Genomic DNA, 57671 nt, shown 5'->3' with positions numbered 1-57671 from the left:
GATGTGCAAGGCGCTGGCGGACAACGGGGTGGGCATGCTCCGCTTCGACAACCTCGGCCTGGGCGAGTCCGCGGGGCTCTGGTCCGAGGGGTCCTTCAGCCACAAGGTGGCGGACACCGTCCGGGCGGCCGAGTTCATGCGCGACTCCGGCCGGGCCGTGTCGCTGCTCGTGGGTCACTCGTTCGGCGGGGCCGCGGTGCTGGCGGCCGCCGGGAGCATCCCGGAGCTCGACGCCGTCGCCACGGTAGGCGCCCCGTTCTCGCCCAAGCACGTCGCACATGTCTTTGACGCCGCGCTGGACCGCATCCTGAGCGAGGGCAGCGCCGAGGTGGACCTCGGCGGCAAGCGGGTGGAGATCCGCCGGCATTTCGTCGAGGACCTGGAAAACGCGGACCTGACCGACTGCATCCGGCGGCTGCACAAGCCCCTGATGGTGCTGCACTCCCCCACCGACAACACGGTGGGCATCGACAATGCCAGCAGCATCTTCCAGACCGCGCGGCACCCGCGCAGCTTCGTCTCGCTCGAGGGCTCCGACCACCTGCTCACCGGCAAGGGCCAGGCCGCCCGCGCGGCCAAGATTATTTCGGCGTGGGCCGATCAGTACCTCGACGCCGGAAGCTAGCCGCCGGGCGGCGTCGCTCCCGCGGCTCGGCCGGCGTCTTCCCGGGCTGAACCTGGCGCGCTCCCCAGCCGGCAGTCTTGGCGGACGGCGTGGCCGTGAGGTCCTCTTCGCGGATCGCTGACCACGCGGCCGAGACGAGGTAGACCTGGCTGACCAGGTTGAACCAGATGAGCAGGCCGATGATGATGGCGAAGGGCGCGAGGATGGGGTTCCGACCGGCGCTGGCGAGGAGTTCGGCGCTGAAGATCTGCAGGACGCTGGTGCCCACCGCGGACAGGATGGTACCTTCCAGCAGGGCACGGCGCTGCAGTCTAAGGCCGCCGGCCAGCCGGAACATGATCAGCGCGGTCACCCAGCCCAGGACCAGCGGCACCGCGATCTTGATGGACGTGGTCAGCGGGCCGGCCACCAGCGGGTCCAGGTTGAGCTGCTCGGCCACCCAGCCGGCGGCGGTGCCGAACACGAGGGAGGCACCGGCGCTGATCACCAGGGCCACGCCGAGCAGCAGGAGGGTGCCGACGTCGCGCAGTTTCAGCAGGACCGGGTTGACCTTGAGCGGGCCGAGCCGCAGCACGCCGCGCAGGCCGTCACGCAGGCCGGCGATCCAGCCCAGCGAGGTCACCACGGTGACGACGGCGGCGATCACCGCCGTCCAGCCGAGGCCGTTGGGGTTCAGCAGCTCCTGCGGGTCCACCAGCCCCGCCCGGCCGTCTACCTTCAGCAGCCCGGGGGCACTGGTGGCGACGCTGCTGATGACCTTGTCCAGCAGTGCCGGCTGGCCGCGCAGCAACAGCCCGGCGATGGAAAACCCGGTGGCCAGCAGGCCGGTGATGGAGAAGAACATGTTGAAGCCGATGCCGGCGCTCATCAGCGGGCCGTGCTGCAGGTTGTAATGCCGGAAGGCCCGCATCGGCCGGAACGCGTTGAGCCGGGCGAGCAGCCACTGGACCATGGCCAGCGGCGCGGCCAGGCCCCCGCCGGAGGAGCGCCGTGCCTTGCCCCAGTCCACCCGCTTCCGGATGACTTCCAGCCTCAGCTGGGCGAGGTCGGTGGGAAGCGGAGGTTCAGCGGGCGCCTGTTGCGCCGGCCGCGCCTCGGTGGTCGTCAGGTTCGGTGCCAAAGTCAAGCTCTTCCCGTAGCTGCCAGATGCCGTTGTCGTCGTGCTCGTAAAGTCCCATGCTAGCCACCGGGAAGCTGGCCCTGTAATTCTTCAGCGCCGTTTCGGCCTCGTCGAGGCTTTCCGGGGCCACGTCGTGGGCCACGGTGACGTGCGGGTGGTAGGCAAACGGCAATTCGCGCTCCAGCGGCCCGGTCTGGAGCTGCTGGTGCAGCTTGACGCACTCGCCGAAACCGGCCTCGACGTTCAGGTAGACCACCGGCGAGACCGGGCGGAAGGACCCGGTGCCGGCGATCGTCACGCTGAACGGCTCCTGCCCCCGCGCCACCTCGCGGACGTGGTTGCGGGTGGCTTCCCAGTCCTGCGTCATGGTGGTGGTGACCAGGGTGATGTGCGCCGGTATGGACGCGGCCATCGGGTCACCGAAGGAGGCCCGCCAGCGCTGCAGCTCCTCGGCGATCTCCGGCGGGAAGCCCAGGATGACGCCGATGCTGATGCCCTCATCCGGGGTCTGTCCGTTGCCGGCCGCCACACTTTGGTGGGGTGCGGCGCCTGAACCCTTGCGTGCGCTGTGGTGGACGGCGCGCCCGGTGTCGTTGGCGGTGACTTTGCTGGCGGAGGACATTGCGCTAGTGGACTTCCCGTGCCCCGGCGTAGGGCAGGAAGCCGACCTTGGCGTAGACGTTCCGGAGCGTCACCGAGGCGATCTCCCGGGCCTTGTCCGCGCCCAGGGCGAGCAGCCGGTCCAGTTCCGCGGGATCGTCCAGCAGCTGGTTCGCCCGGTCCCGGATCGGACTCAGGTGCTCCGTGACCACCTCGGCGAGGTCCACCTTGAGGTGGCCGTACATCTTGCCCTCGTACGCGGCGACGAGTTGCTCCACGCTCTGCCCGCTGATGGCCGAGTAGATCGTGAGCAGGTTGGAGACGCCGGGCTTGTTCTCGCGGTCGAAGCGGATTTCGGTTTCCGCATCCGTGACGGCGGATTTGATCCGCTTGGCGATCACCTTGGGGTCATCCAGCAGGTTGATCAGGCCGGCCGGCGACTCCGCGGACTTCGACATCTTCGCCGTCGGGTGCTGCAGGTCATAGATCTTGGCCGACTCCTTCTGGATGAAGGGCTGGGGCACCGTGAACGTCTCGCCGAAGCGGGAGTTGAAGCGCTGCGCCAGGTCTCGGCTCAGCTCCACGTGCTGGCGCTGGTCCTCCCCTACCGGCACGCCCTGCGGCTGGTAGAGCAGGATGTCCGCGGCCTGCAGGATCGGGTAGGTGAAGAGTCCGACGCTGGCCTGGTCCGAGCCCTGCTTCTGGGCCTTGTCCTTGAACTGGGTCATCCGGGAGGCCTCGCCGAAGCCGGTGATGCAGTTGAGCACCCAGGCCAGCTGGGCGTGTTCCGGGACCTGGGACTGGACGAAGAGCGTGCACTTGTCCACGTCGACGCCGCCGGCAATGTACTGTGCGGCCGTGACGCGGGTGCGGTGAGCCAGCTCGGCAGGATCCTGCGGCACCGTGATGGCGTGCAGGTCCGGGATGAAGAAGACGGCGTCGTATTCGTCCTGCATCCTGACCCAGTTGACCAGGGCGCCGAGGTAGTTGCCGAGGTGCAACGAGTCGGCGGAGGGCTGCATGCCGGACAGGATGCGGTGCCTGGCACCGGGAACCGCCGGAGCCTGTCCGGCGGGTGAGGCGACAGCGGCGGGTGAGACGACAGCGTCGAGTGCGACGCCGGCGTCGGCGCCGGCCAGAGTCGACGCGTTTGAAGGAGAGGTCATGGGAGAAACCTTAAGACTAGAGCCGGTAGTCCACTACCAGCGGGGCATGGTCGGAGAAGCGTGTGTCCCAGGACGGAGCCCGGTCAACAACTGCTGACACCGCTGCGGCGGCGAGAGCGGGCGTGGCCATGTGGTAATCAATGCGCCAGCCGGTGTCGTTGTCGAAGGCCTGTCCCCTCTGCGACCACCAAGTGTAGGGGCCGTCGACGTTACCCGCCAGGCCCCTGTGAACATCCTTCCAGCCGATTTCCTCGCCGAAGAAGCGGTCGAAGTAGGCACGCTCCTCGGGCAGGAAGCCGGCACGTTTGACGTTGCCCTTCCAGTTCTTGATGTCCAGCTCGGTGTGGCCGACGTTGAGGTCGCCCACCACCAGGGCATGGTCGCTGTGCTTGGCCAGCTCCGGCAGCCGGTTGACCATCACGTCCAGGAAACGGAACTTGTCATCCTGCTTCGGGGTGCCGGCCTCGCCGGAGTGAACGTAGGCGCTGGCCACGGTCAGCTGCGAGGCCTGGCCCGCGGCGTCGCGGACGATGTAGTCGGCCTCCACCCAGCGGCCGGCCGTCCCGAAGTAGTCATCGCCGATGCCGGAACGGGTGGCGACGGGCTCGGCGCGGGAGGCGATGGCGACGCCGGCCCGGCCCTTGGCCTCGGATTCGGCGTGCAGGATGTGCCAGCCTTCGCCGAGGAGCTCGTGGACGATCGCATCAGGTGCGCGTACTTCCTGGAGGCAGAGGATATCGACCTCACGCGGCGCCAGCCATTCCGCCATGCCTTTTTTGTAGGCGGCGCGGAGGCCGTTGACGTTTACGGATGCGATGCGAAGGTGGTCCTTCTTCAATGCCGAGCTCACCCGTTCCACTCTAGTCGATGATGGTTCCGTGGACCGGCTCGTCGGTGCCGTCCGCGGACTTGATCATGTCCCGTGCATTGGTGGCCGTGATCTCGATGGTTTCCAGCGCCCGGCGGATGGTCTCCTGGTCCGCGGCGCCGCCCTTGGCCCGTTCCTGCTCCACCACGCGGACCTGCACCTGGACAATCTTGAAGGAGTGGTCCAGCTTCATGTCGCGGATCTCGTCCGCTCCGCGGCGGTCGCCGACGAGGCGCGTGCCGCCGTGATCGGCGCTGCCGGACGACGGCGCCCGGCCCACCGCGGAGTTGAACGCGTTCTGCGCCTCGTTCAGCTTGGCGCCGGCTTTCTTGGCGGCCCGCTGGATGCTGAACACCACGAACGATGCCAGAGCGAGCCAAAAGGCGGCGATGACCGCGACAACCCAGCCCACGACGTCGTTCTGGTTTGCCGCGAAGATGACGGCCACCAGGAACGCGATGATGAAGACCGTCATCCCGAGTCCGCCGATGCGGAACATTGAGAATTTTCCGGTGGCCGCGTTGAACGCGGACGGCTTGGCAGAAGGGTTGTCCAGAGATCGCATGAGCCCATTATCGCAAACCGGCCGGATTCGGGGCTGCGCTTCCACCCCGGGCGAACGGCGCGGGACGCGGCGCGGGAAATACGGCCGAGGACTGCGGGAGAACTACGCCGGAACTACGCCGTCAGGACAGCACCAGGCAAAACGGGTGCCCGCTGGGGTCCGCGTAGACCCGGAAGGACTCTCCGCCGGCGAACAGGTTCGTGGCGCCGAGCTTCAGAACCTCGTCCTCCGCGGCGTCGAGGTCCCCCACCATCACATCCACGTGCATCTGCTGCGGGTGGTCAGCGTCCGGCCACTGCGGCCGGACCAGCCGCTCGACCCGCTGGAAAGCGAGCGCGGGGCGGTCGGCGGCGTCGCCGATCGTAATCCAGTCCGCATCCTCGTCCACCCGGATCATGCCGAGCAGCTGCTGGTAGAAGGTCGCGGCCGTGTCCGGCTGCTCGCAGTCGATGACGAGGGCGTGCCATTTGCCGATCATGGGGTTCTCCTTTGCGCCGGGTCTGTGACGACCGGTTTTGTCACTTCAGGAACAGCTTGCGGAGCCGGCCGGTGGTGAGCGCCACGCCGAGCACGATCATGACGAGGTAGTAGCCGATGTGCACGGCGGTGGCGGGGGTGAACACGCCGACGCTGATCTGGCGCAGCAGCTCCACCCCGTGCCACAGCGGCATCGCCTGGATCAGCCACTGGATCCACTGCGGGTACACGCTCAACGGGTAGAAGGTGGCGCTGAAGAGGAACATCGGCAGCATCACGAAGTTGATCCAGTCCATCTGCTGGAAGGTCTTCATGAAGCTGGTGATGCCCATGCCGAAGCTCGCGAAACCGAACGCGATCAGCACCGACGCCGGGATCATCAGGATGGCCCATGGGGTAGTGATCAGGCCCATCACGCCCATCACGGCGGTGAAGCCGGTGGCGTACATGAGTCCGCGGAGCAGGGCGAGGAAAATTTCGCCCATCGCGACGTCGATCGGTCCGAGGGAGGTGTAGAGCATGCCCTGGTAGAGCTTGGCGAAGTTCATCTTGAAGAAGACGTTCCAGGTGGAGTCGTAGACTGCGCCGTTCATCGCCGAGACCGCCAGCAGGGCCGGGGCGATGTAGGCCGCGTACGATATCTGCTGCCCGCCGGGACCCTGCACCGCGCCGACGATCGCGCCCAGGCCCACGCCCATCGAGATCAGGTACAGCACCGGTTCGAAGAATCCGGAGACCATGACCATCCAGTTGCTGCTCTTGGTGGCCATCAGTCCGCGGGCGACGACGGCGCGCACGTTGCGCGAGTAGAGCGGCCCGAAGCGGCGGTTGCGGGCGGCGTCGGTGACGCTCTGGCCGGCCGCGTCATAGTGTCCGGCGAGCACGCTCATGATGCCATCCTTTTGGCGAACTGGCGCCGGGTCAGGACCCAGCCGAGAACGGCGAGGCCGAGCAGGAAGACGACGTGGACCACGGTGAGAAGCGGCGCTTCCTGGTAGCCGTAGCTGAAGACGCGGCCCAGTTCGGTGCCGTGCCAGATCGGCGAGATCCAGCCGATCCAGCGGACTGCCAGGGGCAGGGTGTCCAGCGGGAAGAAGGTCCCGGAGAAGAGGAACAGCGGCATCACGATGAAGCGCATGACCATGGCGAACTGGCCCCTGTCGTTCTTGATGGTGGCCGCGTAGGCCATCAGCGGCAGGCCGAAGGACAGCCCTGCCAGGGTGGCCACCAGGATCGAGACCCAGCCCCAGCCGCCCGGGGACGCACCGAAGAGTGCGACGACGCCGAAGTAGATGGCGGACTGCAGCACGAACCGCACCGTGACGGCAATGATCTGCCCGGCCGCGATCTGTTCCGGCGTCAGCGGCGAGGCGTGCGGGCCGTAGTAGACCCGGCGCCATTTGAAGCCGTCCATCACCGGGAAGGTGAATTCGTTGGCGGCGGTCATCACGGCGGCGGAGATCAGCAGCGCGGGGGCGATGAAGGCCAGGTAGCTGACGCCGCCGAAGGCCGCGGTGGAGTTCGTATCCACCAGCGTGGCTAGGCCCACGCCCATGGCGAAGAGGTAGGCGACCGGCTGGCCGACGCCGTACATGACGATGGTCCAGCCGTAGCCCTTCATCACCCGCAGGACCTGCTCGGCGTAGTAGAAGGCGCCCCAGCGGCGGGCGCGGGCCGCCGAGACGGCCGGCGAATGCGCGCGCAGGGCGGGCGCCGCCGTCGCCCCCGCCGCCGCGTTAATTGAATTAGTCAACGAGGCTCCGGCCGGTCAGGCGCAGGAAGACGTCTTCCAGCGAGGAGCGGCGGACCAGCGAGGTGACCGGGTGCAGTCCCCGGGCGGACACCTGCTCCAGGGCGGCCTCGCCGTCGTGGGCGTAGATGAGCACCCGGTCCGGCAGGGTTTCGAGCCGTTCGCCGATGCCTTCGAGCTCAGCGCCCACGGTGGCGTTGCGCTCGGAGCCGAACCGCAGCTCGAGGACTTCGCGGGTGGAGTATTCGCGGATCAGGCTCGCCGGGGAGCCCTCGGCCATGATCTTGCCCTTGTCCACCACGATCAGCCGGTCACAGAGCTGCTCGGCCTCGTCCATGTAGTGGGTAGTGAGGATTAGGGTGACGCCTTGTTCCTTGAGCCGGAACAGGCGGTCCCAGAGGATGTGCCGGGCCTGCGGGTCGAGCCCGGTGGTGGGCTCGTCCAGGAGCAGGATCCGCGGCTCGTTGATCAGGGAGCGGGCGATCGTGAGGCGTCGCTTCATGCCGCCGGAGAGCGCGTCCACCTTGGACTTGGCCTTGTCCGTCAGCTGCGCGAACTCCAGCAGTTCGTCCGCCTTGGGTTTGAGGTAGCTCATCGGCAGGCCGAAGTACCGGCCGTAGACCAGCAGGTTGTCGCGGACCTTCAGTTCCTCGTCGAGGTTGTCCTGCTGCGGCACCACGCCGAGGTGGGCACGGACCTCGGGGCCGTGCTGCTCCGGGTCCAGCCCCATGATGCTCAGGCTGCCGGAGGTCCGCTGTGAGACCCCGCCGATCATCTTCATGGTGGTGGACTTGCCGGCACCGTTCGGGCCGAGCAGTCCGAAGGCTTCGCCGGCGGGAACGCGGAAGGAGATGCCGTCGACGGCGGTGACGTCGCCGTAGCTCTTGGTGAGGTTTTCGGCGGTAATGACGTACTGGGGAGAGCCGGTCTCGTCGGGGCTGCGCACAAGGGTTTCTTTCGACACAAGTTCAGACACCCGGAACACGGTAGTCGATCCGGGCAAACTATGAAAGAGTCTTTTCGTAAAAAAGTCCAGACGTTTGCCAATTCGTGATGTCCGGCTTAAACGGCCAAGGCGCCCGCTCCCGAAGGAGGGGCGCCCTGCCGGCGCAATCGCTTAGGCGGCGGCGTGCCCGCCTGCCAGCTGGCGTTCCGCGGTTTCCACCACGTTGGCCAGCAGCATGGCGCGGGTCATCGGCCCCACTCCCCCGGGGTTCGGCGACAGCCAGGCGGCGACGTCGGCCGCGGCCGGCTCGACATCCCCGGTGACCACGGCCTTGCCGGAGCCGTCGTCGACGCGGCTGACGCCGACGTCGAGCACGATGGCGCCGGGCTTGAGGTCCTCTGCCTTGATCATGTGCGGCTGGCCGGCCGCAGCGATCACGACGTCGGCCTGCCGGAGTTCGGCGGGCAGGTCCACGGTGCCGGTGTGGGCCAGGATGACGGTGGCGTTGACGTCCTTGCGGGTGAGCAGCAGGCCCACCGGGCGGCCGATCGTGACACCGCGGCCCACCACGAGGACGCGTTTGCCGTTGAGGTCGATGCCGTGCCGGGTCAGGAGCTCCACGCAGCCCTTGGGCGTGCAGGGCAGCGGGGACTTCATGGGTCCGCTGACATTGGCCACGAGCCGGCCCAGGTTCATCGGGTGCAGGCCGTCGGCGTCCTTCTCCGGATCCATGGCCTCCAGGATGACGTCCTGGTCGATGTGTTTGGGCAGGGGCAGCTGGACGATGTAGCCGGTGCATTCCGGGTTCTCATTGAGCTCCCGGACCACGGCCAGCAGCTCCTCCTGGCTGGTCTCCTCCGGCAAGTCGCGGCGGATCGAGGTGATCCCCACCTCGGCGCAGTCCTTGTGCTTGCCGCCCACGTACCAGGTGCTGCCCGGGTCGGAGCCGACCAGGATGGTGCCGAGGCCCGGAACGATGCCGCGGGCCTTGAGCGCGGCGACGCGTTCGGTCAGTTCGGCCTTGATCGCGGCCGCGGTCGCCTTGCCGTCCAGGATCCGGGCGGTGTTCGCCTGCGTCGGTGCGGAGTTTGCGGGTACAGAGTCAGTGGCGGTCATCGGATCACCACTGCTCGTGCTGCGGGTACAGCGGGAAGTCTTCGGCGAGCTTGTCCACGCGGGTTTGGAGCGCTTCGACGTCGGTCGCGGACCCCGCCTTGAGCGCGGTGGCGATGATCTCGGCGACCTCGGTGAATTCCTTGGCGCCGAAGCCTCGGGTGGCCAGGGCCGGGGTGCCGATGCGCAGGCCAGAGGTGACCATCGGCGGGCGCGGGTCGAAGGGCACGGCGTTGCGGTTGACCGTGATGCCGACCGAGTGCAGGAGGTCCTCGGCCTGCTGTCCGTCCAGCTGGGAGTTGCGCAGGTCCACGAGGACCAGGTGCACGTCGGTGCCGCCGGTCAGCACGGAGACTCCGGCGTCGGAGAGATCGGACTGGTTCAGGCGGTCGGCGATGATCCGGGCGCCCTCCAGCACACGCTGCTGGCGCTCCTTGAATTCTTCCGTGCCGGCGATCTTGAAGGCGACGGCCTTGGCGGCGATGACGTGCATGAGCGGTCCGCCCTGCTGGCCGGGGAAGACGTTGGAGTTGATCTTCTTGGCCCACTCCTGCTTGGCCAGGATTACGCCGGAGCGGGGACCGGCGAGGGTCTTGTGCACGGTGGACGTGACGACGTCGGAGTGCGGGACCGGGCTGGGGTGCAGTCCCGCGGCCACGAGGCCGGCGAAGTGCGCCATGTCGGTCCAGAGCAGCGCGCCGACCTCGTCGGCGATCGAGCGGAAGGCCGCGAAGTCGAGGTGGCGCGGGTAGGCCGACCAGCCGGCGATGATGACCTTGGGCTTTTCGGCGATCGCCTGCGCGCGCAGCTTGTCCATGTCGATCCGGAAGTTGTCTTCCTCGACCTGGTAGGCGGCGACCTCGTAAAGCTTGCCGGAGAAGTTCAGCTTCATTCCGTGGGTGAGGTGGCCGCCGTGGGCCAGCGAGAGGCCCAGGATCTTGTCTCCCGGGGTGATCATGGCGGACAGCGCGGCGGCGTTGGCCTGCGCACCGGAGTGCGGCTGGACGTTGGCGAACTCGGCGCCGAACAGCTCCTTGACGCGGTCGATCGCGAGCTGCTCCGCGATGTCGACGTACTCGCAGCCGCCGTAGTAGCGGCGCCCCGGGTAGCCCTCGGCGTACTTGTTGGTCAGGACGGAACCCTGTGCCTCCATCACGGCGCGCGGCGCAAAGTTCTCGGAGGCGATCATTTCCAGGGTGCCGCGCTGGCGGCCGAGCTCCTGGGCCAGGACGGCGGCGATTTCGGGGTCGAGTTCAGCGAGCGGCTGGTTGCTCACGGCTGCTGAGGAAAGGCTAAGGGAAGTAGTCACGAAGAACTCCTGGCTTGGCAACGGTCACTGCTTTAAGGTCAGGTTACCGGCTGGCCCGCCGCGGCGCCGCTAAATTACGGGCACCCGAAACGGGACCCATACTGCAGGCGCAGCACCCTGAGGGGATGCCGTCGGCGGGACGGCAGCGTGGCTGCCGTCCGGAAAAACATGACCCTCGGCCCAGGCGTACGATCCGTGGTCTGCGTGCGTGCCGCTCCCTGGTGGTTAGCCACCCAACGCCAGTTGCGACGGGTCCAGACTATCCCAGCCGCGGGTAGGCTGTCTTTCGTGACTGAAGACCAGCTGACTGCCTCCTACGTTCTTACCCTCTCCTGCCCGGACCGGCCCGGGATCGTGCACGCCGTGGCCGGGGCCCTCCTCGTGGCCGGCTGCAATATTACGGACTCGCAGCAGTACGGCAGCCAGGGCACCGGAACGTTCTTCATGCGGGTCGAGGCGACGACGGCGGCCGCGCCGGCCGAGTTGCACGCCGCGCTTGAACCGGTGGCCCAGGCCTTCGGCATGCAGTGGAGCCTCAACCCGGCCGGACGGAAGGTCCGTACCCTGCTGATGGCGAGCACCTCCGCGCACTGCCTCAACGACCTGCTGTTCCTGCAGCGCTCGGGCACCCTGCCGATCGAGATCCCGGCCATCGTCTCCAACCACCGGGACCTCGCGGGCCTGGCCGAGTTCTACGGCATCCCGTTCCACCACATCCCCGTGACCCGGGAGACCAAGGTGGAGGCCGAGGACGCGCTGCGCAAGCTCATGGCCGAGCACGACATCGAGCTCACGGTGCTGGCCCGGTACATGCAGATCCTCTCCGACGAGATGTGCACGGAGCTCACCGGCAAGGCCATCAACATCCACCATTCCTTCCTGCCCTCCTTCAAGGGCGCCAAGCCGTACCACCAGGCCCATGCCCGCGGCGTGAAGCTCATTGGCGCCACGGCGCACTACGTCACCGCTGCCCTGGACGAGGGCCCGATCATCGAGCAGGAAGTTATCCGGGTGGACCACCGGCGCACCGCCGAGCAGTTTGTCCAGATGGGCCGCGACGTCGAGGGCCGCACGCTCGCCCAGGCCGTCCAGTGGCATGCCGAGCACCGGGTGCTGCTGGACGGCAACCGGACGGTTGTTTTCAGCTAAGGGCGTTCAGCTAAGGGCGTTCAGCTAAGGCTTGTCTTCGGTCCGGCTCCGCCCTTAACTGGAGCCATGGCATCAGCGCGGCAGGACAATCTTTCCGGTTTTCTCACCCTGCTCAAGGCCGAGGGCCGGCGCGGCGTGCTGGGCCTGGACTGCGGCTCCGGCGCGGACGGGTTGCTCTTTGTCCGCGCCGGGATCCACTTCACCGGCGTGGACGCCTCCGAGGAGAACATCCATGCCGCCCGGACCCGGGGGCTCTCCGCGTCCGTCGCGACCGGCCGCGCGCTGCCGTTTGCCGATGCCGCGTTCCCGTCCGTCTGGGCGGTGGACGCACTGGCGGGACTGCCGCCGTCGGAGTGGGACGACGTCGTCCGTGAGCTGCGGCGCGTGGCGGAACCCGGCGCGCCAATCGCCGTCGTCCTGCCCGAGCCCGGGCACCCCGACCTCGGCCGGGGCTTCACTGTCCTCCGCTCCCCCGGGTAGAAACTGCCCGTCCGGGTGCCGTCCCGCCCGTCAGGGGCGCTGGACGCTGCGCATGTAGCCGCCCAGGAAGCCGCCGGCAACCAGGAGGACGGCGCCCATCCGCGCCAGGCGCACGCCCAGCCGGTGGCGGTCCTTGCGCCGGGCGCGCCAGGACGCCAGGAAGAGCAGCGTTGCGGCGAGGTTTGCGGCGGCGTGGACGACGCCGACGCGACGCGTGGCGGGATCGGCCCGCGCCCATTCCGCCCAGCCGCTGAGCCCGGTCGGCGCCGCCGCGACGACGCCGAGGCCCACCAGTCGGCGGGCGGCGCGCCGGCTGCCCTCGTCCGGAAAGAGATCCAGGAAGATCGCCATGAACCACGCACCAAACGGCACGTCGGTGAGGATCACGTGCGGCGGGATGCCGGTGGCGTCACCGTGGAAGAAGCGCCGGAGCCGGGCGTCGGCGATCAGGCGGGAGGCTAGCGGCTCCGCGGCCCGGACGGCCGGGTCCAGCGCATCGGCGCCTTCCAAACGTTTCATCAACTGCAGGAACATCTCGGCCACCTCCAGGGGTGTGCATTGGAATGGCCCCGATACTACTCAGCGCCGCCCTGCCCGCAAGAGGCCGGTGTCCTAGGCTGGAGGCATGAGTCCCGTTTACGCTTTCGCCGGTGACACCCCGGCCGTCCACGAATCCGCCTTCGTTGCCCCGAGCGCCTCGGTGATCGGCAAGGCCACGCTGGCAGAGAACTCCAGCGCCTTCTACGGCGTTTCGGTCAGGGCCGACACCGCCGCGATCAGCGTGGGCGCCGGCACCAACCTGCAGGACAACGTCGTGCTGCACGCGGACCCGGACTTCCCCTGCACCATTGGCGCCCGGGTGAGCGTCGGCCACAGCGCCGTGGTGCACGGCTGCACGGTCGAGGACGACTGCCTGATCGGCATGAGCGCCACCATCCTCAACGGCGCGGTGATCGGCGCCGGCTCGCTCGTGGCCGCCGGCGCGGTGGTCCTGGAAGGCACCGTGGTGCCGCCCCGCTCCCTCGTCGCAGGGGTGCCGGCGAAGGTCCGCCGGGAACTGAGCGACGAGGAGTTCGAGGGCGTCAAGCGCAACGCCGCCCAGTACCAGGAGCTCGCGCGCGCCCACCGCGAACTGCACGCCTGACCGCCTAACCCCGCCCCGCGCGGGCCGAACGTACACTTGGGGCCCCGAAATCGTCGCTTTCCGGGGCCGCAAGTGTACGTTCGCGCCGGGGGTGCGGCCGGGACGGGGCCGCAAGTGTACGTTCGCGCCCAGGCCGGTCAGTCCAGGGCGATCGGGCCCAGCTCGGACAGCAGCTCCCCCGGTCCCGGGTTCCCCGGGGCGCTCCGGCCGCCGAGATGGTTGGCCACGCCCCAGACCGCGTTCAAACCGGTGGTGACGGCCCCCTCGGCCCAGCCGGCGGTGAAGGAAATGTCGTCGCCGGCGAGGAAGATGCCGCGCTGTTCGGCGGCCAGAGCATCCTGCTTGAAGTGGGTAAAGAGCCGCTGCTGGTAGCGGTAGTGCCCCGGGAGGTTGGCCTTGAACGCGCCCATGAAGTTGGGGTCGGCCTCCCACGAGACCGTGATCGGCTGGCCAACGATGTGGCTGGCAATGTCGACGCCGGGGTAGATCTGCTCAAGCGAGTGCAGCATGAGCTTCACCCGTTCTTCGGCATCGAGTGCCAGCCACTTCAGCGCGTCGTCGTTCCAGGTGTAGGACAGCAGGATCACGGCCGGCTGGTCCGGGCCGTTGTCCAGCAGGTACGTGGCCCGGTTCAGCCGGTCGGTCAGGGTCATGGACAGGACCTCACGGCCGCTCTCTGCGTCGATGTCCTTCCAGAACGGCCGGTCGACCATGACGAAGGTCTTGGAGGACTGCATGTAGTGCGAGCGCTCGATCGCGGTCCACAGCTCGGCCGGAAACAGTGACTCGTCCGTGTGGATCCGCGTCGACAGCAGCCATGACTGGCACGTGGTCACCACCGCCGGGTACGCCGCTTCGCGTCCCCAGCGTTCGCGGATCCGGAAGTCGCCGTCGCCGTCCCGGGCAATGCGGTCCACGGCGCCCCGCGGGGCGCCGGCGTGCAGCGAGGCCAGGGAGGTGCCGTCCGGCCAGTGGGCCATGCCCGACGGCGTGTGCTCCCACAGCGCCTCGGGGAGCCGCTGCGCGCCGCCGGCGATGAGCCGGTGCTGGTCATCGGCGTCGGTGTAGACCACCCGAAGGATTTCAAGGATGGAGTTGGGGAAGTCGGTGTCCCAGCCGCCGGTGCCGAACCCCACCTGGCCGAACGCCTCGCGGTGGGCGAAGCCTGCCTCTTTGAAGGCGTCGCTGCCGGCGATGAAGCCGTAGAACGTCTGTTCGTCCAGTTCGGAGAGCATCGCGTTCCACAGCTCCTTGATCCGGGCCGTGTCCCGGGCCCGGATGGCCTCCTGCATCTCGGCGAACGCGGCGCCGTCGTTCACGGCCGCCTTCCAGGCGTCCGCCACCTCGAGGAAGAACGGCGGCAGGTCCGCGGCGGTCTCGGCGTAGTACTTCTGGCCCGCGAGCTCGATCACGGTGCTGGAGGTCGCCGGCGCCAGCGGATTCGGGAATTCCTGGGTCTGCAGGCCGAGGAGATCCACATAGTGGTAGAAAGCCTTGCCGGAGACCGGAAAACGCATGCCGCCGAGGTCCGCTACGACGCCCGGGGCGGACGGAAAACTGGCGGTCCTCAGCCGGCCGCCGATCCGGTCAGCCTCATAGACCACCGGCCGCAGGCCCAGCTTCATGAGCTCGTAGGCGGTCACCAGCCCGGACAGGCCGGCACCGACGACGGCGACTTCGGTCCCGTACAGTTCGGGCGGCACGGATCCCAGGCCCTCCGGGTGGGCCAGGTAGTGGTCATAGCTGAACGGGAAATCCGGATTCAGCATGGTGATGGGCGCCGCGGACGTCCCGTCCCCGGCCGGGACATGCGCCGGGGTGGAAGCCGGACCGGGGGGCGGCAGTTCGGTGGCGGTGGTCATGAGATCTCTGCCTTCACTTCCTGGGTTGGGGTGGTGTTTGCGGGTTGGCGGCCGGATAGTTCACGGTAATCCTCGTGGCTCAGGGCTGCCACCCTGGAATTCTTCCGGCCGTACCCGAAGTAGGCGGCAAGGCCCACAAGCATCCAGGCAGCGAAGACCGCCCAGGTCTCGGCGCCGAGGTTGGCCATCAGGTAGGCACACATGATGGCGCCCAGGATCGGTGTCAGCGGAAAGAGCGGGACGCGGAAACTGCGCGTGAGTTCCGGCCGGCTGCGCCGCAGGTGGATGACGGCCACGTTGACCAGCGCGAACGCGAAGAGGGTGCCGATGCTGGTGGCGTCCGCGAGGGCGCCGAGCGGCACGAGGCCGGCAGTCAGCGCGACGGCGGTGCCCACGATCAGGGTTCCGGCAACCGGGGTCCCGGTCCGGGCCGAGACCCGGCCGAAGACCTTGGGAACGAGGCCGTCGCGGGACATGGACAGCAGGATCCGGGTCTGTCCGTAGAGGACGGTGAGCACAATGCTTGCGATGGCGAGCACGGCGCCGACGGCGAAGAGCACACCGACCCACGGCTGGCCGGTGATTTCCTCCAGGATTTTCACGAGGGCCGCTTCGGTGCCGTCGAACCAGCCCCAGGGCCGGGCGCCGATCGCGGCGACGGCCACGAGCACGTAGATGCTGGTGACGATCAGCATGGAGAGCAGGATGGCCCGCGGAAGGTCACGCTTGGGATTGCGGGCTTCCTCGCCGGCCGTGGACGCGGCGTCGAAGCCGATGTAGGAGAAGAAGACCCGGGAGGCAGCAGCCGAGACCCCGGCGGCGCCCATGGGCATGAGGGGCTCGAAGTGTCCGCCGTTGAACGCGGTGAAGGCCACGGCGCAGAAGAACAGCAGGATGCCGACCTTGACCAGGACGATCGCGGTGTTGATCCAGGCGCTCTCCTTGGCGCCACGGACCAGGAGCACCATGGCGAGGACGACTATGACGATCGCAGGCATGTTCAGCACGCCGCCGGCTCCCGGCGGCTGCGAGAGGGTGTCCGGAAGCGTCAGGCCGAAGACTGCCAGGGCCTCGTTGACGTACTGGCCCGCACCGACCGCGACGGCGGCCACGGAGACAGCGTATTCGAGCACCAGGCACCAGCCGCAGATCCAGGCCATGCCCTCGCCCATCGTGGCGTACGTGTAGGAGTAGCTTGACCCGGCGGCGGGCACCAGGCCGGCCATCTCCGCGTACGACACGGCCGAGAGCAAGGCTGCCAAGCCGGCGATAGCAAAGGAGATCCAGATGGCCGGGCCGGCCAGCGGAACCGATTCGCCCAGGATCACCAGGATGCCGGTGCCGAGCGTGGCGCCGACGCTGATCATGGTCAGCTGCAACACGCCGAAGCTGCGGACCAGCCGCGTGCCGCCGTGCCCGGTTTCGGCCTCGCGGACCAGTTGCCCGATCGGCTTGCGGCGCAGGAGCTGGGCGGCGAGCCCGGGGCGGCTGGCGGCGGCGGCCGGTGGGCGTTCCCCGAGCAGAGTTGGCACAGTCATCGTTGACGTCCTTATCTTCAGTAGTGGTCGGTTTCCCCAGACCAACCCTAGGGGTGTGAGCCACCTCTCACGGTTGTGCAAAATGACCTATAGTCTTCAGTCATGAGACATATTGCACCGGGATACGGCGTGCCGAGCCGCCGCCGGGAAGGCCCCGGCCGTGGCTGCTGAGGACGCCGAGCGCTTCGGCTTCGTCACGCTTGCGCAGTTCCTGCGCCAGCTCCCTGCGCTGGAGGTCCTGCACGACGCTGGTAACGGGGACGAGCGCCTACGCTGGGTCGAGCCGAGCGAGCTGGCCGACCCGACCCCCTACCTGCTCGACGGCGAGTTCCTGCTTACCGCCGGCCTTCCCTTCGAGGGTGGCGGCGGCAGCGAGACGGCGGTGGATGCCTACGTGCAGCGCTTGGTCCGGGCCCGGGTCGGGGCGCTCGGCTTTGGCCTGGAACCCTATTTCGAGGCCGTGCCGGACGCTGTAGTACGGGCCTGCCGGCGGCACGGGCTGACACTGGTGTCCATCCCGGGCAGCCTCCCCTTCGCCGCCCTGGGCCTCGAATTCTCCCGGCTCCTCGAATCCGACAACGCCAAGACTTTCCGCCAACTGGCCGACATCAACCGGCAACTGATGCGCGCGGTCCTGTCTGCGCGCCCCGAACATGAACTCCTGGCGGCCCTCGTGCAGCGCGTCCCGGTCTGGGCTGTGTTGTTCGGCGCGGACGGACGGGTCCGGGCCCGCGGCGCGGCCGGTTCCGCCGGGCTCCAGACCGGCCCCGGCGCCGCAGCGGGAGTCGATTCCGCCGCTTTGCAGCCGTTGCTGACCCGGCTGCTCGCCGGCAGCGGTCCCCGGGTGGAGATGGATTCATTCGACGCCGCAGGCTCTGCGCTGGTCTTCGGGTATCCGTTGCGCAGCACCCGGGACGCCAACCTCGGCGCGCTTGTCCTCGGCACGGACGCACCGCTGACCCCGGCCCAGAACAGCGTCGTCTCCACCGCCGTCGGGCTGCTGGAGCTGCTGGTCCGCCAGCGCACGAGCGGTTCCCTGGCCCCGAGCCAGCTGGCCACGGCGTTGCTGTTGCATCCGGAGACCGCGGCCTCCGGAACGGCACGGCATGTGACCGGCTTGAAGGACCTGCTGGCACAGAGCATTTCCTCCACCCGGTCCGGGCAGTTGCGCGTCGTCCAGGGCGTCCGCATCGGCGCCGCCGCCGGGGGCGCCCGGCCAGCGGACGGTCCGCGCCGCACAGGCGAAGCCCCGGTGCGGGAGCTGCTCGAATGGCGCCGGCTCTTCGACACCAAACTCGTGGAGCTCACCGACTACGGCTTTGCCGCCATTACCCGGCTCAGGGTCGACGACGCCCTGCTCGCCGAGGTGGAACGTCTCGGCTGGTGCCTGGTGATTGGCGGCGGCACCGAATTCGAGGGCCTGGCTGACGCCCACCAGCGCGCCTCCTCGCTGCGAAACCAGGTTCTCACCGGCCGCCGGAGCGTGCGGGAGGACGACGTCACCTGGTCCGTGACGGGCCTGCTCGGCCCCGAGGCCGGCACCCTGCTGGCCGGGCGCCTGCTGGCACCCTTGCTTGCGCTCGAGCCGGAGCGCCGCGACAGCCTGCTCGGCATTCTGCGCGCGTGGCTTGGCGAGAACGGCAGCTGGGACGCCACCGCGAAGGCCACGGGACTGCATCGCAACAGCGTCCGCCGGCAGCTCGGCGTCATTGCCGAACTGCTGGGCCTCGATCTCAACCAGGCCCAGGCCCGCGCGGAGCTCTGGGTTGCGCTGCAGTACCTGGGCGGGCCGGAGCTGCCCGACGCCGGGGGCGGCGCCACCGTCCCGGCTGTCTTCGCGGCCGCCGCTACCGACTCCCCCGCAGCCTCAAGGTCCGCCGGCCGGACGTCCGCCGCTCAGATTCCCCAGGCGCGGTAGAGCTCCGGGCGGCGATCGCGAAGATAGGCCACCGCAGCGTCGGCACCGTTCTCCGCGGCGGCGGCGTCCGCCGGCACACCGACGTCGGCGAACAGCAGTTCCACGCCGGTACCGGCCGCGGCCAGGACGGCACCGTCCGGGCCGGCCACGATGCTGCCACCCTGGAACTCGCAGCCCGCCTCCACGCCGGTGTGGTTGGCGTAGGCCACGGTCAGCTGGTTCTCCAGCGCCCTGGCCCGGACCAGTACGTCCGGCACGGCGTCGAATCCGCCGGCGAGGGCCGTGGGCACCAGCAGCAGCTCCGCGCCGCGCAGGGCGGCGGCCCGGGCGGACTCGGGAAACTCGATGTCGTAGCAAATGACCAGCGAGGTCTTGAGCCCGTGGAACTCCACGACATCCGGGGCCTCGGTGGCGGCAGCAAACGCTTCCCGTTCATCCGGGCCGAACAAGTGCACCTTTTCGTAGCCGAGCAACTCCTCACCGGACTCATCCACCAGGGTCGCGGATATTCGCCACTCCCCGGCCGGCGTCACGGCGGGCAGGCTGTACACCAGCGCGATCTGGTGCCGCCGGGCCACCTCGGCCAGGGCCGCGCGGAGCGCCGGCAGCGTGGCAGGGTCGAAGGCCGCACGCAGCCGAATCGGCGCGTAACCGACGGGAAAGAGTTCCGGCGTCAGCAGCAGCTGCGCGCCCTGGGCGGACGCTGCGCGCGCCGCATCCTCGACCGCCGCCACGTTCGCCGCCACGTCGAGCACGGCCGAGTTCGCTTGCATCAGGGCCAGCAGCACCATTACCACCTCGAGATTCTTCGGACTCTCCGCAGGCTTGCCGCGGACTCTCTTCCAGCCTAGCCTCGGCCCGAAAAGGCCGGGTTGGTGCAATTCCGCCCAGCCGGCGGGCGGGCAGGGCGGAACGTCCCTGCGGCGGGGCGCAGGCCGGGCGCCAGCACGCGGCGCCGCCGGAATCCCGTGGCACCGCCCTCCATGCGTTAACTTCTTGACTACAAGCCCCGGATGCGGCACGCTTCATTGCATGCCCTCACCAACGCGCTCAACGAGGAGCCGCACTAAAAACCCCGGGTCGCAGTCCGCGCTTCGGCATCTGAACCAGCAGCGGATCATTGAATGCCTGCTGGCCGGCCCTTCCACCCAGGCGGAACTGGCCCGGCAGACCGGCCTCTCTACGGCCACAGTCTCCAACATCGTCAAGATCATGCAGGACGCCGGGCTGGCGTCCACCGAACCAATCACCAGTTCCGGGCGCCGCGCCCTGAACGTCCGGCTCAACAGCAACGGTGCCGTCGCCGTCGGCATCGACTTCGGCCGCCGCCACCTCCGGGTGGTCCTGGCCTCGCTCAGCTACCACGTGGTGGCGGAGGAATCGGTCCTGTTGCCACTGGGCCACCACGCCGAGGAGGGCATCACCGCCGCCGTCGGGGTGCTGGACCGGCTGCTGGCCAATAGCGGCGTGGAACGCAGCGCCCTGGTGGGGGCCGGCGTCGGCATCCCGGGCCCCATCGACCGCCGTACCGGCACCGTGGCGCAGGGCGCCATCCTGCCCGAGTGGGTGGGCATCAACATCCTCAAACGCCTTGAGGAAGCGCTGGATCTGCCGGTATTTGTCGACAACGACGCGAATCTCGGCGCCCTCTCCGAGGTGACGTGGGGCCCGCACACCGGCATCAGCAACCTGCTCTTCCTGAAGATCGGCTCGGGCATCGGCGCCGGGCTGATCCTGAACGGGATGCCGTACTACGGGAACGTCGGGATCACCGGCGAAATCGGCCATGCCACCATCCACGAGCACGGCCTCGTCTGCCGCTGCGGGAACCGCGGCTGCCTGGAAACGATCGCCTCGACCACCACCATGATCGAACTGCTGGGCCGGGGCGAGGACGCGCCGCTGACCCCGGAGGACATCGTGCGCAAGGCCCTCGCCAGGGACTCGGCCACGCTCCGGGTGGTGGACGACGCCGGGCTCGCCGTCGGCCGCGCGCTGGGCAACGTCGCGAACCTCATCAACCCCGAGGTGATCGTGGTCGGAGGGCCGCTGGCGGGGCTTGGCGAGCTGCTGCTGGACCCGATCCGGCGCGGCCTGGTGCGCCACGCGGTCCCCGTCATCGGCGAAACCACCACCCTGACGATGTCCTCGCTTGGCGACCGCGCCGAGGCCCTTGGCGCCACCGCCCTGGTCTTCCAACATGCCGGAATACGGCGAAACTAAAGCAGCCGTTACCCACCCGTTGCGTTAAAGACTTGACGACAACGGCGTGATCCAGTTTACTTTTCCATCAGACGGCCCTGCGGTTTGCAGGGGCGGACAACGAAGTCATGCATTGGAGGCGTAAGGGCAGATGACGTCCCTCAACACGCACAGCGATCCGATAATTCTCGAGATGCGCTCCATCACCAAAGAATTCCCCGGCGTTAAAGCATTGGCCGAGGTGAATCTGCGGGTGAAGGCCGGCGAAATCCACGCCATCTGCGGCGAAAACGGCGCCGGAAAATCCACCCTCATGAAGGTGCTCTCGGGCGTTTACCCCTACGGCAGCTACACCGGCGACATCGTTTACCAGAGCGAAGTCCAGCAGTTCAAGGACATCCGGGCCAGCGAGCACGCCGGCATCGTGATCATCCACCAGGAGCTGGCCCTCATCCCGGAACTCTCCATCATGGAGAACATCTTCCTGGGCAACGAGCCGACCAGGCGCGGGGTGATCGACTGGGCCGAGGCACGGATCCGCTCCACCGAACTGCTGGCCCGGGTTGGGCTCCGCGAGGACCCGGACACCCCGGTCAAGGAAATCGGCGTCGGCAAGCAGCAGCTGGTCGAGATCGCCAAGGCGCTGAACAAGAAGGTCAAGCTCCTCATCCTGGATGAGCCCACCGCGGCCCTGAACGAATCCGACTCCCAGCACCTGCTGGATCTGATCCTGGGCCTGAAGGGCCGGGGCATCACCTCGATCATCATTTCGCACAAGCTCAACGAGATCGAGCAGATCGCCGACTCCATCACGATTATCCGCGACGGCAAGTCGATCGAGACCCTCGACGTCAAGGCTGACGGCGTCGACGAAGACCGCATCATCAAGGGCATGGTGGGCCGGACCCTGGAATCCCGGTTCCCGGAGCACGAACCCAAGATCGGCGAGACGTTCTTCGAGGTCAAGAACTGGAACGTGGGGCACCCGCAGATCCAGGACCGCCTGGTCTGCAAGAACTCCAACTTCTTCGTACGCCGCGGCGAGATCGTCGGCTTCGCCGGCCTGATGGGTGCCGGACGCACCGAGCTCGCCCGGTCCCTGTTCGGCCGCTCCTACGGCCGCTTCATCTCCGGCCAGGTCTACAAGGACGGCAAGGAACTGCACCTCAAGACCGTCAAGCAGGCGATCGACGCCGGCCTCGGCTACGTCACGGAGGACCGCAAGTCCCTCGGGCTGAACCTGCTGGACGACATCAAGGCCACCACGGTCTCGGCGGCGCTGAAGAAGATCAGCAAGCACAACGTCGTCGACGCCGACAAGGAATTCACCGTCGCCGAGCAGTACCGCAAGTCGCTGCGCACCAAGACGCCGTCCGTGGAGGAAGGCGTCGCCAAGTTGTCCGGCGGCAACCAGCAAAAGGTGGTGCTGGCGAAGTGGATGTTCACCGACCCGGACCTGCTGATCCTGGACGAGCCGACCCGAGGGATCGACGTCGGCGCCAAGTACGAGATTTACGGGATCATCCAGCAACTGGCCAACCAGGGCAAGGGCGTCATCGTGATCTCCTCGGAGCTTCCTGAACTGCTGGGGCTCTCCGATCGCATTTACACCATCTTCGAAGGCGCCATCACCGGCGTGCTGAACAAAGAGGAAGCCAGCCAGGAAAGCCTCATGAAACTCATGACTTCCGCCCGCAAGACTGCCTGACCCTCTGGACCATCCAGAACATTCCGGACAACAAGGACTGACAAAATGAACGCGCTCAAGAAGCTCTTTGGCGGCAATACCCGCCAATTCGGCATGATCTTCGCCCTGGTTGCACTGATCGTCTTCTTCCAGATCGCCACCGGGGGCAACACCCTCACCCCGGGCAACGTGATCAACCTCTTCAACGGCAACTCCTACATCCTGATCCTCGCGATCGGCATGGTGCTGGTGATCATCGCCGGCCACATCGACCTCTCGGTGGGATCGGTCGCGGCGTTCGTCGGCGTCAGCGTCGCCCTGATGATCCAGGACTGGGGCATCCCGTGGTACCTCGGCATCCTGTTCGGCCTGCTGCTCGGCGTCCTGATCGGCGCCTGGCAAGGCTTCTGGACCGCCTACGTCGGCATCCCGGCCTTCATCGTCACCCTGGCCGGCATGCTGCTCTTCCGCGGCTTCAACCAGTTTGTCGGCAAGTCCAACACCATCCCGGTCCCCGCCGACTTCCAGTACATCGGTTCCGGCTACCTGCCTGAATTCGGGCCCGTCACCGGCTACAACAACCTGACCCTGCTGCTGGGCCTGGCCGGTGTGGCGTTCGTCATCGTCAGCGAGATCCGCTCCCGCCGGAAGGCCAAGTCCCTGGGCGCCGAGGTGCCCGAAGCCTGGGTGACCGTCACCAAGCTCGTCCTGATCTGCGGCGCCATCCTCTACGCGACGTACCTGTTCGCGACCGGCCGCCCGGGCACCTCGTTCCCGATCCCGGGCCTGATCCTCGCCGTCCTGGTCCTGGTCTATGGCTTCATTTCCTCCAAGACCATCGTCGGCCGCCACGTCTACGCCGTCGGCGGTAACCGCCACGCGGCCGAGCTGTCCGGCGTGCAGTCCAAGAAGGTCAACTTCCTGGTCATGATGAACATGTCCATCCTGGCCGGCCTCGCCGGCATGATCTTCGTCGGCCGCTCCACCGCCTCGGGCCCGTTCGACGGCGTCGGCTGGGAACTTGACGCGATCGCCGCCGTCTTCATCGGCGGCGCCGCGGTGACCGGCGGCGTCGGCACCGTGATCGGCTCGATCGTCGGTGGCCTCGTGATGGCCGTGCTGAACAACGGCCTGCAGCTGCTCGGCGTCGGCGCCGACCTCACCCAGATCATCAAGGGCCTCGTGCTCCTGATCGCCGTCGCCTTCGACGTCTACAACAAGTCCCAGGGCAAGCGGTCGATCATCGGCATGATGATGAAGAACTTCGGCCGCGGCAACGAGATCAAGCCCGACGAGACCACCTCCACCAAAGAGGTCATTGCCAAGGAAGCCTGATCGGTTTCCAAGCCCCCGATACCCCTGATTCTCCGAACACCATCTATAGAAAGTGAACCAAGCAATGCAAATGATTGGTAAAGCAGGAAAGGCAGCAGCGATCGCTGCTATTGCGGCACTGGCGCTGACAGCCTGCGGCCGTTCCGACAGCGGAACTTCCGGTGGCGCGAGCAGCGGCGCCGAGGCGTTCCCCAAGGACTCCTCGATCGGCGTCGCGCTTCCCCAGAAGACCAGTGAAAACTGGGTGCTGGCAGAGAAGCTGTTCAACGACGGCCTCAAGGGTGCCGGTTTCAAGGCAGATGTGCAGTTCGCCAACGGCGGCGTCTCGGAACAGCAGAACCAGATCAGCGCCATGGTCACCAAGGGTGCCAAGGTCATCATCGTGGGTGCCATCGACGGCGCCCAGCTGGGTACCCAGCTCAAGCAGGCCAAGGACGCCGGCGCCACCATCATCGCGTACGACCGTCTGCTCCTGAACACCCCGAACGTGGACTACTACGTGGCATACGACAACTTCAAGGTTGGCGAGCTGCAGGGCCAGGCGCTGCTGGACGGCATGAAGGCCAAGAAGCCCTCGGGCCCGTACAACATCGAACTGTTCGCCGGTTCCCCCGATGACGCCAACGCGAAGGTCTTCTTCGACGGCGCCATGAAGGTGCTCCAGCCGAAGATCGACGACGGCACCCTCGTGGTCAAGTCGGGCCAGAAGACCTTCGAACAGGCCGTTACCCAGGGCTGGAAGGCTGAGAACGCCCAGCGTCGTGCCGACACCCTGCTGGCCGGCAGCTACGGCAGCGCCTCCCTGGACGGCGTGCTGTCCCCGAACGACACGCTGGCCCGCGCGGTCCTGACCTCGGTCAAGGCCGCCGGCAAGCCGCTGCCGATCATCACCGGCCAGGACTCGGAAGTTGAGTCCGTGAAGTCGATCATGGCCGGTGAGCAGTACTCCACCATCAACAAGGACACCCGCAAGCTCGTCGAGCACGCGATCACCATGGTCAAGGACATCCAGGCCGGCAAGACGCCTGAGATCAACGACGACAAGTCCTACAACAACAAGGTCAAGACCGTCCCGGCCTACCTGCTGGAGCCGGTCATCGTGACCAAGGAAAACGTCAAGACGGCCTACGTCGACGATCCGGTACTCGGACCGCTGACCAAGTAGTCTGACGCTCTAAAACCGGGCCCCGGCTCTCCCGCAAGGGAGGGCCGGGGCCTTTTTGTGCTCCGGTCCCGCGGATGCGGGTCGCGCCCGACGGCGGCCCACACCTTCACAGCGGATCCACAGCATTGCCCCGACGTCCGCACAGCAGCCCGTACCAGTGTGGGAGCAGCCGCCGGCCAATCCGTCCGGCGCCAGATCCCTAGGAGTACCGTGAGCGTCCTTGCCCGGAGTGTAGGCAACGCCTTTCGAAACAGGGTCAGGACCGCCGCCGTCGTGGCCGTCCTCGCCGTGGCCATCGGCCTTGCGCTGTCCATGCTCGTGGCCAACCAGGCCGTCACCGGCAAGGTCGCCGAACTGAACGCGTCGGTGGGCACAGTCCTGACCGTCAATCCGGCCGGCGGCCAGGGCTTCGAAGGCGGCGGCGAGCCCTTGACCGCCGCGCAGGCTGCCACCGCAGCCAAGGTGCCCAACGTGAGCAGCGTCGTCGGCACCAAGGCGCTGCGGCTCCGCAATGCCGCCGCAGCGGCAGCCGAGGCTGCCGCATCGCAAACCGGCCAGGCGGGACCCGGCGGACAGGGCGGCCCGGGCCTTCCTGGCGGCCAGTCGGCCACCTCCGTCACGACGAGCCTGAGGGCCGCGATCGACGCCGGCACACTCGGCAACCGCAACCAGTCCTCGGGCACTACAGGCGGCACCGGGAGCACCAGCCAGTCCGCGCCGGCGTTCTCGCTGCCGGTGACCGCGACGGGCATCGGCGCCGAGGTGGATTCGAGCGGCAAGGCCCTCCAACTGACCCAGGGCACAGGCCTGGGCAACTACACCGCCTCATCCGCCGGCGCGCTGCTCGGCATCACCTTGGCCGAGAAGAACAACCTCAAGGTCGGCTCCACGTTCACCATCGGAGACAAGACCTTCACGGTCAAAGGGCTGTTCGACGCCGGGACCGCCTTCGGCAACAATGCCCTCTACCTGACCTTGCCGACGGCCCAGAGCCTCGCCGCACTGCCGGGCGAGCTGTCCTCCATGATCGTCACGGTCAACAGCATGGAGAACGTCGACGCCGCGAAGACCGCCCTGCAGACCGCCCTCGGCACCGACAAGGCCGACGTCAGCCAGGGTCAGCGGAACCTGCAGACCGCGGTGAGTTCGCTGGACAGCGTCAAGAACATTTCCTTCATCGCCTTTGCCGCCGCCCTGGCCACCGCCGGCCTGATCATCCTGCTGATCATGGTCATGCTGGTCCGCGAGCGCCGCCGCGAAATCGGCGTGCTGAAGGCCATCGGCGCCCCCAACCGCACCATCGGGTTGCAGTTCGTGCTTGAGGCCCTGGTGCTGGTGGCGCTGGGCAGCGCGGTGGGTGCCGCCGTCGCCTCCTTCGCCAGCGGCGGCATCGCCTCGGCCCTGATCAGCTCCAACAGCACCACCGCGGCAGCCACCGGACGGCGCGGCGGGCCCGGCGGCTTCCCCGGCGGCTTCCCCGGCGGCTTCCCCGAAGGGAACCCACTCGGCGGTGCCAACCAGCTGCTGACCTCCGTCACCGCGAGCGCCTCGCCCGGCGTCATCGCCGCGGGCATCGCCGCGGTGTTCGGCGTCGCCATCATCGGCGCCCTCGTCCCGGCGCTGCTCACGGCCCGCATCCGTCCCATCGAAGTCCTCCGAGGAGAATAGCCATGATCGAAGTCAAGAACCTGGTCCGCACCTTCAAGTCCGGCGACCGCACCATCAAGCCGGTCAACGACGTGAGCTTCGAACTCGAACAAGGCACCCTCGCCTCGATCGTGGGCAAAAGCGGCAGCGGCAAGAGCACCCTGCTGTCCCTGCTCGGAGCCCTCGACAAGCCCACCAGCGGCGACGTGCTGGTCGACGGCGTAAGCCTGGCCGGCATGCCCGACGGGCAGCTGACGCGGTACCGGCGCCGGGACATCGGTTTCGTCTTCCAGCAGTTCAACCTCATCCCCAACCTGTCTGCCGTGGACAACGTGATGCTGCCGATGGAGTTTGCCGGCATCCGCAAGGCTGCGCGGGCCGAACGCGCCAGGCAGCTCCTGGAGCAGGTGCAGCTGGGCCCGGAAAAGCACGTGCGGCGGATCAACCGGCTCTCCGGCGGCGAGCAGCAGCGGGTTGCCATCGCCCGGGCGCTGGCCAACGAGCCCAAGCTGATCCTGGCCGACGAACCCACCGGCAACCTGGACGAGCAGACCGGCGAGCACATCATCGAGCTGCTCAGCGCCTTGAGCCGGGACTACAACACGACCATCCTCGTCGTCACCCACGACCGCGCTTTGGCTAACAAGACGGATCGGCGCTTCCGTCTCCAGCAGGGCCGGCTCACCGAGGAGACCGCGCGGAACCGCGCTGCTGCGTCACTTCCGGGCTAGCCAAGGCGCTGCGGGCGGATCCCGTCCGATCCTCCCGCAGCTTTCACCACCAAAGACGCATACCTCCCGCAGCTCGCGCCACCAAAGACGCATCCCTCCCGCAGACGGGTGAGAAGATGGCAGCATGTCTGCCCTTATTGCGAAGCCGTGGCTGTTCAGCCAACCCGACCAGGATCCGCGGACGGCCACCGGCGCCCGGCTGCGGTGGGGTGTGGTCGCCACCGGCGGGATCGCCGCCGCCGTCACCCGGGACCTCGAACTCCTCCCGGACGCGGAGCTCTACGCGGTGAGCTCGCGCAGCCAGGCAGCGGCCGATGCCTTCGCGGCCGACTATGGCTTTGCCCGGGCTTACGGGGACCACGACGGCGTGGCGGGCTATGAACGGCTGCTGGCCAATGACGCCGTCGACGTCGTATATGTCGCCACGCCGCACGCCCACCACCACGAAATCGCGTTGGCGGCGCTGCGGGCCGGCAAGCATGTGCTGTGCGAGAAAGCCCTCACCGTCAACGCCCGGGAGGCCGCCGAGCTCGTGGAGCTGGCGAGGGACAAGGGCCTGTTCCTGATGGAAGCGATGTGGAGCCGGTTCCTGCCCAGCATGCAGCGGGCCTTCGAGATCGCCGCTTCGGGCGAGATCGGCGAGGTCAAGTGGGTCGGCGCGGACCTGGGCTTCCCGGCCCCCTACTCCCCCACCTCCCGGCTGTGGGCTCCGAGGGACGGCGGCGGCGCCCTGCTGGACATCACCATCTATCCGTTGCTGTGGGCGTTGGGCACGCTGGGTTTCCCGCAGACGGTCAGTGCCACCGGCTGGATCAACGACGACGGCGTGGACGCCCAAAATGCGCTGACGCTGGGCTACCACCACGGGGCCCAAGCCCAGCTGACCTCCTCGCTTCTGGCCCATGGGCCGCGCGCCGCCACGGTGGCCGGGAGCCAGGGGTTCCTGCAGAGCCTGGGCTCGGTCAACAACCCCACGGAACTAGTCGTGCGGGTCGGCTTCGAGGAGCCGCGCGCCGAGCAGTTCAGTGTTGTGGGGCGCGGCTACAGCTACGAACTTCGCGAGGTTACCCGCTGCATCCAGCAGGGCCTCACCGAGAGCCCGGTGATGCCGCTGGAGGACTCCCTCAACACCATGCGGCTCTTCGACGGCGTCCGCGCCCAGCTGGGAGTGAGCTACCCGAACGACGTGCGCTGACCCCTGATTTCCGGGCTTTGCGGGCCCAAGTTTGCCGCGGGCTATGGACTCGCCCCGGCCCCCGGACTTACCCTGTAGACCAATCGTCGATAGATTCGGGGAGGTGTGTTGCGCATGGAATCTGCAACAACCCGTCCCCGTGCGCGCCGCTTCCTGCAACGGGGGCTGCTGGCCTTGGGAGCCGGGCTGACCTGGCTGGCGCTCTCCGCGGCCACGGCCAACGCCGACGAACTCAGGGTCTCCGGCGCGGTTCCACCCGCCCCCGGTTCGGCCGTCGTGACCATGATCCAATTCCCGAAAGCCGATGACCCGATAGCACCCGTAAGCCCGGCACCGTCGGCTCCAGCTCCAACCGCGCCCGCCGTCACCGCGGCCCCGGCGCCGGTTTCGCCTCCGACTGTCCCCCTGCCGGTTGTCCCGGAGCCCGTCGTCGTGCAACCCGTCGTGCCGCTTGCGGAGCCCGACGCGCCCCCTGTCGTCCCGCAACCCGTGTTGCCGGTTGCCCAGCCCGAACCGGCCTCCCAGGTTGCTGAGACTCCAGCCCCCGTTCCACCGGTCAGTGAACCCGTCGCCAGTCCCCCGGCCGAGCCCTCCCCGGCTCCCGCGCCGGTCCCGCCCGGAGAACCTGCTCCCGCGCCGGACCCGCCCGGAGAACCTGCTCCCGCCCCTTCCAGTGATCCGGCACCGGTTACGGATCCGGTTACGGACCCCGCTGTTCCGGTCACCGCTCCCGACACGGGCGCCGGAGACCTCCCGACTGTCCCGCCTGCTCCCGAGCCAACGCCCCCAGTGAGCGAATCCGCCCCCGGCACGATGCCCCCGGCAACCCTGCCTGCGGTGATACCGGCGCCGGTGGTCGTCCCGGGCCAGCTCGGCGCCGGGCGTGCACCGCTTGTCCCGCCACGGAAGACCGTCGCAGTCACTCCGGCCAGCGCTGATCCTTTGCTGAAGCAAAGCCCGGCGGCTGCGGACCAACCGCAGGGCCTTCAGGCCGATTACCCCGCGGCGAGCTACGGCTACGTCTCCACCCTGACCCTGCCGGAAGTCCCGGCCCGCGGCAGTATGCCGGGTGCCTTGGCCGCAGGGAGCCGAACTCCTGCGAGCCCCCGGTCAACCGGAGACGGTGCCCCCGCGGCGCCCACGGGCGGCAATGACGCGCCCCGGCCCCGTGGCGGCGACACCGGGCTGCCTGCCCCTGCTGCCCTCCCGGCGACCCCCGGGTCGGGGTCCGGCAGCGGTTCCACGGCCAGCGGGCCTTCCGGCGCTGCTGCGTGGACGCCAAGCGCGTTCTTCCTCATTCCCCCAATGGGCTCCGACCCCATCAGCGGCCCGCTCCAGCACGTACATCCTGCTGTCGCCGCCGATCCCGGATCTTCTCCTGACTAGTAGGGCCGTCCTCTGCCATTTTCCTGCGCAGAGCACGGTCCTTCGGGCTGCCATGTGCGCCCGCCACCAGTCATTCAGGAGATTTCCCCATGGACACCACCGTCCGCGAACGGATACCCGGCACCAACGTTCCGCCTAGGCGCGCCGTCTCAGCGCCCCTCGCGTCCGGTCCGGCCCCCTCACGTCGCGGGTCCCTGCCGCTATGCCCACGCCGGCTGCCGCGCCCGACCCCGGCGCAAGCTCCGCCCGCGGGACGGCCACCGTAACGCGTGGCCGCTCCCGTCCAGGTCTATTGCCGCCGGAGCGAAGTCGTTGGGTCCGCTGGGGGATTCAACGGCCTCGCCGGCTCCGGCGGCACCCCTTCCCTCCGCGAGAAAGGTGGATCCGCCATCACAGACGACAGCTGAACGATGCGGCCCGTGCCGGAACCCGATACCCGCACCCGTATTATTCTTTAGGGACGCCACCGCGGCGCCAGGACGAAAGACGGGGAACATCGTGGACGCTTTACCCAGTGAGGTCACGACCGAGATCCTGAGCGGCCGCTACCGTCTGGGCGAAGTGATCGGCCGGGGCGGCATGGCGTCCGTGTACTCTGCCCGGGACGAGAACCTGGGCCGGGACGTCGCGCTCAAGCTCTTCGCCCCGCAATCCGCGGACGCCGATGAGCTCAAACGCCAGCAGGCCGAGATCGAACTCCTGGCCACACTGAACCATCCGAGCCTCGTAACGCTCTTCGACGCCGGCACGGACACCCGGATCCCGGACGAGCCCAGGCCGTTCCTGACCATGGAACTGGTGGAGGGCCAGGACCTCCGGAGCCGGATCCGGCACAGCCCGGTACCTCTCGACGAGCTTGCCGTGATCGGTGCGGGACTCGCCGATGCCCTCGCCTACGTCCACTCCCTCGGAATCATCCACCGCGACATCAAACCGGCCAACGTCCTGCTGGTGCGGGTCCGGCCCGGCGAACCGCTGCGGCCAAAGCTGACCGATTTCGGCATCGCCAGGATCGTCGACGGGACCAGGCTCACAGCCACCGGGACGATGGTGGGGACGGCCGCCTACCTGAGTCCGGAACAGGCCCGCGGCGCCGACATGGGTCCGGCCAGCGACATCTACTCGCTGGGCCTGGTCCTGCTGGAGTGCATCAAGGGATCCGTGGAGTATCCGGGAAGCGCCGTCGAGTCGGCAGTGGCCCGGCTGCACCGCGCCCCCGTTATTCCCGACGCGGTGCCGGCCGAGTGGGCCCAACTGATCAGGGCCATGACCGCGCTGGACCCCCTGGATCGCCCCGCGGCTGCCGACCTGGAGGCTGCGCTGCGCCAGGCCCTGGTCTCCCCCGACTCCTTGCCGGGCCCGCTCGCCGAAGAACGGACCAGGGTGCTGCCCGCACCGCCCGCCCGGCCGCCGCGCTCGGCGACGGGAGTGCGGGACTTTGTCCAGGACACAGCTCAGGACCCTGTCCAAAACACAGCGCAGGGCTCGGCCGGCCAGGCCCCGGGCACCAGGGCCGGAACCCGCCGGCACCACGCACTGACCCCGGACGACGCCCCGGTGCGCCGCGCCGGCAGGCTGGGCGTGCTGGGCCGTCCGCTCGCGCGTTTCCGCCAGGCCCGACGCCGCACGAGGATCGCCGTCGTCCTGACTCTGGTGGCGCTCCTTGCGGCAGCCGCCGTCGCCGTCTCCCTCGCTGTCCCCAAGCCGCCCGCCGTCGTGCCTTATCCGGCCGTCTCCGGCGATTTGGGCGAGCACCTGAAGCAACTGCAGAAGAGCGTGCAACCATGAACGCCACCAGCAAACGGCGCTGGAACCTGGCCGTAGCCGGTCCGCTGCTCACAGCCGCCCTGATCGCCGGGTCGCTCACCGGATGTGGCGCCGCTCCCGAACTGGACGGCACGGCTGCAGGTCAGCTCCAGTCCCAGGTCCTGGCCGTGACCGAGGCCGCAGCCACCAACGACTCCGCCGGCGCGCTGAAACTACTGGAGGAACTGGGCGCCAAGCTCGACGCGGCGGCAACGGAGGGACAAGTGTCCTTCAAACGCCACCAAAGCATCAAGGCAGCCATGGATGCCGTCCGCGCCGACCTCACTGCCAAGCAGGCGGCGGCCGACAAGGCTGCCCGGGATGCGGCGGCGGCCAAGAAGGCCGCAGCCGACAAGGCTGCGGCGGCAGCCAAGGCCGCGGCGGCAGCAGCAGCCGCGAAGGCGGCCGCCGCGGCCCAGGCAGCGGCAGCGCCGGCTCCTGTGGCGCCGGCCCCGGCGGTCGGGAAGAGCAAACCCAAGGGCAAAGGCAAGGGCGGCCGCTGACGGCCTCCGGACTTTCACAATTGGCCGGATCCCGCTAGCTTGGTCAGTCAGGCCGGAAACGGCCTGACTTGTCCCAACCGCTGTCCGAGCACTTGTACCAACCCTTGTATCCGTCCCTTGCTACGACGCAGGCCGCAGCCTGCCAGCCGAAGGAGTGAAAGCAAGCATGGCAACAGTCCAGGAATCCATCGCCGTCAACGTTCCCCTGAGCCAGGCCTACAACCAGTGGACCCAGTTCGAGGACTTCCCGCAGTTCATGAGCGGCGTCGACTCCGTCCAGCAGCTCGATGACACCACCGTCCACTTCCAAACCAGCGTCGGCGGGGTCAAGCGCGACTACGACGCCAGGATCACCAGCCAGGATCCCGACCGGCAGGTGTCCTGGGAAAGCCTAGACAGCCCCCGCAACGCCGGCACCGTGCGCTTCGCGGAGCTGGGACCGGCGGAGACCCGGGTCGACGTCGAACTCAGTTGGGAGCCCGGCACTGCCACCGAGAAAATCGGCGCTGCGGTCGGCCTCGACTCCCGGCAGGTGGGGGCGGACCTGCAGCGGTTCAAGAAGTTCATTGAGGGCCGCGACTTTGAGACCGGCGCGTGGCGCGAGCGGGTCAACAGCGGGGACGCGGACGGGCGGGTCGGCGGGCTGACGCCGGTAACCGACCCGGAGTACGACGTGCTGGGGACCGGAGCGCCGCTGGACGCGGACCCGGATCTGGCTACCGAACCGGCCAGCGAGGCCGGCGGCGGCCGCAGGATCTCCGACCGCTAGGCAGATGCCTGGCCGCTGGGCAATCGCCGGCCGCCACGGGCCGACGACGGCGGGACGCACCGCCGTCGTCGTCCGGCCATGGACCGGCCGGCCGCTTAAACGCCGAACGGCGCACCGGGAGTTCCCGGTGCGCCGTTCGCGTTATGCGGGCTAGCCCAGCAGGGACAGCACTTCGCTGAACTTGGCCGAGGGCCGCATCACGGCGGAGACCTTGGCTTCGTCCGGACGGTAGTAGCCGCCGATGTCCACCGGGGATCCCTGGACCGAAAGCAGTTCGCCGACGATGGTTTCCTCGTTGGCGGCCAGGGCGTCCGAGACGGCGGCGAAGGCTGCGGCCAGCTCGGCGTCGTCGCTCTGGCGTGCCAGCTCGTCGGCCCAGAACTTGGCCAGGTAGAAGTGGCTGCCGCGGTTGTCCAGCTCGCCGGCCTTGCGCTTCGGGGACTTGTTCTCCAGCAGGAACGTTCCGGTGGCGCGGTCCAGGGTGTCTGCGAGGACCTGCGCGCGGGCGTTGCCCGTGGAGGTTGCCAGGTGCTCGAAGCTCACGGCGAGGGCCAGGAACTCACCCAGGCTGTCCCAGCGGAGGTGGTTTTCCTTGAGCAGCTGCTGGACGTGCTTCGGGGCCGAGCCGCCGGCGCCGGTCTCGAACAGGCCGCCGCCGTTGATCAGCGGAACGATCGAGAGCATCTTGGCGCTGGTGCCGAGCTCGAGGATCGGGAACAGGTCCGTGAGGTAGTCGCGGAGCACGTTGCCGGTGACCGAGATCGTGTCCTCGCCCTTACGCAGGCGGGCCAGGGTGAAGGCCGTGGCCTCGTCCGGGGACATGATTTCGAGCTGCAGGCCCTCGGTGTCGTGGTCCTTGAGGTATTCCTCGACCTTGGCGATCATCCGGGCGTCGTGCGCACGGCCCTTGTCCAGCCAGAACACGGCAGGGGTGGCGGAGGCGCGGGCGCGGGTGACGGCGAGCTTGACCCAGTCGCGGATCGGCACGTCCTTGGTCTGGCAGGCGCGCCAGATGTCACCTGGGGCAACCTGGTGTTCAATCAGGACGGTGCCGGCGTCGTCGACCACCTGGACGGTGCCGGCGGACTGGATCTCGAAGGTCTTGTCGTGGCTGCCGTATTCCTCGGCGGCCTGCGCCATCAGCCCGACATTCGGGACCGTACCCATGGTGGTCGGGTCGAAGGCACCGTTGGCGCGGCAGTCGTCAATGACGACCTGGTAGATCCCGGCGTAGCTGCTGTCCGGGAGGACGGCGAGGGTGTCGGCCTCCTGGCCGTCGCGGCCCCACATGTGGCCGGAGCTGCGGATCATGGCCGGCATTGAGGCATCGACGATGACGTCGGAGGGAACGTGCAGGTTGGTGATGCCCTTGTCCGAGTCGACCATCGCCAGCTCGGGGCCGTCGTTGAGGCCCTTCTGGATGGCGGCTTCGACGTCGCCGCGGATCTCTTCGGGGAGGTCCTCGAGGCCGTTGAGGATGGAGGCGAGGCCGTTGTTGGGGCTCAGGCCGGCCGCGGCGATCTGCTCGCCGTAGGTGGCGAAGAGGTCGGAGAAGTAGGCCTTGACGACGTGGCCGAAGATGATCGGGTCGGAGACCTTCATCATGGTGGCCTTCAGGTGCGCGGAGAAGAGCACGCCTTCTTCCTTGGCCCGGGCAACCTGGGCGGCGAGGAAGGTGTCCAGGGCGGCGGCGCGCATCACGGTGCCGTCGATGACTTCGCCGGCCAGCACGGGGAACGCCCGCTTCAGGACCTTGACCGTGCCGTCTTCCTTGACCAGCTGGATCTTGAGGTTGGTGTCCGCCTCGATGACCACGGACTTCTCGTTGGAGCGGAAGTCGTCGGCATCCATGTGGGCGACGTTGGTCTTGGACTCCGGGGTCCAGGCGCCCATGCTGTGCGGGTTCTTGCGGGCGTAGTTCTTGACCGAGAGCGGCGCGCGGCGGTCGGAGTTGCCTTCGCGCAGGACCGGGTTCACGGCGGAGCCCTTGATCTTGTCGTAGCGGGAGCGGATGTCCGTCTCCTCGTCCGAGGCCGGGTTGTCCGGGTAGTCCGGCAGGGCGTAGCCCTGGCCCTGGAGCTCGGCGATGGCGGCCTTCAGCTGCGGCACGGAGGCGCTGATGTTGGGCAGCTTGATGATGTTGGCTTCGGGCTTCTTGGCGAGCTCGCCCAGTTCGGCCAGGGCGTCGCTGACGCGCTGCTCTTCGGTGAGGTAGTCGCCGAAGACGGCGATGATGCGGCCGGCTAGCGAAATGTCGCGGGTCTCCACTTCCACACCGGCCGTCGACGCGAATGCCTCGACAATCGGCAAGAACGAATAGGTAGCCAGCATCGGCGCTTCGTCGGTGTGGGTATAGATAATCTTGGCCATTGCTCGGGCGTCTCCCTGAAAGTCTGCGGATATCCGGAAATCTTGTGTTATCTCAACGGCTCTAACTTACCCGAGGTGGCCCCATTGGCGCCTATCCGGGACGGGCTCCGTCGCCCCGTGACTCGTGCAGCCGGCCTAATCCTGCGCGAATCTGATGTGACAGTTGTTGACAAAGTTCTTTACATGTTCGTCAATTTGACGTAGTTTCTAACCCATCACAGCGGCCCGCACCGGCAGGCCGCCCCGCATTCCTCCCGGTTAGGACACCCATGAGAACACCCAAGACTCTGGCCACCAGCCTCCTCAGCCTCTCCGCCGCGGCCCTCCTGGCGATCTGCGCGGCCGGCGGCGCCACCGCCTCGCCCGTTGCGGCGCAGGACAAGAAGGCTCCCCAGGTGGCCAGCCAGTCCGTCGACGGCTCGCGCGCCGCCGACTACTGGACGCCCGAGCGGATGAAATCGGCCATCCCCGGCGACGTGCTGGCGGACAAGGCTTTGGCCCGCGGGAACAAGTCCTCGGCCGCCACCGTGGAGAAGGGCTCGAGCACCCAGATCTCGGGCAAGGCCGCCAACGGCAAGCCCACCCTGCACGCCGCCGAGTCGCCGGTCTCCAACATCGGCAAGGTGTTTTTCACGATGGGCGGCAGCAACTACGTCTGCTCGGGCAACTCGGTGGCCTCCACCAATAAGAGCACCGTCTCCACGGCCGGCCACTGCGTCAATGAGGGCCCGGGTGCCTTCGCCACCAACTTCGTCTTCGTCCCCGCGTACCTCAACGGCGCCGCCCCGTACGGCAAGTGGGCGGCCAAGGCGCTCTACACCACGACCCAGTGGAGCTCGGCCGGCGATATGCAGTACGACACCGGATTCGCCGTCGTGTCCCCGCTGAACGGACAGAACCTGTCCGACGTCGTCGGTGCCTCCGGCGTCCAGTTCAACGCCGCGCGCGGCCTCACCTACAAGTCCTACGGCTACCCGGCCGCGGCGCCGTTCGACGGCCAGTCGCTGGTGAGCTGCACCGGCCCGGCCTCCGATGATCCCAACAATCCCCAGTTCAACGCCCAGGGCATCCCCTGCGACATGACCGGCGGATCCTCCGGCGGCCCCTGGTTCATCGGCACCAGCTCCTCTGGTTACCAGAACTCCATCAACAGCTACGGCTACGGCAGCCGCTCCACCGTGATGTACGGCCCCTACTGGGGCTCGGTGATCCAGCAGGCCTACAGCACCGCCGCAGCCTCCTAAGAACCCCACCCCCAATACGCCCACACCCTAGGAAAGGAATAGGGCAACGCGGGGTCACTTGCCACCTATCCCCCTCGACAGGGCGGCAAGTGACCCCGCGTTGCTGTGTGCTGGTCCCGGAGCCTGCCCCTCCCACCGGACATGCCCATCGCACGGGCCGGCCACTGGACATAATCCCCATATGCCCACTCGTGGCTGCGAAGGATGAGCATGTCCCCCTGACCCGGCCGCCAGGGTCCGGGCGCACACAGGGGACATGCCCACTGCACGCGCCGGCCAGTGGACATAATCCCCAAATGCCCACTCGTGGCTGCGAAGGATGAGCATGTCCCCCTGACCCGGCCGCCAGGGTCCGGGCGCACACAGGGGACGTGCCCACTGCACGCGCCGGCCAGTGGGCATAGTCCTTATATGCCCACCCCTGGCTGCGAAGGATGAGCATGTCCCCCTGACCCGGCCGCCAGGTTCCGGGCGCTCACAGGGGACATGCCCACTGCACGCGCCGGCCAGTGGACATAATCCTTATATGCCCACCCCTGGCTGCGAAGGATGAGCATGTCCCGCTGACCTCTGGCTAGTGCCCACCCCTGGCTGCGAAGAATGAGCATGTCCCCCGGGCCCTGTAACCGGGGCAATCTCACTGCACGCGGCAGTGCACGCGGCACACCCCTGCGGCACAAAAAATGGACATGCCCTCCCGGATAGGGAGGGCATGTCCATTCCTGGCGGCAAGCGCTGCGCAGCTCCCCTAGTGGAAGAAGTGGCGGGCGCCCGTGAAGTACATCGTGATGCCGGCGGCGTTGGCTGCGGCGATGACTTCCTCGTCGCGGACGGATCCCCCGGGCTGCACGACGGCGCGGACGCCGGCGTCGATCAGGATCTGCAAGCCGTCGGCGAATGGGAAGAACGCGTCCGAGGCCGCAACGGCACCGCGGGCCCGTTCCGGAGCTCCGGCGGCGTCGGCGTTCGAGGCCCCGCCTGCACCCTCGACGTTGGACTCCACGGTGACACCCAGGGTGTTGGCCCGCTCGACGGCGAGCCGGCAGGAGTCGAGTCGATTGACTTGGCCCATGCCGATGCCGACGGCGGCACCGTCGGCGGCCAGCAGGATCGCGTTGGACTTGGCCGCGCGGCAGGCCGTCCAGGCGAAGGCGAGGTCGGCCAGCGTGGCGGCGTCTGCGGCCTCTCCCGCAGCGAGCGTCCAGTTGGCCGGGTTGTCGCCCTCGGCGTCGACCTTGTCCGTGGCCTGGACCAGCATGCCGCCGGAGACCTGGCGGAACTCGGTCGGGTAGCGGCCGTAGCCCTCGGGCAGGGTCAGGAGGCGGATGTTCTTCTTCTTGGAAAGGATCTCCACGGCCTCGTCCTCGAAGCCCGGCGCGATGACGACCTCGGTGAAGATCCCGGCCACGGTCCGGGCCATGCCGGCTGTGACGGTGCGGTTGGCCGCGATCACGCCGCCGAACGCCGAAACCGGGTCGCAGGCGTGGGCCTTCGCGTGGGCGTCGGCGATCGGGTCCGCCGCGGAGGCGGAACCCACGGCCACGCCGCAGGGGTTGGCATGCTTGATGATCGCGACGGCGGGCTCGGCGAAGTCAAACGCGGCGCGCAGGGCGGCGTCGGCGTCGACGAAGTTGTTGTAGCTCATCGCCTTGCCGTGCAGCTGGTCGGCCTGGGCGATGCCGGCCGGGGCGGCCTTGTCCACGTACAGCGCGGCCTGCTGGTGCGGGTTTTCGCCGTAGCGCAGCACCTCGGAGCGTTCCAGGGCCAGGCCGGCGTAGGCGGGCCAGTCGATCACGCCGTCGCCGTCCTCGTCGAGGAACTGGCTGGCGGTCCAGGTGGCCACGGCAGTGTCGTAGGACGCGGTGTGCGCGAACGCCTTGGCGGCGAGCCGGCGTCGGGTCTTCAGGTCAAACCCGCCGGAGGAGGCCGCATCCACCACGGAACCGTAGGACGCCGGATCCACCACGATCGCGACGGCGGCGTGGTTCTTCGCGGCCGACCGCACCATCGCGGGACCTCCGATGTCGATCTGCTCGACGACGTCGTCCTGCGCGGCGCCCGACTTCACGGTCTCCACGAAGGGGTAGAGGTTCACGACGACGAGGTCGAACGGCTCGATCGACATGTCCTCGAGCGTCTTCATGTGCGCCGGGACGCGGCGGTCGGCGAGGATGCCGCCGTGCACGCGCGGGTGCAGGGTCTTGACGCGGCCGTCCAGCATTTCCGGGGAGCCGGTGACTTCTTCGACTTCCTGCACCGGAATCCCTGCGGCGGCGATCTTCTTGGCGGTGGAACCGGTGGAGACGATCTTGACGCCGGCTTCATGCAGGCCCTTCGCGAGCTCCTCCAGACCGGTCTTGTCGTAGACCGAGATGAGGGCCCGGCGGATGGGAACACGGTCGATGGATACACGTTCAAGCTGCGTAAAGCTCACAAAAGTCTCCGTCTTATATCGCGGCGCGGCCGCGGGTGGTGGGGATGCGGCCAGTTTATCGCGTCACGGCCCTCTGCCTGCCCGCGCGCCGGAGTGTGAAGCTTCCCCGCTGGCGCGCGGCGGCACGTAGAGTTTTCCCAGGAGGCCGAGATGAATACTTACACCACTGTGCCCAGCGGCGAACAGGTGGTCCAGGAACTGCCGTGGCGGTGGAAGGTCCAGGGCCGGATTTTCCTGATCGGCGGCCTGGGCTTCATGTTCGACGCCTGGGACGTCACGCTGAACGGGATCCTCATTCCGTTGCTGTCAAAGCACTGGTCCCTGAGCGCCGGCGACGCGGCCTGGATCGGCACCTCCAACCTGATCGGCATGGCCGTGGGCGCCTTTGTTTGGGGCACCATCGCGGACACGATCGGCCGCAAGAAGGCCTTCACCGCCACCTTGCTGATCTTCTCGGTCTTCACCGTGCTGGGCGCCTTCTCCCCCGACTTCCTCTGGTTCGTGGCGTTTCGGTTCATGGCGGGCTTCGGCCTGGGCGGCTGCATCCCGGTGGACTACGCCCTGGTGGGCGAGTTCACGCCCCGCAAGCAGCGCGGCCGGGTCCTCACCGCGATGGACGGCTGGTGGCCGATCGGCGCCGCGCTATGCGGGTTCGTCTCGGCCGGACTCATCGCCGTCTTCGCCGACTGGCGGCTGACCATGCTGATCATGGTGCTGCCCGCGCTGCTGGTGTTCTGGATCCGGCGCAGTGTCCCGGAGTCGCCGCTGTTCCTGATCCGCAAGGGCCGCCGCGAGGAAGCCGCCAGGGTGATCGACGGCCTGGTCGCGGCCACCGGCGCCGAAGCCCGGGTCTACAGCCTGCCCGAACCCCAGGACGCGCCGCGGCTCTCCGCCGGCAGCGCCTGGACCCAGCTCCGCGCGCTCTGGCAGTTCAGCTGGAAGATCACGACGGCGGCCTGGGCCTTGTTCTTCAGCATCCTGCTGGTCTACTACCTGTCGCTGACCTGGATGCCGCGGATCCTGATCGGCGCCGGCTTCGAGGAGTACAAGGCGTTCCTCACCACGGCATCGATGGCCGCCGTCGGCCTGCTTGGCGTGGTGGTCGCCGCGCTGCTGGTGGAGCGGACGGGCCGCAAGTGGATCCTGGCCGTAACCGGCCCGCTGTCGGCGCTCACGCTGGTGATCGTCGCCGTCGTCGTGGACATCCCGACGGCGGCCGTGTTCTGGCTGTTGGTGTTCGGCTTCGTGGTGCAGGTGGCGATCCCGGTGCTGTACGCCTACGTGTCGGAGCTCTACCCGACCGAGCTGCGCGGCTCGGGATTCGGCTGGGCCTCGACGTTCTCCCGGCTCGGCGCAGGCTTCGGACCGTTGGTCTTCGCCGCGTTCCTGTGGCCGGAACTGGGACTGGCCACGTCCTTCGCCCTGGCCGGCGGCCTGGTGTTGCTCTCGGTGCTCTGGATGGCCTTCTTCGCGCCGGAGACCAAGCAGCGCCGCCTGGAGTAGCACCTTCGCCGCCGGCCCATCCCAACTGACTCGCAGCAGGGGCCGTTCTGACCTTTCGAAACGGCCCCTGCTGCCAGTTACTTCGGTTGCCATCCGCGACAAGTGAGCGCGGCACGGACCTTCGCGACGGCGGCGCGTGCGTTGTTTTCCATGTGCCGTCTTGAGATCCGCACCAGGATCCAGCCGGCGCTAGTGAAGTCCTCTTCCCTCGCGATGTCGCGGACCACCTGGGCAGGTTCGGAATGCACGGCGCCCTCGTACTCCACGGCAACCCGGCACTCCGGATAGGCAAGGTCCGGTTGGCGCACGACACCGGGGCGCAGGGCCGTTATCAGGTTCAGTTCCGGCTCTGGCAGTCCCGCACGGCACAGTGCGAGCCGGAGCCTGGTTTCAGGTGCTGAATCCGCACCGATCCGGGCCTGCTCCAAAGCGAGCCGAGCCTTTCGGATGCCGGGCGTGCCCTTGTGCCGGTCCAGCATCTCAGCCAGCTCTTCCTTGCTGGCGTATGGCTCCGCCCGGCCTTCAAGTTGCGGCCGAGGACGGCGCAGCAGATGGTCCGCCACCACGGTAAGCTCGTCAACGCTCATCCTCCGGGCGCAGTCCAGCCACGTCCTGGCCCGTGTGGTGACCAGAACACCGTCGAGGGTCGTGATTTCGTCGGCGAAGAACTGCCCGACGTGGCCGATCACACCCCTGCGCCGCGGTATGGCCATAGTGTCCGGACGTGAAATATGGATATCGGGAGCGTCGGAGCCCGGCAGGAACCCTGGGAATTCCCAGATCAGAAAGGCCGTAGCGTGGGAGGCAGCCGAGAAGTTGGTTACCAAGGTCAGAGGCCGAGCCCGGAGCTTCACGCCGGTGAGACCGCCGGGTGACAACCGAATCCCGCGGCTCGGAACGTGCAGCGAGCAATGTTTGAGACGGCGCCGGCTGACCCCTGCGTCGACGGCCTCGCGCACGGTAAACGGCGCCGCGCCAAGCTGAGCCGGGAGCGGCCGGGGTGTTTTCATCCACCCATCGTCGCAAAACCGCATACCGTCTCAGGGGGTTATCCACAGGCCTCGGCCGATGCACCCAACTGACTCGCAGCAGGGGCCGTTTTGAGGCCTCAGAACGGCCCCTGCTGCGAGCTAGTTGGGTGACTTCGCCCCCGCGGCGAGCGACTTCAGCGTCGACACCAGCAACCGCCGCTCCACCGTCTTGATCCGCTCGTGCAGGGTCTCCTCGGTGTCGCCGTCGTCCACGCTCACGGCTTCCTGGGCGATGATCGGGCCGGTGTCAACGCCCGCGTCGGCCCAGTGCACCGTGCACCCGGTGACCTTCACGCCGTAGGCCAGGGCGTCGCGGACGCCGTGCGCGCCGGGGAAGGCCGGCAGCAGCGCCGGATGGGTGTTCAGGTACTTGCCGCCGAACGCGTCGATGAAGTCAGCACTGACAATCCGCATGAACCCGGAGGACACGACGACGTCGGGCCGGTACCCGGCGACGGCTTCGGTCAGCGCGGCATTCCACGCGGCCCGGTCCGGGTAGGCCTTGAAATCCACCACGAAGGTCGGGATTCCGGCGGCCGCGGAGCGCTCCACCCCGTACGTTCCGGGCCGGTCGGCGCCAACGGCGGCGAGTTCCACGTCCAGCTCGCCGGCCCTGACGGCGTCGATGACTGCCTGGAGATTGGAGCCGGTGCCTGAGACGAGGACAACTATGCGCATTGACTTAGCTTATGGGGCCACTCGCGTACGCTGGAAAATATGAATTCCCCCCAGGACCCCGGCGGAGCCCAGCGGGGACAGAATCCCCGGAGCGAAGCGGCCAAGGCATCGCTGCTCCGGACGCACAACCTGTTCCGCATGTTTATCGTCACGGTGCTTGGGGCGTTCTTCGTCTTCCAGCTGGACGTCAGCTACCTCTGGCTCACCGCGATCCTTACCGCGGCCGCACTGGTGCTCGGCATCGTGCTGATCGTGCGTGCGGTGAAGCTCAAGGAATCCCGCCTGGTGCTGTTCGGCACCATCTCCGGCTTGGTGGTCTCCGCGGTCATGGTGCTGATGGTGCTGGCCTCCGCGGTGTTCTTCAACCAGATCCGGGACTACCAGCAGTGCGCCCGCCATGCCCTGACCCAGCAGGCGGCCTCGGCTTGCCGGACCCAGCTGGAGAAGTCGCTGCCCACGCAATTGCGCTAGCGCCGGCCGCCCGCGGGGCCTGGAACGCCCCCGTTTAGTCGGCTTCGGCGGCTAGTTCCAGATCCGTTTCGTGCAGTTTCTGCCGTCGTTCCAGCCACGGCCCGGCCGCGTAGCCGATCACGACGCCGACGCCGGTTTCAGCTGCCACGAACAACGCCGTCGTGAGGGGATCCGGGCCGATGTCCGTGAGCCGCCCGATGCCTGCGGAACCGCGGGCCAGCCAGGCCAGTGCCGCCGCGAGCAGCCCCGCCACGGCGCCGATCATGGCGCCCAAGACCAGCGTGGAGACGGTGGCGGTGAACCAGCGCGCCTTGACCTTGATGGAGAGCCATTCGTCGAAGTGGTTTTCGCCTTCGCGCAGGAACCACCAGCCCGCCAGGAGCCCGGCGAGCGCAGGAACCACGAGGGCCACGAAGCCGTACTCCAGCGCACCGGCGGGCAGCGCCGCGAACACCGGGATGGAGGGCAGCGGCCCGACGGCGGTGGCCAGCGGCCCGGCCTGAGATCCGACGCCGAGCGCGAACCCGGAGCCGGAGGTCCAGGCGAGCGCGAACACGGCCAGGTTGGGCAGGTAGCCCAGCTGCGCGATGGTGAGCGCCGCGCCGCCCACCGGGCCGGCGTCGAGCGCCTCATAGACGGCGATGATGAGGTTCCAGTGGATGATGAGGTCCACGGCGAGCAGGGCGGCAGCCATGGCCATGCTGGCCATCACGGCCACGAAGCCGGCCTTGATGGCGGAGCCCAGGTAGGAGCCTGCCCAGCGCGAATGCTGGCTGGTGCGCGAGAGCCAGGCCACGGCGTCGACGCCGATCAGCCGGCTCCAGGAGCCCGCTTCCCGGCGGGCACCAATCACCATGCCAAGCGCGAAGGGGATCAGCGGGACGATGGAGGCGCACCAGAGGCTGACACCGACCTCGGAGGTGCGGCAGACGAAGCCGGTGGCGAACCCGAAAGCGCCGTACATCAGCCAGGAGCCGAGCAGCGCCTGCCAGAGCTGGTCCGTGTAGGACGCCCGGGCCAGCCGCCGCCCTGCGCGCCAGGCGAGCAGGAACGGGATGAGCGTGAGGCCCAGCGGGATGAGCGACAGGGTGCCGGACTCGGGCCGTCCCGCGGTACCGGCTCCGACGGTTTCCAGCAGCAAGGGGACGCCGTGGATCAGCAGCCAGGCCTGGCCGGCCAGCCGGGCGAGGAATTCAAAGCCGCCCTCGCGGAACCCGGCCGTGGCCCAGACCGCGATGATCGGTGCGATCACGACGAGCGCGGAGATCACGGCGGCCTGCGCGGACTCGAGCGCCCCCTGCAGCCATAGAGGCATCGGAAGGCCACGGTTCCCGGTCTGATCAGCGCGCAGTTTCATCGTCTTCCATGGTGCCACGCGCGGGGCCCTCCGCCGGGTTCCGACAGGCTCTTGTCCCCCGGATTTCAGCCGGTGGCAAGGTTGCCGCAGGCGCCGCCAGCCGCGCCTCCGTCACACCACCGCAGGTGGCCCCGCGGCAGCGCTTTTTCCGCTACCCCGCCGTAAAATTTAAGGTGTCCGCAATCAGTGGTTGGAGGCAGAAAATGACTACCGCATCCCCACATGCACACGGCGTACATTTCGGACGGACTGATGTCCAAAACGTCGGCATGGGTGTGGGTATTGTCCTTCTTGTCGTGGGTGTCCTGGGGTTCATCCCGGGCATCACCACGCAGTACAGCGAACTGAGGTTCTTCGGGCCTGATTCCAAGGCCATGTTCCTCGGACTGTTCCAGGTGTCCATGCTGCTGAACGTCGTTCAGCTGGCCATTGGCGCCGCTGGCTTGACCATGTCCCGCAATGGCATGGGAGCCCGGAACTTCCTCATGGGGTTCGGCCTGCTGTACATCATCTTTAGCGTTTACGGGCTGATCGTCGGCGTGGGGTCGGCGGCCAATTTCCTGTCATTCAACACCATGGACAACTGGACCCACATGGTGCTGGGCGTGGCAATGATTGGCGCCGGCTGGCTGCTTTCGAGGCATCTGGCCGATGACGCACAAACCCGGTAAGCGAACACCGGGAAGAGGGAGCCGCGAATGAGGAACGATTCTCAGTAATCCAACAAATTCGTACTACCTGCTGGTGCGGGCGCCTGGAGCTTCTTGGGTGTCCGCACCAGCTTTCTTTTGCCCCGCCGCCTGCCGTGAGTCTCGCGCCCGACGCCGGGTCCCCGGCCGCCGCGGCTACGTCGCGACGCCGGCCGCTGCTCCGGACAGCTAAAGCCGTTCCGCCAAATGCTGGACTTATTCGGCGGCAGCACCCCAGACTGGCCTGACCCACCGACTCGAAAGGGTTTCCATGCCGGATTTCTCAGCTTTTATCCCGTTCCTCGCGGTCCTCGCCGGGGCACTCGTCGTCGTCGCCGTCATCTGGATAGCGATCAAGCTGATGTGGAAGGTGGCCGAACCAAACGAGGCCCTGATCATCTCCGGCCTGACCCGCGGAACCCTCGAGACGCGGGACGGCATGGACTTCAAGATCGTCACCGGCAAGGGGGCGCTGGTGTTCCCCGGTCTGCAGACCGTGCGGACCCTGTCCCTGACCCTGAACGAGACGGAACTCAAGGTCTCCTGCGTGACCTCCCAGGGCATCCAGGTGATTGTCGAGGGCGTGGTGATCTACAAGATCGGCGACGCGCCGCCGTTCATCGCGAACGCCGCGCGCCGGTTCCTCGGGCAGCAGCCCAAGATGCAAAGCCAGGTTTACAACGTCTTCGAAGGACACCTGCGCTCCATCATCGGCAGCATGACCGTGGAGGAGATCATCCGCGAGCGCGACAAGCTCGGCTCGCAGGTCCGCAGCGCCAGCGGGGTGGAGATGGAAAAGCTCGGCCTGGTGGTGGATTCGCTCCAGATCAAGGACCTCCAGGACCCCACCGGCTACATCCAGAACATCGCCAAGCCGCACATCGCCCAGGTGAAGATGGAGGCCCGCATCGCGGAGGCCACCCGGAACCGTGAGGCGGCCGAGCGTGAGGCGGAGGCGGCCGCGCAAATCGCCGACGCCCAGAGCCTGTCCGCGATCAAACAGTCGGAGGCGCAGGCCAACGCCGAACGGGCCCGGGCCAACGCCGCCCAGGCCGGACCGCTGGCCGAGGCCACCGCACGGCAGCAAGTGGTGGTCCAGGAAACGGAGGTCGCCAAGCTCGAGGCGGACCGTGAGGAACAAAAGCTCCAGACCACCATCCGGAAGCCCGCGGACGCCAAGGCCTACGCCAAGCGCACCGAGGCCGAGGGGCAGAAATCGGCGGACATCAGCGCCGCCGAGGCGCTGGCGCGCCGGACCGAGCTTGAGGCGCAGGTCAATGCCCGGCGCACCGAGCTCCAGGCGCAGGCCAACGCGACAGCGGCCGCGGCCGCCGCCGGGGCCACCCGCGTCACCGGTGAGGCCGAGGCTGCCGCCACGAAGGCCCGCGGTGACGCGACGGCGTCGTCGATCAAGGCCAAAGCGCTGGCCGAAGCCGACGGCATCAAGGCGCGCGGCGAAGCGCTCGGGACTAACCAGGACGCGGTCATCTCGCAGCAGCTGGCCGAGAACATGCCCGCCATCATTGCTGCGGCCGCGGAGCCGTTCGCCCACGTCGGGCAGCTCACCGTCCTCAACGGCGGGGAGGGCATCAACCGGATGATCGGCGGCATCCTGGCGCAGGTCGGCGACTACCTTCCTGCGCTGCGGACGGCATTGAAAGACGGCCGGCAGGCAGCCAAGCAGCCACCGAAAGCCCCGGATGCATAGGAACGTCGACCGCAGCCTGACCGGCAGGATCGGGCGGGTGACGGGGCTGGTGGGGCCCGGCACCATCGGGGAGGTCATGCTGCCGTTCCGCGGCGGGACGAGCGCCTTCCACGCCCACCCGTTCGACAGGGAGAGCGTCTTCGCCGTCGGGGACGAGGTGCTGGTGATCTACTACGAACCGCCCCAGACGGTCTACGTGGACGAACTCCCGGACGTCTTGCGGCACGAGCCGCGCCGCTGACGCTGGCCGCACGGCTGATACTGCCGGTGCCGCCGATGCCGCCGGGCACCAGGTCCGGGCATTGCGACCCCGCACCAATTTGCCGGATGTGACCGCTCCGAGGCCCGCCCTAACGGCCATCCTTGGCAAACGGGCGCCCAACATGCTCACTTGTCGCAGCAGCGAGCGCGCATATTGGGACTATGTCCAGCCGCAAGCCCGGCCGAAGGGCATGCCCAGTGTGAAGGCGGCTCGGCTGCAGCTGCCGGGCACCAGGCCCCGGACCCGGCACCTGCCTGTTAACCCACTCTTCCCCCGCAGGCCACACCGGTAACCCCGCGCCGTCAGCCGCCGCGGCCACGGTGGAGGCGTGAGGATCGCACTAGTCGCCGAATCATTCCTGCCGCAGATGAACGGGGTCACGCACTCCATCCTGAGGGTCCTGGAACATCTGCAGGGCCGAGGCGACGAGGTGCTGGTGATCGCGCCATCCACGCAGGACCCCGACGTCCCAGGCGAGGTCCACGGCGCGCGGGTGCACCGCCTCCCTTCCGTGCCGCTGGCCGGCTACACGAACGTACGGGTGGCGTTGGGCGGTGTGGCCCGGGTCAAGCGAATCCTTGCCGACTACGCCCCCGACGTCGTCCACCTCGCCTCGCCGTTCGTGCTCGGCTGGCGGGCAGCCCAGGCCGCACACCAGCTGGGCATCCCCACCGTGGCCATCTACCAGACCGAGGTCCCCGGCTACGCGGGCCGCTACGGGGTCCCGTTCCTGGAGAACTGGGCCTGGAACCGGGTCGAGCAGATCCACCTGCTCGCCTCGCGCACCCTGGTTCCGTCAACCTTTGCGCTGAACCAGTTCCTGGGCCGCGGCATTCCGCGGGTGCATATGTGGCGCCGCGGCGTGGACACCCGGCGGTTCAGCCCGGAGAAGCGCGACGACGCGTGGCGGGCCTCCGTAGCCCCCGGCGGCGAGCGGATCATCGGCTACGTGGGCAGGCTCGCGGTCGAGAAACAGGTGGAGGACCTGGCCGTGCTCGCAGATATTCCCGGCACCCGGCTGGTGATCGTCGGCGGCGGGCCGCAGCGTGAAGCCCTCGAGGCCGCGCTCCCGGGGGCCGTGTTCACCGGGTTCCTCGGCGGCGAGGAATTGGCCCGGGCCGTCGCCTCGTTCGATCTCTTCGTCCACCCCGGCGAGTTCGAGACCTTCTGCCAGACCATCCAGGAGGCCATGGCAGCCGGCGTCCCGGTGGTCGCCACCGGCCGCGGCGGCCCGCTGGACCTGGTGGAGAATTCGCGGACCGGCTGGCTTTACGAACCGGGTGACCTCGCGGCGCTGCGGTCCCGGGTGGCGGACCTGACGGGTGACGACGCCAAGCGCCGCGCCTTCGCCGCCGCGGCCCACGCCTCGGTGCAGGGCCGGACCTGGCACGCGTTGGGTGAGGAGCTCGTGCGGCACTACGAAGCGGTCCTCACCGGTTCCACTAGCCCCGGTTGCACCAGCCCCAGTTCAACCACCAGAGGAGCAACCCTGTGAAGATTTCCGTGATCGGCTGCGGCTACCTCGGCGCGGTGCACGCCGCCACCCTGGCCTCGATGGGGCACACCGTGGTGGGGATCGACGTCGACGCCGCCAAGGTGGCCCAGCTGGACCGCGGCGCCGCCCCGTTCTACGAACCGGGCCTGGACGAACTCCTGCGCGACGGCCGCGCCAACGGCCGGCTCGCCTTCTCCACCAGCTTCGCGGACGCCGCGGGCGCGCAGCTGCACTTCCTCTGCGTCGGAACACCGCAGTCCAAGACCTCCGACGGCGCCGACCTGAGCTATCTGGTCTCCGCCACCGAAGCGCTGCTCCCGTTCCTGGCGCCGCGTGCCGCCGTCGTCGGCAAGTCCACCGTGCCGGTGGGAACGGTGGAGATGCTCCGCGGCGTGCTGGCCGGGCGGTCGGATGTGCTGCTCGGCTGGAACCCCGAGTTCCTTCGCCAGGGCACGGCGGTCAAGGATTCCCTGGTGCCGGACCGGCTGGTGTACGGCGTGCCGGGCGGCAAGGAGTCCGCGCGGCACCCGAACAGCGCCGGCGCCGCCGTCACCGCGGCGCTGGACACGGTGTACGGGCCCCTGCTCTGTGCCGGAATTCCCCGGCTTGTCTGCAACTTCGCGACGGCTGAGCTGATCAAGTCGGCGTCGAACGCGTATCTGGCCACCAAGCTGAGCTTCATCAACGCGATGGCGGAACTCTGCGAGGCCTCCGGCGCGGACGTGACGGAGCTTGGCGAGGCGATGGGCCTGGATCCGCGGATCGGCGGCCGTTACCTGCATGCCGGCCTTGGCTTTGGCGGCGGCTGCCTGCCCAAGGACATCCGTTCCCTCCGGGTGCAGGCCGCGGCGCTGGGCGTGGACTCGGTGGACGCCTGGATGGCCACGGTGGACGGCATCAACCGCGGCCAGCGCTCCCGCACCGTGGAGGCTGCCCGGGAGTTGTGCGGCGGCCAGCTGGGCGGCCGGCGTGTGACCGTGCTGGGGGCGGCCTTCAAACCGGACACCGACGACATCCGCGACTCCCCCGCCCTGGACGTTGCCCAGCAGCTGGCCGACGCGGGGGCGCACGTCACCGTCACCGATCCGGCGGCGATCAACAATGCCTGGCTGCGCTATCCGCAGCTGCGCTTCGAGGCCGCCGTCGAACAGGCGCTCGACGGCGCCGAGCTGGTGCTGCTGCTGACCGAGTGGGAGGCCTACCGCTCGCTCTCCCCGGCCGCGGCCGGGGAGCTGGTCCGCCGCCGGACGGTGCTGGATGCCCGGAACGCCCTCGACGCCGCCGCCTGGACCGCGGCGGGTTGGACGGTGCGGGGCCTGGGAAGGGCCGACGCCGGGATTGGCGCGGACGCGGCCGCCGCCGGCCGACTGGCCACCGCCGACTGAGCGGTCCGGCCCCAGCGACCCGGACCCAGCGGCCCGGCCCGAGCGGGACGGCTGAGCGGGAACGCCGCAACCCGCCGGACACCCGCGCCCTGGCGCCGGGCCGGCGCTTCGCCCCCTATGATTTCTGAGGGGAGGATTCAGAATGCAGCATCGTTGGTCTCAGATTTGTCCGGTTACGGCCGCGTGAGCACTTCAGCGCGCACCGAGGAGGACGCCCGGCTCCGCGAAGCCATGTCCCTGCTCTCAGCCACACTGGAATCCACCGCGGACGGCATCCTCGTGGTCAGTGCCGAGGGCCGGATCTCCTCCGTCAACAACCAGTTCCTCTCGATGTGGGGCATCCCCCGCGAACTCGTGGACACCGGCGACGACGAGTCCGTGATGGGCTCCGTCCTGGGCCAGCTGACGGACCCCGAGCAGTTCCTCGCAAAAGTCACGGCCCTCTACGCCGATCCGGACGCCGAGAGCCACGACGTGCTGCACTTCCGCGACGGACGGACCTTTGAACGGTATTCCCGCCCGCAGAAGGTCGAGGACCGCGTGGTGGGCCGCGTCTGGAGCTTCCGGGACGTCACCGCGGCCCGGCGCGCCCAGGACCAGATCAACCAGGCCATGGCGGACCTCGCGCAGCAGGCCAGCCAGCTGAAGACGCTCGCGTTCCAGGATCCGCTGACCGGGCTCTCCAACCGCCAACTCTTCAACGACCGTCTGGCGCACGCCCTGGCCGGACCCTGCGGGACCGCCGTCGACGTCCTGCTGCTGGACCTGGACGACTTCAAGGAAGTCAACGACATCCACGGCCACCACGCCGGCGACCAGATGCTGATCGAGGTCGGCCGCCGGCTGCGCGCCTGCGTCCGGCCCAACGACGTTGTAGCACGGCTGGGCGGCGACGAATTCGTGGTCCTGCTGGTCGGGTCGCTCGACGCCGACGCGGCCGCCGCGCGGGTCGTCGAATCCCTCAAGCTGCCGGTCTGGATTGATGGCACCATGCTGCGGCCCAGCCTGAGCCTGGGGCTGGCGTCCATCAGCGAAGACGCCGTCGACGCCTCCGAGCTGCTCCGCCGCGCCGACATCGCCATGTACGCGGCCAAGTCCGCCGGCAAGAACCGCTATCTGCGCTTCCGCCCGGAAATGATGACCGCGCTGCTGGAGCGCACCGACCTGGAGGCCGGGCTGCGCACCGCCGTCGACAGCGGGGAGATCGCGGTGCACTACCAGCCGATCGTCTCTGCCCGACTGGGCACCGTGGTCAAGGTCGAGGCGCTGGCCCGCTGGGAACGCGACGGTGCCCTCGTCCCGCCGCATCAGTTCATCCCCACCGCAGAGCGCAGCGGCCTGATCGTCGAAATCGGCACCGAGGTCCTGCTGCGCGGCTGCACCGAGCTGGAGCCCTGGCTTTCCGCGGATTCCAGCCGGTCCCTCGCCGTCAACGTCTCCGGTGTTCAGCTCCAGCAGGGCAACTTCCCGGAGCTGCTGTTCGCGACCGCCGGCTCCTGCGGGGTGGATCCGCACCAGCTGGTCGTGGAGGTCACGGAGAGTGTCTTCTTCGACGACGACTGCCAGGTCCAGCGCCAGCTCGTGCAGCTCCGCAGCGCCGGGGTACGGGTGGCACTAGACGATTTCGGCACCGGCTACTCCTCGCTGGGCCGCCTGCAGGACCTGCCGGTGGACACGCTCAAGATCGATCAGTCCTTCGTCGGCCTGATCCACGGCGGCACCGAGCCGCTCCCCATCCTGAACTGCATGATCGACATGGCCCACGGCCTGGGCCTGACCGTCACCGCGGAAGGTGTCGAGACCCGGGAACAGGCCGAGTACCTCATGCGACGCGGCTGCGATTCCCTCCAGGGCTTCCTGTTTTCCCGGCCCCAGCCGGCGCCCAGCCTGCCCGCTGCGCTCTCGGCGTCGGCCCGGACCATCACCGCATTGCGCCACGACACTGCCGCACAAACGCAGTCGGTGCTGTGATTTGGGTCTCATGGCCCTATGATGCTTGAAGTTTAATGACCACCGCCCTGCCGGTGGATTCGAGTTACGAACGCCCGGGGGCTGGCATCGACGTGGAACAAGGATTGGCGGAAACCCTGCTGACGCAGGGTCCTGACGCGTTGCTGCTGCTCACCACGGAGGGGATCATCTCCTTCCTCAACCCGGCCGCCGAACGCCTCTTCGGCTACTCCAAAGAGGAACTCATCGGCGTCGCGCACAGCCGACTGCTCGTGGAGGACGACCGCGGCGGGTTCCTTCGGGTGTGGAGCCGGCTGGGCGGCGGCAGCTCTTTCGGAACGCGTCCTTTCCCTGGCCTTGGGCTGCACCGCGAGGGCCGGGAAATCCCGTTGGAGATTACCTGCTCGCTCGTCACGACGCCGGCCGGAACCTCGATGGCGGTGGCGGTCCGCGACACCTCCCACCGCCAGGACGACGACGCCGGGCGGCGGAGCGCAGTTTCGCTCCTCGACGCCACATTTGAGACGACGGCGGACGCCATAGTGGTGGTGTCCAACACCGGCCAGATCACCGGCGTCAACGAACAGTACCTGAAGTTGTGGGGCATGCCGCGCGAGATCCTGGCCGAGGACGACGCCTACGCCCTGGTCAAATTCATCGCCAAGCAGCTGGTGGCCCCGGACTGCTTCAAGGCCAAGGTCGCCGAGCTCTACGCCGACCATGAACTGCACAGCCATGACCTGCTCGAGTTCCAGGACGGCCGCACGGTGGAACTGTATTCGCGGCCGCAGAAGGTCGCCGACGAAGTGGTGGGCCGGATCTGGAACTTCCGCGACGTCACCACCCGCACCATGGCGCAGGACCAGGCCCGACGCGCCCTCGACGAGCTGGCACAGCAGGCTGACCAGCTCAAGGCCCTCGCGTTCCAGGATCCGCTGACCGGGCTGGCCAACCGGATGCTGTTCAACGAACGCGCCACCGCCGCGCTGGAGTCCCCCGGCCCGGTCGCGGTGCTGCTGCTGGACCTGGACGACTTCAAGGAAGTCAATGACATCCTGGGCCACCACGCGGGAGACCAGATGCTGGTGGAGATTTCCCGCCGGCTGCAGAACTGCGTGGGCCCGCACGGCACCGTGGCCCGCCTGGGCGGCGACGAATTCGTAGTGCTGCTGGTCGGCTGCGGCGATTCGGACGCGGTGGCGCAGCGCATCGTGTCCACGCTGAACGCCCCGGTCTCCATCGAGGGCACCCTGATGCGCCCGGGGCTGAGCCTGGGCGTGGCGACGCGCGGCACGGAGGGCATGTCTTCCTCCGAGCTGTTGCGGCAGGCCGATGTGGCCATGTACGCCGCCAAGGAGGCAGGCAAGAACTGCTACGTGCACTTCCAGCCGGAGATGCTGGCGACCCTGCTGGAACGCACGCAGCTGACCGCGGGGCTCCGCCGCGCCGTCGAACTCGGCCAGATCACCGTCTTCTACCAGCCCGTCATCTCCACGAACCGGCGCGAGGTGATTCAGTTTGAGGCCCTGGCCCGCTGGGAACGCGACGGGGTGCTGATGGCGCCGGACGCTTTCATCCAGACCGCGGAGCGCAGCGGCCTGATCCGCGACATCGGGGCCGAGGTGCTCCGGCAGAGCTGCACCGAGCTGCAGTCCTGGCTGGCGGAGGATCCCGGGCGGACCCTGGCCGTCAACGTCTCCGGCGTGCAGCTGCAGCATAAGGACTTCGCCGAGCGGGTGCTGGACATCGCGGCATGGAGCCGGGTTGATCCGCACCAGCTGGTCCTGGAGGTCACCGAAAGCGTGTTCTTCGACGCCGATTCCCACGTCATCCAGCAGCTGATCACCCTGCGCGCCGCGGGTATCCGGGTGGCGCTGGACGACTTCGGCACCGGCTACTCCTCGCTGGGCCGCCTGCAGGAGCTTCCCGTGGACGCGGTCAAGATCGACAAGTCGTTCGTGTCCATGCTGCACACCGGCGAGGAGCGGCTTCCCATCCTGACGTCCATGATCCACATGGCCCACAGCCTGGGCCTGCGGGTGACGGCGGAAGGCATCGAGACGCCCACCCAGGCCCGGTACCTGATGGAACATGAGTGCGACGCCCTGCAGGGCTACCTCTTCTCCCGCCCCGTGCCCGGGGCACGCCGGGCGGCGGCGGTGACACAGTCCGCAGAGGCCATCGCGGCCCTGCAGGAGCCGGCAGTGGCGCTCTAGTTCAGCCTCTTGTCTGGGCGACCGGACGACATATTCGGACGCTTTCGCGATTACTGTCGGGGCGGCATGGGACTGTGCTAGCGAACACATATGATTTCAGCAGGCGCGGACCGCGGCGAACCCAATCCGGTTCCCGGCGGTGCGCGGCGCCATTCACAGATCCATCGCTTTTGGGGGCAGTACACATCATGGACGCAGCGTTCGCACAGACAGTGCTGGAGCACAGCCCTGACGCCCTCTTGCTGCTTGGCCCGGATGGATCCATCGCCTTCCTGAACACTGCCGCGGAGCAGCTCTTCGGCTATTCCCGGGCGCAACTGCTGGGCGCCGACTATAGCCTGCTGCTGGCCGAGTCGGCGCGGGAGGATTTCCACAAGGTCCTCGCCGGGCTGGATGGCGGCACTGGACTGACGCCCTTCACCGGCGCGGGCCGCCGCGGCGACGCCTCCGAGTTCCCGGTCCAAATCACCTGCGCCGCCCTCCCGCCTGCGCCCGGTACGGCCGGGACCGTCGCCGTCTCGGTGCGCCCGGGATTCCCGGCCCGTCCCGGCGCCACACCACCCGCAATGCCGCACGACGGCGGAGCCACTGCCGGTGCCGCTGCAGCGGCAGCCGCTCCCCGCCGTCGGACGTTCGGCTCGCTGGAGGCAGAACTGGTGCCCGGCACCACCGGCGTGCTCCCCCGGCTCACGCCCGCGGAGCACGACGACCAGCTCAAAGCGGCCGTGCTGCGGGACACGCTGACCGGGTTGCCGAACGGAACCCTGTTCAACGAGCGCCTCGCCGCGGCGCTGCGCCGGCCGGACCCGGTGGACGTGCTGCTGATCAACGTGGACGATTTCAAGAGCTACAACGACATGCTGGGCCGTTCCGCCGCGGACGAGCTGCTGGTCGAGGTGGCCAGCCGGTTGCGCAACTGCGTCCGGCCGCACGACACCGTGGCCCGGCTGGGCGGTGACGAATTCGTGGTGCTGCTGACCGAGTGCCTGAACGCCGGGGCCGTGGCGAAGCGGATTTCCGAGTCCCTGTACGTCCCGGCGCGGATCGGCGGGTCGCTGGTGCGCCCCGCGGTCAGCATGGGCCTGGCCGCCAAGACGCCGCAGACCCACGACGGCGCGGAACTGCTACGGCAGGCGGACTCGGCCATGACGGCGGCCAAGGCGGCGGGGAAGAACACCTGGCTGCAGTTCCGGCCGGAGATGCTGAACACAGCCGCCAACAGGGCCCAAGGCGAGACCGGGCTCCGGCAGGCGGTGGAACTGGGGCAGATCTCGGTCCACTACCAGCCGGTGGTGTCCCCCGGGCTCGGCGCCGTGGTGCAGTTCGAGGCCTTCGCGCGCTGGGAGCGGCACGGCAAGCTCGTTCCGCCCAACCAGTTCCTGCCGGTAGCCGAACAAAGCGGCCTGATCCGCGAGATCGGCGACGAGGTCATGCGCCGCGCCTGTGCCGAGATCCGGCCCTGGCTGGCCGGCGACGCCGCGTACAGCGTGGCCGTGAACGTCTCCGGCCTGCAGTTCCAGCACCGCGACTTCGCCACCGACGTGCTGGGGATTGTCGCCTCCACCGGGGTCGACCCGCGACAGCTCATGCTCGAACTGACCGAGAGCGTGTTCTTCGACGCCGATTCGGACGTGCTCCGGCAGCTGGCGCAGCTGCGCGAGGCCGGCGTCCGGATCGCGATGGACGACTTCGGCACGGGTTACTCAACGCTGGGCCGGCTCAAGGAACTGCCGCTGGACAAGGTCAAGATCGACCGCTCCTTCGTGGCGATGATCAAGACCGGCAAGGAACACCTGCCGTTCTTCCGGACCATGATCAACGCCGCGCAGAACCTCGGACTGAAGGTCACGGCCGAGGGCATCGAGACGCCGGCGCAGGCCAAGTACCTGATGGACCTGGGCTGCGACTCGCTACAGGGCTACCTGTTCGCCAAGCCCGCCCCGGCCAGCGACCTCGCCGGCACGATGGAAAGCGCCCTGACGGCGATCGACAAGGTCGAAGCCGCGGGTTAAGCCGGTTTGGCCCGAGTGGGGGATTGCGTCTGCGGCCCGTTCGTGGGCCGACAGTCCTAGTGGCAGGAAGACCGGCGGCGACTGGCCCGCCGACGTCGACGTCGACCACGGCTCCCGTGGCCGACGTTCCCGCCCAGTTGTACCTCCGCCGCAGCCCGTCGGCAGGCGGCCGCGGTGCGAGCTGGCGCGGAGTGCACCGCGTGCCCTACCTAAGAACCGGGCGGGAACGTCAGCAGCGGACCCGACCAACGGCCGGGTCCCTCTTGTGCGTTCGGCTCAGCGCTTTTCGCAGGCGATGCCGTCGTTGTCTCGGTCGAGGTCGTATTCGCCCCGGTGCCGGACCGCGCCGCCGTCGTTATAGCCGTAAAGGGTGTTGTCCACGCGGAAGGTGGTGACCCGCTTGCCGGTGGTCTTGTCCTTGGCGCCCTTGCGGCCCACGCCGTGCGGGTAGACCTTGTTCAGCTCCGTGCAGTTCTTGTACGACTTCGGCGCCGGCGCGGCAGATGCCGGCACGGCCGTGCCGCTCAGTACGACGGCGCTGGCCGCCAGCGAGGCAATCAGCAGTTTTTTCAGGCGCACGTTCGAGAGCCCTCCCCCAATAGAAGCCCTCGGCCGCGTGTCGGCGAGGCGCAATGAAATGCTAACCCATAATTGCGCCCGTTTCGGTCCGTGTCAGCCGCGGGAATCGAGCTTATCCATGTCCTGCGACACCATGGCTGAGCTGCGCTCCCACAGCTCCCGGGCCAGCTCCGCGTCGTAGGCCTGTTTGTTGGCCTTCGCCAGCGCCCGCTTGGCGTAGTAGGCGCCGGAGACCCAGTCCTGCCCCGGTACGGCCGTAGCGAGCCATACCAGGGTGTCCGCGCCCTGCTCCGGGGACAGCATGAACCGGTTGAGGAAGCTGCGGTACATGAAGCGGAACGGGCTCGTGGTGTTCGCGGCGAAGTTGGTGGCCACCACGCCGGGGTGGAACGCCGCCGTGGAGATTCCCGCCCCGTGGTAACGGTTGTGCAGCTCTGACGTGAAGAGGATGTTCTCCAGCTTCGCGTTGCCGTAGGCCAGGTTGGCGGAGTACTTGTTCGCGACCTCCAGGTCCTCGATGTCGAGCCGGCCGTACAGCGAGTTGGCGGCGCTGGAGGTGTTGATGACCGTGGCCTGGCTGGCGGCGAGGGTGTCCATCAGCTCGGTGGTGAGCAGGAAGGGCGCCAGGTGGTTGATCTGGAAGGTCTTCTCGTGGCCGTCCACGGTGAGCTCACGGGCGCCCATGATGCCGCCGGCGTTATTGGCCAGGACGTCGATCCGCGGGTACTTCTCCTTCAGCTGCGCGGCAAGCCGGCGCACCTGCGCGAGTTCGGCGAAGTCGCTGACGAAGTAGTCCGCGCCGATCTCCTTCCCGATCCGTTCGGTCTTCTCCGCTGAGCGCCCGACGACGACGACGTTCTCCCCTTGTGCGGCGAGGGTCCGGGCCGACGAGGCGCCGATCCCGTCGCTGGCGCCGGTGATGACGATGGTCCGTGCGGTCATGGGGTCTCCCGTGGTCGATGCTTCAACGGTTCAAGCTACTCAAGGGTAACCAACGCTCAACAGCCGGCCCGTGTTCCTCCCCAACCCGACGCCCCCTCACGTGTGGCACGTTTCTCCCCCCACGCTCCCGCAGGTGTGGCACGACGGTATGCTGTGCCGTCTCGCTGGGTCTGTGTTTGGGGTGTTAAAGAGCTCAGGCCCCGACATTGTGTGTCGGGGCCTGGCTGTAATGGTTGTCCGGCGGTGACCTACTCTCCCACACCCTCCCGGGTGCAGTACCATCGGCGCT

Annotated in this window: 48 protein-coding genes and 1 riboswitch (1 of these 49 running past the window's edge); of the genes, 26 read left to right on the top strand and 22 right to left on the bottom strand. The window is 68.3% G+C overall.

The genetic code is table 11. The annotated features are described in order from the left end of the window. Positions 1-625, top strand: the 3' portion of a protein-coding gene (locus HNO80_RS14665) for an alpha/beta hydrolase family protein (RefSeq protein WP_175323588.1). Its footprint begins 146 nt before the window's first position; the window shows 625 of its 771 coding nt (coding positions 147-771); its start codon lies off the left edge, out of view; the stop codon is at positions 623-625. Here the strand turns inward: HNO80_RS14665 and HNO80_RS14660 are convergent. The 11 genes from HNO80_RS14660 to glyA form a co-directional block, all read right to left on the bottom strand. Next, a complete protein-coding gene (locus HNO80_RS14660) occupies positions 582-1745 on the bottom strand; it encodes a YihY/virulence factor BrkB family protein (RefSeq protein ID WP_502707865.1) in 1164 nt (387 codons plus the stop codon). The genes HNO80_RS14665 and HNO80_RS14660 overlap by 44 nt on opposite strands. Beyond that, the gene (locus HNO80_RS14655) at positions 1690-2367 is read right to left on the bottom strand and encodes a 2'-5' RNA ligase family protein (RefSeq protein ID WP_175323587.1); all 678 of its coding nucleotides are present in this window, start codon (positions 2365-2367) and stop codon (positions 1690-1692) included. Before HNO80_RS14655 ends, HNO80_RS14660 begins: the two co-directional genes overlap by 56 nt. Positions 2368-2371: 4 nt before the next feature. Further along, positions 2372-3511 carry a tryptophan--tRNA ligase gene (gene trpS / locus HNO80_RS14650; RefSeq protein ID WP_175323586.1) on the bottom strand — a complete coding sequence of 380 codons (1140 nt, stop codon included), beginning with the start codon at positions 3509-3511 and terminating at the stop codon, positions 2372-2374. Between the two features lie 16 nt (positions 3512-3527). Then, the gene (locus tag HNO80_RS14645) at positions 3528-4361 is read right to left on the bottom strand and encodes an exodeoxyribonuclease III (protein ID WP_175323585.1); all 834 of its coding nucleotides are present in this window, start codon (positions 4359-4361) and stop codon (positions 3528-3530) included. Between the two features lie 10 nt (positions 4362-4371). Continuing rightward, entirely contained in the window at positions 4372-4944 is a 573-nt protein-coding gene (locus HNO80_RS14640) for a hypothetical protein (RefSeq protein WP_175323584.1), read from the bottom strand. A gap of 121 nt (positions 4945-5065) precedes the next feature. Beyond that, entirely contained in the window at positions 5066-5422 is a 357-nt protein-coding gene (locus tag HNO80_RS14635) for a VOC family protein (RefSeq protein WP_175323583.1), read from the bottom strand. A 40-nt stretch (positions 5423-5462) separates the two neighbouring features. Next, positions 5463-6311 carry an ABC transporter permease gene (locus HNO80_RS14630; RefSeq protein ID WP_175323582.1) on the bottom strand — a complete coding sequence of 283 codons (849 nt, stop codon included), beginning with the start codon at positions 6309-6311 and terminating at the stop codon, positions 5463-5465. After that, positions 6308-7174, bottom strand: coding sequence for an ABC transporter permease (locus HNO80_RS14625; RefSeq protein ID WP_217500957.1), 867 nt, complete (start codon positions 7172-7174; stop codon positions 6308-6310). The genes HNO80_RS14630 and HNO80_RS14625 overlap by 4 nt, the downstream gene beginning before the upstream one ends. Beyond that, entirely contained in the window at positions 7167-8117 is a 951-nt protein-coding gene (locus HNO80_RS14620) for an ABC transporter ATP-binding protein (protein ID WP_175323616.1), read from the bottom strand. The genes HNO80_RS14625 and HNO80_RS14620 overlap by 8 nt, the downstream gene beginning before the upstream one ends. Positions 8118-8288: 171 nt before the next feature. Then, positions 8289-9233 carry a bifunctional methylenetetrahydrofolate dehydrogenase/methenyltetrahydrofolate cyclohydrolase gene (locus HNO80_RS14615; RefSeq protein WP_175323581.1) on the bottom strand — a complete coding sequence of 315 codons (945 nt, stop codon included), beginning with the start codon at positions 9231-9233 and terminating at the stop codon, positions 8289-8291. Positions 9234-9237: 4 nt separating this feature from the next. Beyond that, entirely contained in the window at positions 9238-10539 is a 1302-nt protein-coding gene (gene glyA, locus HNO80_RS14610) for a serine hydroxymethyltransferase (RefSeq protein WP_349627364.1), read from the bottom strand. Between the two features lie 171 nt (positions 10540-10710). After that, a riboswitch (ZMP/ZTP riboswitch) is annotated at positions 10711-10796 on the bottom strand. A gap of 31 nt (positions 10797-10827) precedes the next feature. Between glyA and purU the strand changes: the two genes are divergently transcribed. Together purU and HNO80_RS14600 are read left to right on the top strand one after the other, a co-directional pair. Then, positions 10828-11688, top strand: a complete 861-nt coding sequence (gene purU, locus HNO80_RS14605; RefSeq protein WP_175323580.1) for a formyltetrahydrofolate deformylase — start codon at positions 10828-10830, stop codon at positions 11686-11688. A 66-nt stretch (positions 11689-11754) separates the two neighbouring features. After that, on the top strand, positions 11755-12168 hold the full coding sequence (locus tag HNO80_RS14600; RefSeq protein WP_175323579.1) for a class I SAM-dependent methyltransferase: 414 nt from the start codon (positions 11755-11757) through the stop codon (positions 12166-12168). 30 nt (positions 12169-12198) lie between these two features. On the opposite strand, the gene HNO80_RS14595 is transcribed toward HNO80_RS14600, so the two are convergent. After that, the gene (locus HNO80_RS14595; protein WP_175323578.1) at positions 12199-12687 is read right to left on the bottom strand and encodes a DUF2231 domain-containing protein; all 489 of its coding nucleotides are present in this window, start codon (positions 12685-12687) and stop codon (positions 12199-12201) included. Between the two features lie 106 nt (positions 12688-12793). Here HNO80_RS14595 and HNO80_RS14590 point away from each other — a divergent pair, with 106 nt between their 5' ends. Then, entirely contained in the window at positions 12794-13312 is a 519-nt protein-coding gene (locus HNO80_RS14590; protein WP_175323577.1) for a gamma carbonic anhydrase family protein, read from the top strand. Between the two features lie 137 nt (positions 13313-13449). Here HNO80_RS14590 and HNO80_RS14585 read toward each other — a convergent pair whose 3' ends face one another. Both HNO80_RS14585 and HNO80_RS14580 read right to left on the bottom strand, forming a co-directional pair. Beyond that, positions 13450-15174: a flavin monoamine oxidase family protein gene (locus HNO80_RS14585; protein WP_175323576.1), complete on the bottom strand. Its 1725-nt coding sequence runs from the start codon at positions 15172-15174 to the stop codon at positions 13450-13452. After that, positions 15171-16712, bottom strand: a complete 1542-nt coding sequence (locus tag HNO80_RS14580; protein ID WP_175323575.1) for an amino acid permease — start codon at positions 16710-16712, stop codon at positions 15171-15173. Before HNO80_RS14580 ends, HNO80_RS14585 begins: the two co-directional genes overlap by 4 nt. A 160-nt stretch (positions 16713-16872) precedes the next feature. Between HNO80_RS14580 and HNO80_RS14575 the strand changes: the two genes are divergently transcribed. Further along, positions 16873-18630 carry a PucR family transcriptional regulator gene (locus HNO80_RS14575; protein WP_175323574.1) on the top strand — a complete coding sequence of 586 codons (1758 nt, stop codon included), beginning with the start codon at positions 16873-16875 and terminating at the stop codon, positions 18628-18630. Here HNO80_RS14575 and HNO80_RS14570 read toward each other — a convergent pair. Then, positions 18609-19421 (bottom strand): nitrilase-related carbon-nitrogen hydrolase, encoded by an 813-nt coding sequence (locus HNO80_RS14570; RefSeq protein ID WP_175323614.1) that lies wholly within the window; start codon positions 19419-19421, stop codon positions 18609-18611. The two genes, HNO80_RS14575 and HNO80_RS14570, sit on opposite strands and share 22 nt — an antisense overlap. Before the next feature lie 241 nt (positions 19422-19662). Here HNO80_RS14570 and HNO80_RS14565 point away from each other — a divergent pair, with 241 nt between their 5' ends. From HNO80_RS14565 to HNO80_RS14520, 10 genes are all read left to right on the top strand, one after another. Beyond that, on the top strand, positions 19663-20853 hold the full coding sequence (locus tag HNO80_RS14565; protein WP_175323573.1) for an ROK family transcriptional regulator: 1191 nt from the start codon (positions 19663-19665) through the stop codon (positions 20851-20853). Positions 20854-20983: 130 nt separating this feature from the next. Continuing rightward, complete coding sequence (gene mmsA / locus HNO80_RS14560) at positions 20984-22540, top strand: multiple monosaccharide ABC transporter ATP-binding protein (RefSeq protein WP_175323572.1); 1557 nt, start codon at positions 20984-20986, stop codon at positions 22538-22540. Between the two features lie 45 nt (positions 22541-22585). Beyond that, positions 22586-23854 carry a multiple monosaccharide ABC transporter permease gene (gene mmsB, locus HNO80_RS14555; RefSeq protein ID WP_175323571.1) on the top strand — a complete coding sequence of 423 codons (1269 nt, stop codon included), beginning with the start codon at positions 22586-22588 and terminating at the stop codon, positions 23852-23854. A gap of 64 nt (positions 23855-23918) precedes the next feature. Further along, the gene (locus HNO80_RS14550) at positions 23919-25019 is read left to right on the top strand and encodes a substrate-binding domain-containing protein (protein ID WP_175323570.1); all 1101 of its coding nucleotides are present in this window, start codon (positions 23919-23921) and stop codon (positions 25017-25019) included. Positions 25020-25229: 210 nt separating this feature from the next. Then, entirely contained in the window at positions 25230-26687 is a 1458-nt protein-coding gene (locus HNO80_RS14545) for an ABC transporter permease (protein ID WP_175323569.1), read from the top strand. Positions 26688-26689: 2 nt separating this feature from the next. Further along, positions 26690-27397 (top strand): ABC transporter ATP-binding protein, encoded by a 708-nt coding sequence (locus HNO80_RS14540; protein ID WP_175323568.1) that lies wholly within the window; start codon positions 26690-26692, stop codon positions 27395-27397. Positions 27398-27521: 124 nt separating this feature from the next. Beyond that, the gene (locus tag HNO80_RS14535; protein ID WP_175323567.1) at positions 27522-28592 is read left to right on the top strand and encodes a Gfo/Idh/MocA family protein; all 1071 of its coding nucleotides are present in this window, start codon (positions 27522-27524) and stop codon (positions 28590-28592) included. Positions 28593-30473: 1881 nt separating this feature from the next. Then, entirely contained in the window at positions 30474-31766 is a 1293-nt protein-coding gene (locus HNO80_RS14530; RefSeq protein ID WP_502707864.1) for a serine/threonine-protein kinase, read from the top strand. Then, entirely contained in the window at positions 31763-32287 is a 525-nt protein-coding gene (locus tag HNO80_RS14525) for a mucin-associated surface protein (protein WP_249777369.1), read from the top strand. Before HNO80_RS14530 ends, HNO80_RS14525 begins: the two co-directional genes overlap by 4 nt. A 166-nt stretch (positions 32288-32453) precedes the next feature. Then, positions 32454-33056 carry an SRPBCC family protein gene (locus HNO80_RS14520; RefSeq protein ID WP_175323565.1) on the top strand — a complete coding sequence of 201 codons (603 nt, stop codon included), beginning with the start codon at positions 32454-32456 and terminating at the stop codon, positions 33054-33056. A gap of 150 nt (positions 33057-33206) precedes the next feature. Here HNO80_RS14520 and HNO80_RS14515 read toward each other — a convergent pair whose 3' ends face one another. After that, positions 33207-35426 (bottom strand): NADP-dependent isocitrate dehydrogenase, encoded by a 2220-nt coding sequence (locus HNO80_RS14515; protein ID WP_175323564.1) that lies wholly within the window; start codon positions 35424-35426, stop codon positions 33207-33209. Positions 35427-35695: 269 nt separating this feature from the next. On the opposite strand from HNO80_RS14515, the gene HNO80_RS14510 reads away from it, so the two are divergent. Continuing rightward, complete coding sequence (locus HNO80_RS14510) at positions 35696-36670, top strand: trypsin-like serine peptidase (protein ID WP_175323563.1); 975 nt, start codon at positions 35696-35698, stop codon at positions 36668-36670. Positions 36671-37418: 748 nt separating this feature from the next. On the opposite strand, the gene purH is transcribed toward HNO80_RS14510, so the two are convergent. Continuing rightward, positions 37419-39104, bottom strand: a complete 1686-nt coding sequence (purH, locus tag HNO80_RS14505; protein ID WP_175323562.1) for a bifunctional phosphoribosylaminoimidazolecarboxamide formyltransferase/IMP cyclohydrolase — start codon at positions 39102-39104, stop codon at positions 37419-37421. A 150-nt stretch (positions 39105-39254) separates the two neighbouring features. Between purH and HNO80_RS14500 the strand changes: the two genes are divergently transcribed. Further along, positions 39255-40607 (top strand): MFS transporter, encoded by a 1353-nt coding sequence (locus HNO80_RS14500; RefSeq protein WP_175323561.1) that lies wholly within the window; start codon positions 39255-39257, stop codon positions 40605-40607. A 77-nt stretch (positions 40608-40684) separates the two neighbouring features. Here the strand turns inward: HNO80_RS14500 and HNO80_RS14495 are convergent, their stop codons facing one another. Next, positions 40685-41320, bottom strand: a complete 636-nt coding sequence (locus HNO80_RS14495; RefSeq protein WP_249777368.1) for a PDDEXK family nuclease — start codon at positions 41318-41320, stop codon at positions 40685-40687. Positions 41321-41737: 417 nt separating this feature from the next. Beyond that, positions 41738-42316 (bottom strand): phosphoribosylglycinamide formyltransferase, encoded by a 579-nt coding sequence (gene purN, locus HNO80_RS14490; RefSeq protein WP_175323560.1) that lies wholly within the window; start codon positions 42314-42316, stop codon positions 41738-41740. 39 nt (positions 42317-42355) lie between these two features. On the opposite strand from purN, the gene HNO80_RS14485 reads away from it, so the two are divergent. Continuing rightward, positions 42356-42787, top strand: a complete 432-nt coding sequence (locus HNO80_RS14485; RefSeq protein ID WP_175323559.1) for a hypothetical protein — start codon at positions 42356-42358, stop codon at positions 42785-42787. A 34-nt stretch (positions 42788-42821) separates the two neighbouring features. Here the strand turns inward: HNO80_RS14485 and HNO80_RS14480 are convergent, their stop codons facing one another. Further along, positions 42822-44144 carry a cell division protein PerM gene (locus HNO80_RS14480; RefSeq protein WP_175323558.1) on the bottom strand — a complete coding sequence of 441 codons (1323 nt, stop codon included), beginning with the start codon at positions 44142-44144 and terminating at the stop codon, positions 42822-42824. A gap of 203 nt (positions 44145-44347) precedes the next feature. Here HNO80_RS14480 and HNO80_RS14475 point away from each other — a divergent pair, with 203 nt between their 5' ends. From HNO80_RS14475 to HNO80_RS14440, 8 genes are all read left to right on the top strand, one after another. Next, entirely contained in the window at positions 44348-44815 is a 468-nt protein-coding gene (locus HNO80_RS14475; protein WP_175323557.1) for a DUF4383 domain-containing protein, read from the top strand. 289 nt (positions 44816-45104) lie between these two features. Beyond that, positions 45105-46541: a flotillin family protein gene (locus HNO80_RS14470; protein ID WP_175323556.1), complete on the top strand. Its 1437-nt coding sequence runs from the start codon at positions 45105-45107 to the stop codon at positions 46539-46541. Beyond that, positions 46534-46782 carry an NfeD C-terminal domain-containing protein gene (locus HNO80_RS14465; RefSeq protein ID WP_175323555.1) on the top strand — a complete coding sequence of 83 codons (249 nt, stop codon included), beginning with the start codon at positions 46534-46536 and terminating at the stop codon, positions 46780-46782. Before HNO80_RS14470 ends, HNO80_RS14465 begins: the two co-directional genes overlap by 8 nt. A gap of 349 nt (positions 46783-47131) precedes the next feature. After that, the gene (locus HNO80_RS14460; protein ID WP_175323554.1) at positions 47132-48298 is read left to right on the top strand and encodes a glycosyltransferase family 4 protein; all 1167 of its coding nucleotides are present in this window, start codon (positions 47132-47134) and stop codon (positions 48296-48298) included. After that, the gene (locus HNO80_RS14455) at positions 48295-49683 is read left to right on the top strand and encodes a UDP-glucose dehydrogenase family protein (protein ID WP_175323553.1); all 1389 of its coding nucleotides are present in this window, start codon (positions 48295-48297) and stop codon (positions 49681-49683) included. The genes HNO80_RS14460 and HNO80_RS14455 overlap by 4 nt, the downstream gene beginning before the upstream one ends. Before the next feature lie 183 nt (positions 49684-49866). After that, positions 49867-51654 carry a putative bifunctional diguanylate cyclase/phosphodiesterase gene (locus HNO80_RS14450; protein WP_349627363.1) on the top strand — a complete coding sequence of 596 codons (1788 nt, stop codon included), beginning with the start codon at positions 49867-49869 and terminating at the stop codon, positions 51652-51654. A 35-nt stretch (positions 51655-51689) separates the two neighbouring features. Then, positions 51690-53849: a putative bifunctional diguanylate cyclase/phosphodiesterase gene (locus HNO80_RS14445; RefSeq protein WP_175323551.1), complete on the top strand. Its 2160-nt coding sequence runs from the start codon at positions 51690-51692 to the stop codon at positions 53847-53849. A 188-nt stretch (positions 53850-54037) separates the two neighbouring features. Beyond that, on the top strand, positions 54038-55861 hold the full coding sequence (locus tag HNO80_RS14440; RefSeq protein WP_175323550.1) for a putative bifunctional diguanylate cyclase/phosphodiesterase: 1824 nt from the start codon (positions 54038-54040) through the stop codon (positions 55859-55861). A 276-nt stretch (positions 55862-56137) separates the two neighbouring features. Here HNO80_RS14440 and HNO80_RS14435 read toward each other — a convergent pair whose 3' ends face one another. Beyond that, positions 56138-56440: an excalibur calcium-binding domain-containing protein gene (locus HNO80_RS14435; protein ID WP_349627362.1), complete on the bottom strand. Its 303-nt coding sequence runs from the start codon at positions 56438-56440 to the stop codon at positions 56138-56140. Positions 56441-56533: 93 nt separating this feature from the next. Beyond that, the gene (locus HNO80_RS14430; protein WP_175323549.1) at positions 56534-57382 is read right to left on the bottom strand and encodes an SDR family NAD(P)-dependent oxidoreductase; all 849 of its coding nucleotides are present in this window, start codon (positions 57380-57382) and stop codon (positions 56534-56536) included. Between the last annotated feature and the right edge of the window lie 289 nt (positions 57383-57671).

The sequence above is a fragment of the Arthrobacter sp. C9C5 genome, assembly GCF_013359735.1.
GTDB lineage: Bacteria > Actinomycetota > Actinomycetes > Actinomycetales > Micrococcaceae > Arthrobacter.
The sequence above is the reverse complement of the archived record's forward strand: the minus strand, read 5'-3'. Positions and strand labels throughout refer to the sequence as shown.

What these genes read in the sequence shown, in the direction of transcription:
- HNO80_RS14655 (WP_175323587.1), bottom strand. Translation starts at nt 2,367, where the DNA reads ATGTCCTCCGCCAGCAAAGTCACCGCCAACGACACCGGGCGCGCCGTC.
- trpS (WP_175323586.1), bottom strand. Translation starts at nt 3,511, where the DNA reads ATGACCTCTCCTTCAAACGCGTCGACTCTGGCCGGCGCCGACGCCGGC.
- HNO80_RS14640 (WP_175323584.1), bottom strand. Translation starts at nt 4,944, where the DNA reads ATGCGATCTCTGGACAACCCTTCTGCCAAGCCGTCCGCGTTCAACGCG.
- HNO80_RS14635 (WP_175323583.1), bottom strand. Translation starts at nt 5,422, where the DNA reads ATGATCGGCAAATGGCACGCCCTCGTCATCGACTGCGAGCAGCCGGAC.
- HNO80_RS14630 (WP_175323582.1), bottom strand. Translation starts at nt 6,311, where the DNA reads ATGAGCGTGCTCGCCGGACACTATGACGCGGCCGGCCAGAGCGTCACC.
- HNO80_RS14615 (WP_175323581.1), bottom strand. Translation starts at nt 9,233, where the DNA reads ATGACCGCCACTGACTCTGTACCCGCAAACTCCGCACCGACGCAGGCG.
- HNO80_RS14600 (WP_175323579.1), top strand. Translation starts at nt 11,755, where the DNA reads ATGGCATCAGCGCGGCAGGACAATCTTTCCGGTTTTCTCACCCTGCTC.
- HNO80_RS14595 (WP_175323578.1), bottom strand. Translation starts at nt 12,687, where the DNA reads ATGAAACGTTTGGAAGGCGCCGATGCGCTGGACCCGGCCGTCCGGGCC.
- HNO80_RS14590 (WP_175323577.1), top strand. Translation starts at nt 12,794, where the DNA reads ATGAGTCCCGTTTACGCTTTCGCCGGTGACACCCCGGCCGTCCACGAA.
- HNO80_RS14585 (WP_175323576.1), bottom strand. Translation starts at nt 15,174, where the DNA reads ATGACCACCGCCACCGAACTGCCGCCCCCCGGTCCGGCTTCCACCCCG.
- HNO80_RS14580 (WP_175323575.1), bottom strand. Translation starts at nt 16,712, where the DNA reads ATGACTGTGCCAACTCTGCTCGGGGAACGCCCACCGGCCGCCGCCGCC.
- HNO80_RS14570 (WP_175323614.1), bottom strand. Translation starts at nt 19,421, where the DNA reads ATGGTGCTGCTGGCCCTGATGCAAGCGAACTCGGCCGTGCTCGACGTG.
- HNO80_RS14565 (WP_175323573.1), top strand. Translation starts at nt 19,663, where the DNA reads ATGCCCTCACCAACGCGCTCAACGAGGAGCCGCACTAAAAACCCCGGG.
- mmsA (WP_175323572.1), top strand. Translation starts at nt 20,984, where the DNA reads ATGACGTCCCTCAACACGCACAGCGATCCGATAATTCTCGAGATGCGC.
- mmsB (WP_175323571.1), top strand. Translation starts at nt 22,586, where the DNA reads ATGAACGCGCTCAAGAAGCTCTTTGGCGGCAATACCCGCCAATTCGGC.
- HNO80_RS14550 (WP_175323570.1), top strand. Translation starts at nt 23,919, where the DNA reads ATGCAAATGATTGGTAAAGCAGGAAAGGCAGCAGCGATCGCTGCTATT.
- HNO80_RS14540 (WP_175323568.1), top strand. Translation starts at nt 26,690, where the DNA reads ATGATCGAAGTCAAGAACCTGGTCCGCACCTTCAAGTCCGGCGACCGC.
- HNO80_RS14535 (WP_175323567.1), top strand. Translation starts at nt 27,522, where the DNA reads ATGTCTGCCCTTATTGCGAAGCCGTGGCTGTTCAGCCAACCCGACCAG.
- HNO80_RS14525 (WP_249777369.1), top strand. Translation starts at nt 31,763, where the DNA reads ATGAACGCCACCAGCAAACGGCGCTGGAACCTGGCCGTAGCCGGTCCG.
- HNO80_RS14520 (WP_175323565.1), top strand. Translation starts at nt 32,454, where the DNA reads ATGGCAACAGTCCAGGAATCCATCGCCGTCAACGTTCCCCTGAGCCAG.
- HNO80_RS14515 (WP_175323564.1), bottom strand. Translation starts at nt 35,426, where the DNA reads ATGGCCAAGATTATCTATACCCACACCGACGAAGCGCCGATGCTGGCT.
- HNO80_RS14510 (WP_175323563.1), top strand. Translation starts at nt 35,696, where the DNA reads ATGAGAACACCCAAGACTCTGGCCACCAGCCTCCTCAGCCTCTCCGCC.
- HNO80_RS14500 (WP_175323561.1), top strand. Translation starts at nt 39,255, where the DNA reads ATGAATACTTACACCACTGTGCCCAGCGGCGAACAGGTGGTCCAGGAA.
- HNO80_RS14495 (WP_249777368.1), bottom strand. Translation starts at nt 41,320, where the DNA reads ATGGCCATACCGCGGCGCAGGGGTGTGATCGGCCACGTCGGGCAGTTC.
- purN (WP_175323560.1), bottom strand. Translation starts at nt 42,316, where the DNA reads ATGCGCATAGTTGTCCTCGTCTCAGGCACCGGCTCCAATCTCCAGGCA.
- HNO80_RS14485 (WP_175323559.1), top strand. Translation starts at nt 42,356, where the DNA reads ATGAATTCCCCCCAGGACCCCGGCGGAGCCCAGCGGGGACAGAATCCC.
- HNO80_RS14480 (WP_175323558.1), bottom strand. Translation starts at nt 44,144, where the DNA reads ATGAAACTGCGCGCTGATCAGACCGGGAACCGTGGCCTTCCGATGCCT.
- HNO80_RS14475 (WP_175323557.1), top strand. Translation starts at nt 44,348, where the DNA reads ATGACTACCGCATCCCCACATGCACACGGCGTACATTTCGGACGGACT.
- HNO80_RS14470 (WP_175323556.1), top strand. Translation starts at nt 45,105, where the DNA reads ATGCCGGATTTCTCAGCTTTTATCCCGTTCCTCGCGGTCCTCGCCGGG.
- HNO80_RS14465 (WP_175323555.1), top strand. Translation starts at nt 46,534, where the DNA reads ATGCATAGGAACGTCGACCGCAGCCTGACCGGCAGGATCGGGCGGGTG.
- HNO80_RS14445 (WP_175323551.1), top strand. Translation starts at nt 51,690, where the DNA reads ATGACCACCGCCCTGCCGGTGGATTCGAGTTACGAACGCCCGGGGGCT.
- HNO80_RS14440 (WP_175323550.1), top strand. Translation starts at nt 54,038, where the DNA reads ATGGACGCAGCGTTCGCACAGACAGTGCTGGAGCACAGCCCTGACGCC.
- HNO80_RS14430 (WP_175323549.1), bottom strand. Translation starts at nt 57,382, where the DNA reads ATGACCGCACGGACCATCGTCATCACCGGCGCCAGCGACGGGATCGGC.